Here is a 57,671-nt window from a genome sequence, read left to right as displayed (position 1 = left end):
CGGTGCCGCTGCTGGCCTTCGGCTCCCAGGCGGTGCCCGCGCTCGCGGGCCTGGTCGCCGGCACGACGCTGGGCCGGCGCCTGACCGACGACGGCGGCGGGTCCGTGGTCGCCGGCCTGTGGGGCGTCCTCACCGGGGGACTGCTCGGCCTGGCGGCCGGTGTGGTCGTCGCCGTGGCCGGCGGCTCGCTCGGCGACGGCGCCCTCGCCGACGTCGGGGCGCCGCCGGTGGCCACCGCGCTGTTCGTCGCCGCCCAGGCCGGTGTCGCCGCCGCGGTCGCGGCCGCGGTCAGCCGCTGGCGGTCCCTCGGCTGAGAGAGTCCCGGCCCTCCCGGTCCTCTGCAGGATCCCGCGCCGGCCCCGTCCAGAGGCTCGCCGTGAGCCTGCGAACGGTGAGGGGGACGGGGTCCTTCAACGGTGGGGGCCGAAGGGGTCCTTATAGGGTCGGCGGCGTGCCCGACCCCGGACGATCCCCGCGGGCGCGGGTCGTCGTCCTGCTGTCGGGCACCGGGTCGCTGTGCGCCGCGCTGCTGGAGGCCACCGACGACCCCGGCTACCCGGCCGACGTCGTGGCCGTCCTCAGCGACCGGGACGCCCCCGGCCTCGAGCACGCCCGCCGCCGTGGCCTGCCCACCGCCACCTGCCGCCTGCGCGACTTCCCCGACCGGGCCGCCTGGGACCGCGCGCTGGCCGACGCGATCGCCGAGCACCGCCCCGACCTCGTCGTCTCGGCGGGGTTCATGAGGATCGTCGGGCCGGCCGTGCTCGACCGCTACGAGGGCCGGCTGGTCAACACCCACCCCGCGCTGCTGCCGGCCTTCCCGGGCGCGCACGCCGTCCGCGACGCGCTCGCCGCGGGCACCGAGGTCACCGGCAGCACGGTGCACCTGGTCGATGCCGGCGTCGACACCGGCCCGGTGCTGGCCCAGCGCGAGGTCCCCGTCCTCCCCGGCGACGACGAGGGCCGCCTGCACGAACGGATCAAGGCCGTGGAGCGCACGCTCCTGGTGGAGACGGTGGCGCGACTCGTCACCGGGACGACGGAGGAGAGCCCCCGATGACCGAGACCACGCCCGCCGGGGCCGAGGTCCGCACGCCCGTGCGCCGCGCGCTGCTCGGCGTCTACGACAAGACCGGTGTCGAGGAACTCGCCCGTGGCCTGGCCGACGCCGGCGTCGAGCTGGTCAGCACCGGGGCCACGGCCCGCCGGATCGCCGACGCCGGCGTCCCGGTCACGCCCGTCGAGCAGGTCACCGGCTTCCCCGAGTGCCTCGACGGCCGGGTGAAGACGCTGCACCCGGCGGTGCACGCCGGCATCCTCGCCGACCGCCGCCGGCCCGAGCACGTGCAGCAGCTCGACGAGCTGGGCGTGGCCGCCTTCGACCTGGTGGTGGTCAACCTCTACCCGTTCACCGAGACGGTGGCCTCGGGCGCGACGCCGGACGAGTGCGTCGAACAGATCGACATCGGCGGACCGGCGATGGTGCGCGCAGCGGCGAAGAACCACCCGTCGGTGGCCGTCGTCGTCGACCCCGCCCGCTACGGCGACGTGCTCGCCGCGGTCGCCGGCGGGGGCTTCACCCTGGCCCAGCGGCAGCGGCTGGCCGTGGCCGCGTTCCGGCACACCGCCACTTACGACATCGCCGTCGCCTCCTGGATGGGCAGCGTCCTCGCGCCCGACGACGAGACCGGCTTCCCGGCCTGGGTGGGCGCGTCCTGGGAACGCGCCGACGTGCTGCGCTACGGCGAGAACCCGCACCAGCAGGCGGCGCTCTACCGCAGCGGGCAGCCCGGGCTGGCGCACGCCGAGCAGCTGCACGGCAAGCAGATGTCCTACAACAACTACGTCGACACCGACGCCGCCTGGCGGGCCGCGCACGACCACACCGACCCGTGCGTGGCGATCATCAAGCACGCCAACCCGTGCGGGATCGCCGTCGGCACCGACATCGCCGCCGCGCACCGCAAGGCCCACGCCTGCGACCCCGTCTCGGCCTTCGGGGGCGTGATCGCGGCCAACCGCGAGGTCGACCTCGCCATGGCCGAGCAGGTGGCCGGCGTGTTCACCGAGGTCGTCGTCGCGCCGTCGTTCACCGAGGACGCCGTCGAGGTGCTGACGGCGAAGAAGAACATCCGGCTGCTGCGGCTGCCCGAGGCCGACCGGCCCGCGGTCGAGCAGCGCCCGGTCGGCGGCGGGCTGCTGCTGCAGCGCGCCGACCGCATCGACGCCCCCGGCGACGACCCCACCACCTGGACCCTGGCGTGCGGGGAGCCGCTGGACGCCGCCGGCCTCGACGACCTGGTGTTCGCCTGGCGCAGCGTCCGCGCGGTGCGCAGCAACGCGATCCTGCTGGCGCACGACAAGGCGACCGTCGGCGTCGGCATGGGCCAGGTCAACCGCGTGGACGCCGCCCGGCTGGCGGTCACGCGGGCGGGGGAGCGGGCCGCGGGGTCCGTGGCCGCCTCGGACGCGTTCTTCCCCTTCGCCGACGGTCTGCAGGTGCTGCTCGACGCCGGGGTCCGCGCGGTGGTGCAGCCCGGTGGGTCGGTGCGCGACGAGGAGGTCGTCGAGGCGGCGCGGGCGGCCGGCGTCCCGCTCTACCTCACCGGGACCCGCCACTTCGCCCACTGATGCCGGGGTCGAAGCCGCACGTCCGGCCGCCGCAGGCCGGCGCGGAGGTCACTGGCGCCGACCTCGCCCGCGTCGACTGGTGGGGCGCGGAGCTCGAGGGGGTCACGTTCACCCGTTGCCGCTTCGACGACGCCGACCTCACCGAGCTGGTCACCCGGCGCTGCGTGTTCGACTCCTGCGTCCTCACCGGCGTGCGGATGAGCGGCTCGCGGCACCGGGGGACGGCGTTCCTGTCCTGCCGCTTCGACCGCGCGCGGCTGTTCGACGCCGTCTGGGAGGGCTGCAAGCTGACCGGCTCGCAGTTCCCCGGCGCGGTGCTGCGGCCGCTGACGACGACGGACTCGGACTGGAGCTGGACCTCCCTGCGCGGCGTGGACCTCTCGGGCAGCGACCTGTCCGGTCAGCGCTTCCGCGAGGCAGACCTCACCGACGCCGACCTGCGCGAGTGCGACCTCACCGGCGCCGACCTCGACCGTGCGCGCATGCAGGTCGGCACGAAGCTGCGCGGCAGCGACCTGCGCGGCGCCGCCACGGAGGCGCTGCCGTGGCGCGCCCTCGAGCTCACCGGCGTCCGCCTCGACCTCGCGCAGGCCGTCCAGGTCGCGACGTCGTACGGAGCCCTGGTCGAGGGATAGGTGAGCCGCCCCGCGGGGACGTCGTGGCAGGGCTCGACGCCGTCGGGGACGGCACGTGGCCGCGGTGCGATCCGGAGGATCGCGACGTCGTCGCGTCAGCGGTACCGGGGGCCGGCGAGCATGGCCGTGAGGGCGCCGAGCAGGCCGAGGGCGCCGACGGCGCAGGCGAACCAGAAGCCGAGGGAGAACGCGCCCGGGTCCCAGTCCGCCGAGGCGAAGGGCACGAGCACGGCGGCCAGTGCCAGCAGGCTGACGAAGAGCGCGAGCACGCCGAGGAACCGGTGGGTGCGCGCCGGCAGCCACAGCAGCAGGCCCAGCACGAGGAGCACACCGCCGCCGAGGACGACGGCGAGCGGCTGCCAGAACCCGGAGTCGACCAGGTCGCTGAACCCGCCGCCGAGCTCGTCGAAGCCGCGGGTGACCAGGTCCCAGCCGATGTTGCCGGGCTCCCGCAGCCAGCGGAGCGCCAGGCTGACCGCGGCGGCGATCCCGGCCAGGATGAGCAGCAGCCCGGCCAGCGAGGCGGGACGGCGCACGGGCACCGGCCTGGCGGAGTAGCCCGGTGCCGTGGGGGCGCCGCTCCACGGTGGGGTGGCTCCGTGCGCGCCGGGGGCCACCGCCGGAGCGCCACCGACGGCGGGGATGCCCGGCGTGGTCTGCTCCCGCCAGTCCTCGGCCGGCTGCCCGGGACCGACCTGGCGGGTGGATGGGTCGCGCTCGGTCATCTGCTCTCCTGGGTCGGCAGTGCAGGTCGGCAGTGCAGGTCGGCGGTGCGGGATCTGCGGGTCCTGCCTGCGAGGGTAGGACCGTCGGACCTGCCCCGGGGACGCCTCCGGCACACTGTCCGGGTGCCCGCGACGATCCTCGACGGCAAGGCGACCGCAGCGACCATCCGCCAGGAGCTGACCGCACGGGTCTCGGCCCTGACCGCGGCCGGGCACCGGCCCGGCCTGGGCACGCTGCTGGTCGGCGACGACCCGGGCAGCCGCTGGTACGTCAACGCCAAGCACTCCGACTGCGCGCAGGTCGGCATCGCCAGCATCCAGCGTGAGCTGCCGGACACGGCCACGCTCGCCGACGTCCTCGCCGTCGTCGAGGAGCTCAACGCCGACCCGGCCTGCACCGGCTACATCGTCCAGCTGCCGCTGCCGCGGCAGGTCGACGAGTACGCCGTCCTCGAGGCGATGGACCCGGCCAAGGACGCCGACGGCCTGCACCCGGTCAACCTCGGCCGGCTGGTCCTCGGCGTCGACGGGCCGCTGCCGTGCACGCCGGTGGGCATCGTCGAGCTGCTGCGCCGCTACGGCGTCCCGGTGGCCGGCGCCGAGGTGGTCGTCGTCGGCCGGGGGATCACCGTCGGCCGGCCGCTCGGGCTGCTGCTCACCCGGCGCTCCGAGAACGCCACCGTGACGCTGTGCCACACCGGCACCCGCGACCTGACCGCGCACGTCCGCGCCGCCGACGTCGTGGTCGCCGCAGCCGGGGTGCCCGGCCTGATCGGCGCCGACGTCGTCAAGCCGGGCGCGGCGGTGCTCGACGTCGGCGTCAGCCGGGTGGACGGGAAGATCGCCGGGGACGTCGCCAAGGACGTGGTCGGGGTGGCCGGGCACGTGGCGCCCAACCCGGGCGGGGTCGGGCCGATGACCCGGGCGATGCTGCTGCAGAACGTCGTCCTGGCCGCCGAGCGGGCCGCCGGGGTCGAGGCGCTCACGGCCTGATGAGCCGCCCGCCGCTCTACACCCGCCGGCCGTTCCTGGCCGGGCTGCTGCGTCAGCTGCCGCTGCTGGCGGTGCTCGTGGCCGTTGCGGTGGGCCTGGCGATGGTCGCGCTGGAGCACTGGCGGCGCGGGCTGCTCGTGATGGGCCTCGCGCTCGTCGGGGCCGGGGTGCTGCGGCTGGTGCTGCCGGTGCGGCGGGTGGGTTTCCTCGCCGTCCGCAGCCGCCCGGTCGACGTGGTCCTGCTGGCCGGGACGGGGGTCCTGCTGTCGGCCCTGACGCTCGCCGTGCCGGGGGACTGAGTGCCACGGACCGCGGAGCGCGGCGTCCGGCCCACGGCGCTAGGTTGACGGCCATGGCAGAGCAGTCCCGGAACGGCAAGGTCACCGTCGTCGGTGCCGGTTTCTACGGCTCGACCACCGCACTCCGCCTCGCGGAGTACGACGTCTTCGAGACCGTCGTGCTCACCGACATCGTCGAGGGCAAACCCGAGGGCCTGGCCCTCGACATGAACCAGTCCCGGCCGATCGAGGGCTTCGAGACGCGCGTCGTCGGGGTCGGCGGCGGCTCCTACGAGGGCACCGAGGGGTCCGACGTCGTGGTGATCACGGCCGGCCTGCCCCGCAAGCCCGGCATGAGCCGCATGGACCTCATCGAGACCAACGCCAAGATCGTCCGCCAGGTCGCCGAGAACGTCGCGCAGAGCTCGCCGGACGCCGTCGTCATCGTCGTGTCCAACCCGCTCGACGAGATGACCGCGCTGGCGCAGCTGGCCACCGGCTTCCCGAAGAACCGGGTGATGGGCCAGGCCGGCATGCTCGACACCGCGCGCTTCACCAACAACGTCGCCGAGGAGCTCGGCGTCCCGGTGTCCTCGGTGCAGACCCTCACGCTGGGTTCGCACGGCGACACGATGGTGCCGGTGCCCTCGCGCTGCACCGTCGACGGCAAGCCGCTGGCCGACGTGCTCGCCGCCGACCGCATCGAGCACCTCGTGGACCGCACGCGCAACGGCGGGGCGGAGGTGGTCGCGCTGCTCAAGACCGGGTCGGCGTACTACGCGCCGTCGGCGGCCGCGGCCCGCATGGCCCGGGCCGTCATCGAGGACTCCGGGGCCGTGATGCCCGTGTGCGCGTGGGTCGACGGCGAGTACGGCATCTCCGGCGTCTACCTCGGCGTGGAGGCCGAGATCGGGCGCGAGGGGGTGCGCCGGGTGGTCGAGGGAGACCTGTCCGAGAGCGAGCTGTCCGGCCTGCGCGAGGCGGCCGAGGCCGTGCGGGCCAAGCAGTCCGACGTGGCCGACCTGTGACGGCCGACCTGTGACCGACTTCCGGCCCGAGGGGCCGGAGCTGTGGAGAGGGAATGTCTGACGTGAGCAAGATCAAGGTCGAGGGCACCGTCGTCGAACTGGACGGCGACGAGATGACCCGGATCATCTGGCAGTTCATCAAGGACCAGCTGATCCTGCCGTACCTCGACGTCAACCTGGAGTACTACGACCTGGGCATCGAGCACCGCGACGCCACCGACGACCAGGTCACGATCGACTCCGCCAACGCCATCAAGCAGCACGGCGTCGGCGTCAAGTGCGCGACGATCACGCCCGACGAGGCGCGGGTCGAGGAGTTCGGCCTGAAGAAGATGTGGCGCTCCCCGAACGGGACGATCCGCAACATCCTCGGCGGCGTCATCTTCCGCGAGCCGATCATCATGCAGAACGTGCCGCGGCTGGTGCCGGGCTGGACCAAGCCGATCGTCGTCGGCCGTCACGCCTTCGGTGACCAGTACCGCGCCACCGACTTCAAGTTCCCCGGCGAGGGGACGCTGACGATCAGCTTCCAGCCGGCCGACGGCTCCGCGCCGATCGAGCACGAGGTGTTCCAGTCGCCCGGCGGTGGCGTCGCGATGGCGATGTACAACCTCGACGACTCGATCCGCGACTTCGCCCGCGCCTCGATGAACTACGGCCTGCAGCGCGGGTACCCGGTCTACCTCTCGACGAAGAACACGATCCTCAAGGCCTACGACGGCCGGTTCAAGGACCTGTTCGCCGAGGTCTTCGAGGCCGAGTTCGAGGACCAGTTCGACAAGGCCGGGATCACCTACGAGCACCGCCTCATCGACGACATGGTCGCCGCGTCCCTCAAGTGGGAGGGCGGCTACGTCTGGGCCTGCAAGAACTACGACGGCGACGTGCAGTCCGACACCGTGGCGCAGGGCTTCGGCTCGCTGGGCCTGATGACCTCGGTGCTCATGAGCCCCGACGGCCGCACGGTCGAGGCCGAGGCCGCCCACGGCACGGTGACCCGGCACTACCGGCAGCACCAGCAGGGCAAGGAGACCTCGACCAACCCGATCGCGTCGATCTTCGCCTGGACCCGGGGCCTGGCCCACCGCGGCAAGCTGGACGGCACCCCCGAGGTCACCCAGTTCGCCGAGACCCTGGAGAAGGTCTGCATCGACACCGTCGAGGGCGGCCAGATGACCAAGGACCTCGCGCTGCTGATCAGCAAGGACCAGCCGTGGCTGACCACCCAGGACTTCCTGGCGGCCATCGACAGCAACCTGCAGAAGGCCATGGCCTGAGACCTGAGGCCGTCACCGTGGCCCCCTCACCTCCGGGTGAGGGGGCCGCGCTGCGTCTCGGGTGGATTCCCCGCGCAACTGCGGGGAAGTCGTCGTCTGCGGCGGCGTGCCAGCGACAGGTTCCCCGCACCTGCGCGTCCTGTGGACGGCGGGAGCGCGGCACTGCCGGATCACGGCAGGCTCGTCCGGTGCCCCGGCCCCGGCGTCCCGACGTCCTGCGCGGGCGCGTCTTCCGTGCACGGGACGTCGTCGCTGCCGGTCTCCTGTCCCCGTCAGCCCTGCGCAGCAGTGCCTGGCGCCGGCTCTACCGCGGTGTGTACGCCGACGCGGAGCTGCCCGACGGTCCCGACCTCCGCATCAGCGGCGCGTGCCTGGTCATCCCGTCCGCTGCGGCCTTCAGCGGCCGGACGGCGGCCCACCTGCACGGCGCCACCGAGCTCATGGATGCGAGGAGCCCGGTGGAGGTCGCGGTGCCCACCGGCGTGCGTTTCGGCCCGGTCACCGGACTGCGGGTCCGCCGGACGCTGCTCCCGGCCTCGGACGTCGTCCAGGTGCGGCGCCGTCCGTGCACCACGGGGACGCGGACGGCGCTCGACATCGCCCGGACGGAGTCGCTCACGGAGGCGGTGGCGGCCCTCGACGTCCTCCTCGCGCGCGGCGTCGTCGACCGTTCCGGGCTCCGGGAGGCGTTGATCTGCCTCCCCTCACGGCGCGGGGCCCAGCGAGCGAGACGTGCCGTGGAGCTGGCCGACCCGCGCGCCGAGTCCCTGCCCGAGTCGCGGGTGCGCGTGCTGCTCGCGCTGGCCGGTTTGACTGCCGTGCCGCAGTTCACGGTTCGCGACCGAGCCGGTGGCTTCGTCGCGCGGGTCGACCTCGCCTTCCCTCAGGTCAGGGTGGCCGTCGAGTACGACGGCGCCTGGCACGGGCAGCCCGGTCAGTTGACGCGGGACAGGCGCAGGCTCAACCGACTGACCGCCGCGGGCTGGCGCGTGGTGTTCGTGACCGCGGCCGACCTGCGCGACCCGGACGCGGTGGTCGCTCGGGTCGCCGAGGCGCTCGCAGGCTGAGGTCAGGCGCCGAAGAGCTGGGTCCACCAGGGGCCGCCGGACCCCTCCGCGACGCCGACGCCGAGCTTCGTGAGCGAGCAGTCGAGGATGTTGGCCCGGTGGCCGGGGCTGTCCATCCAGGCCCGCATGACGGCGGCGGCGTCGGGCTGCCCCTGGGCGATGTTCTCGGCCCGTGCGTAGCCGATCCCGGCGGCCCGGGCCCGGTCGAACGGCGACAGGCCCTCCGGGGTGGTGTGCGAGAAGTACCCGCGGTCGCGCATGTCGGCGCTGTGGGCGCGCGCCACCGCGGCGAGGGCCGGATCGGCGGTCAGCGCCCCGCACCCGGCGTCGGCGCGGGCCTGGTTGACCAGCGTCAGCACCGTGGCCTCCGCACCGGCCGGAGCGGCGGCCGCCGGGAGGGACCTGCTCGTCGCGGACGGTGGGGTGGCGGACGCCGACGATGAGGTGGCGGACGGTGAGGTGGCGGCCCCGGACGGGGTCTGGGGGGACGACGTCCCCGATCCCGCAGCCGCAGGGCCCGCCGACGAGGCCCGGCGGAGGGGGCGCCGGCCGTCGCGTCCTCGGCCGACGAGCTCCCGGACGACGAGCCCCCGGACGACGAGCCCCCGGACGACGAGCTCCCGGACGACGAGCTCCCGGACGACGGGGCGCCGCTCGCCGAGGTCCCCGCCGCGGACGACGCCTCGGGCGATCCGTCGGCGACGGAGGTCCCGGTCGCCGGCGGACCGGCCGCGGCCGGATCCCCCGAGGACGACCCCGCGGCCGACGGACCCGCCCCTGTGGAGGACCCGCCGGCGCGGGACGTCCCGGCCGAGGACGCCCGGGCGGACGCCGGCCCCGACGACGTCCCCCGAGCACCGGACCTGGCCGTCGTCCGCGGCGCGGACGGCTCGCCGTCCACCCCCATCTCCACGACGCCGGTACGCCGGGCGAACCCGCCGTCCGTGGTGTGCGTGGAGCCCGTCGCGGCGGACTCGGCCGTCGTCAGGCCGCCACGGCCCGCGGCGAGCAGCGGGGCGAGCAGGGCGATCCCGGCCACGACGAGCGCCACGAGCAGCGCCGGCAGGGCGCCACGCCGCGCGAGGAGGAACCGCGGCAGGCCGATCAGCCGGGCGAGGAAGCCGCGGGTACGGGCGGACGGCGGCGGGGAAGGCCGGCGGTGGTGCACGGGGGACCTCACGGGAGTCGACATGTCACTACGTGTGACTTAGTGAAGACTAGCCGTAGCCAACCGCTCTTCGGCAGGGTGGTGTGACCGACGTCACGAACGGACGTGGCGCGGACGCCGGTGTGGGCTCCGCCCGGCCGCCCCGGCAGCATGGACCTCGGCCACGACCCCCGAGACGCCATCCCCCCGAGCACCGAGGAGCGCCCCGCCGGTGAGCGACGTCTGGCTGGACATCGTCATGGTCGTCGTCTTCGTGCTGGTCGGCGGCGTCTTCGCCGGAGCGGAGATCGCGCTGGTCTCGCTGCGGGAGGCGCAGGTCCGGGCGCTGTCGGAGCGCGGCCGCCGCGGCCGGGCGCTGGGCCGCCTGCTCGGCGACCCCAACCGCTTCCTCGCCGCCGTCCAGGTGGGCGTGACCCTCGCCGGCTTCCTGTCGGCCGCGTTCGGTGCCAGCACGCTGGCCGAGCCGCTGAGCGACTGGCTGGTGCGGCGGGGTGTGGGGGAGGGCGTGGCCGACCCGCTGGCGCTCGTCCTGGTCACGATCGCGATCAGCTACGTGTCGCTGGTGGTGGGGGAGCTGACGCCCAAGCGGCTGGCCCTGCAGCGCGCCGAGGGCTTCTCGCTGCTCGTGGCCCGCCCGCTCGACGCGATCGCCGCGCTGTCCCGGCCGGTGATCTGGCTGCTGTCGGCGTCGACCAACGTCCTGGTCCGGCTCCTCGGCGGCGATCCCCGGGCCAGCGGCGAGGCGATCAGCCAGGAGGAGCTGCGCGACCTCGTCGCCGCGCACGAGTCGCTGAGCAGCGACGAGCGCCGGCTCATCGACGAGGTCTTCCGGGCCGGCGACCGCGAGGTGCGCGAGGTCATGACGCCGCGCACCGAGGTGGAGTTCCTCGACGCCTCGACGACGGTCAGCCGCGCGGCGCGGCAGGTCGCGGAGTCGGGCCGGTCGCGCTACCCGGTCACCGGCCGCGACCAGGACGACGTCGTCGGCTTCGTGCACGTGCGCGACCTGCTGCTGCCCGGCCACCCGGCCGGCCGCGCGGCGACGGTCGGCGACCTGGCCCGCGAGGTCAAGCGGCTGCCCGGCACCGCCGGCGTGCTCACCGCGCTGTCGGAGATGCGCCGCGAGAACCAGCACCTCGCGGTCGTCGTCGACGAGTACGGCGGCACCGACGGCATCGTCACCCTCGAGGACCTCATCGAGGAGGTCATCGGGGAGATCTACGACGAGTACGACGCCGAGGTCGTCCCCGAGGGCGCGGAGGAGCCCGGCGGGCCGCAGGAGGTCGACGGGCTGCTCAACCTCGACGACTTCGCCGAGGTCACCGGCCTGCGGCTGCCCGAGGGGCCCTACGAGACCGTCGCCGGGTACGTGCTCGCCGAGCTCGGCCGGCTGCCCGACGTCGGCGACGCGGTGCAGGCCGAGGGGCGCACGCTCACCGTGCTCGAGCTCGACGGACGGCGGATCGCCCGCCTCTCGGTCACCCGCGCCCCCGACCCCGCGCCGGCCAGCGAGACCACCGAGGCCTAGCGGAAGGGCCTCCCTGCCCCCCGCCACTCGCACGCTCGCGGCGGGACCCTGCAGGGAGGCCGGTCACACGCGCTGCTGGGCGACGTCCCAGGCGTCGCGGACGATCCCGGCGAGGTCGGTGTGCCGCGGCGTCCAGCCCAGGTCGGCCCGGATCCGGTCGCTGGCGGCCACCAGCTGCGCCGGGTCGCCGGCCCGCCGGGCGCCGACCTCCACCGGCACCGGGTGCCCGGTCACCTCGCGGACGGCGTCGACGACCTCCTGCACCGAGAAGCCGGTGCCGTTGCCCAGGTTGTAGATGCGGTGCTCGCCGGGCTCCGGGGCGGTCAGCGCCAGCAGGTGCGCGTCGGCGAGATCGGAGACGTGGATGTAGTCGCGGATGCAGGTGCCGTCGGGGGTCGGGTAGTCCTCGCCGTAGACGGTCATCGCCTCGCGCGTGCCGGCGGCGACCTGCAGCGCGATCGGGATGAGGTGGGTCTCGGTGGTGTGCCGCTCGCCCAGGCCGTGCGCGGCGCCCGCGACGTTGAAGTACCGCAGGCTGACGGCGGCGAAGTCGTAGGCGGTGGCGTAGGAGGTCAGCATCGCGTCGACGGCGAGCTTGGTGGCGCCGTAGGTGTTGGTCGGCCGCGTCGGCGCGTCCTCGCGGATCGGCACCTGCTCCGGCTCGCCGTAGGTGGCCGCGGTGGAGGAGAAGACGATCCGCCGGCAGTCGACCGCCCGCATCGCCTCGAGCAGCGCCAGCGACCCGCCGACGTTGTGCTCCCAGTAGATCTCCGGCTTCACCTGCGACTCGCCGACCAGGCTCTTGGCCGCGAAGTGCAGCACCGCCTCGGGCCGGACGTCGGCCAGCACCGGCGCCGACTCCTGCAGCGCGGCCTGCACGAACCGGGCTCCCTCCGGCACCGCGTCGGCGTGCCCGGTCGACAGGTCGTCGAGCACGGTGACCTCGTGGCCGCCCTCGAGGAGGGCGGCGGTGACTACGCTGCCGATGTAGCCGGCCCCACCGGCGACGAGAACTCGCATGGGGGCCACCCTAGGAGCCGTCGTCCGGGAGGACCTGTCCGTGGTGAGCGCACGTCCGGCCGTGCAGGCGCTGCCGGCCTACAAACCGGGGCGCAACCCCGCCGACCTGGCGCGCGAGCTCGGCGTCGAGCGCGCGGTCAAGCTCGCCAGCAACGAGGTGGCCTTCCCGCCGCTGCCGGCGGTCGTGCAGGCGCTGTCGGCCACGGCGGGGGAGACCCACCGCTACCCCGACAACGGCGCGGCCGTGCTGACCGCCGCGCTGGCCGCCCACTACGGCGTGGCGCCGGAACAGGTGGTGCCCGGCTGCGGCGCGGTGATGCTGTGCCAGCAGCTCGCCCAGGCGTTCAACGACCCGGGGACGACGATCGCCTTCGCCTGGCGCTCCTTCGAGATGTACCCCCTGCTGGCCCAGGTCGCCGGGGCCCGCAGCACCCAGGTCCCGCTGGTGCCCGGCACCCCCGGCGGCTCGCCCGACACGCACGACCTCGATGCGCTGGCCGACGCGGTCGACGAGAGCACGCGGCTGGTCTTCGTCTGCAACCCCAACAACCCCACCGGGACGGCGGTGCGCCGGGCCGCGCTCGAGCGCTTCCTCGACCGGGTGCCCGAGACCGCGCTGGTCGTCCTCGACGAGGCCTACCGCGAGTTCGTCGCCGACCCCGACGTCCCCGACGGGCTCGAGCTCGTGCGGGGGCGGTCCAACGTCGCGGTGCTGCGCACGTTCTCCAAGGCGTGGGGGCTGGCCGGGCTGCGGGTCGGCTACCTGGTCGCGGAGGACCCCGCGATCGCCGACGCCGTCCGCCGCACGCACGTGCCGTTCAGCGTCTCGAGCCTCGCCCAGGCCGCCGCGGTCGCCGCGCTCGGCAGCGCCGACGAGGTCGCCCGCCGGGTGGCCGCCGTCGTCGCCGAGCGCGACCGGCTGACCGCCGCCCTGCGCGAGCGCGGCCTGGAGGTCCCCGACAGCCAGGCGAACTTCGTGTGGCTGCCGCTGGGGGAGCCGACCGCCGGGGTGGCCGCGGCGCTGGAGTCGCGCGGCGTCATCACCCGGCCCTTCGCCGGTGACGGGATCCGGGTGACGGTCGGGACCCCCGAGGAGGACGACCTGTTCCTGGCCGCGCTGGACGCCGTCCTCGACACCGTCGGCACCGGTGCGCCGGTCGCCTGAGCCGCGGCTGGTTTGATGGCCGTCGTGGCTCCTCCCCGTGTCCTCTCCGGCATCCAGCCGACGGCGGGTTCCTTCCACCTCGGCAACTACCTCGGTGCGCTGCGGCAGTGGGTCGCGCTGCAGGAGACGGCCGAGGCGTTCTACTGCGTCGTCGACCTGCACGCGATCACGATGGACTGGGAGCCCGAGGAGCTGCGGCGCAACACCCTCACCGCCGCCGCCCAGCTGCTCGCCCTCGGCGTCGACCCCGGGCGCAGCACGCTGTTCGTGCAGAGCCACGTCCCCGAGCACGTCCAGCTGTCCTGGGTGCTGGAGTGCCTGGCCCGCTTCGGCGAGGCCAGCCGGATGACGCAGTTCAAGGACAAGAGCCAGCGCGAGGGCACCGCCGGCTCCTCGGTCGGGCTGTTCACCTACCCGGTGCTGATGGCCGCCGACATCCTCGTCTACCGGGCCACCCAGGTGCCGGTCGGTGACGACCAGCGCCAGCACCTGGAGCTCACCCGCGACCTGGCGATCCGCTTCAACGGCCGCTTCGGCGACACCTTCCCGGTCCCCGAGGGTCTCATCCCGCAGGGCGGGTCGCGGGTCATGGACCTGCAGTCGCCCGAGAAGAAGATGAGCAAGAGCCTGCCGCCGGCCGGGTGCGTGTTCCTGCTCGACGACCCGAAGGTCACGGCGAAGAAGATCCGCTCGGCGGTCACCGACACCGGCCGGGAGGTCGTCGCCGACCCGGAGGGCAAGCCGGGGGTCACCAACCTGCTGGCCATCCACAGCGCGCTGTCGGGACGGTCGGTGCCGGAGCTCGAGGAGCACTTCGCCGGGCGCGGCTACGGCGACCTGAAGAAGGAGCTCGCCGAGGTCGTGACCGACTTCGTGACGCCGGTGCGCGCCCGCACGCAGGAGCTGCTCGACGACCGCGCCGAGCTCGAGCGGCTGCTGGCCGCCGGCGCGGCCCGCGCCCGCGAGGTCGCCGCCCCGACCGTCCGCGCGGCCTACGAGCGGGCCGGGTTCCTGCCCCCGGCGGGAGCGGGCGCGTGAACGACGACACCTTCGTCGGGCGCAGCCGCACGGCGCTGCCGGAGACCTGCGTCGTCGGTGTGCTGGTGCCGGTCCCGGAGCCGTGGGCGCAGCTGCTGGTCGACTGGCGGGTCAAGGTCGGCGACGCCCAGGCGACGCTCGTCCCCCCGCACGTCACCCTGCTGCCGCCCACCGAGGTGCCCCGCAGCGAGCGCGCGGCCATCAGCGAGCACCTCGCGAGCGTCGCCGACGGGCACCCGCCCTTCGAGATGCACCTGTCGGGCACCGGCACGTTCGCCCCGGTCTCCGACGTCGTCTTCGTCGCCGTCGCCAAGGGCATCGGCAACTGCGAGCTGCTGGCCTCCGACGTCCGGTCCGGACCGCTGGCCCGCACCCTGTCCTTCCCCTACCACCCGCACGTGACCGTCGCCCACGACGTCCCGCGCGACATGCTCGAGCTGGCCTACACCGGCCTGGGCGACCTCGCCGCCGAGTTCCGCGTCTCGTCCTTCACCGAGTACGAGCAGACGCCGGCCGGCGTCTGGACCGTCGCGCGCGAGTACCCGCTCACCGGCCCCCCGCACCGCTGAGGGACCCCCGGGCGGACGCCTCGCGGGCTCCCGGCGGCGCCCGGGACGGAGCCGCGGAGCGGCCGGGTGGCCCAGGGCCCAGACTGGCCGGGATGGGTGCACCTCGGGACGGCGGGCCGCGGACGGACGGCACCCCCCGCGGGGGCAGCGTGCGCACCGCGGCGGTCCGCACCGCGACCGTGGGCGGCGCCGCCGTCCGCACCGCCGCCGTCCGCACCGCCGCCCGTGGCAGCACCGCCCTGCGCCGGCCGTGGGAACGGGTCGCCGTGGTCGGCGGCCGGATCACGGCCGTCGTCGAGTCGCAGCGCCGGCGTCGCCGGTGGTTCGACCACCTGGCCCGCGCCGGCGGCCGCTACACCCGGACGCAGGGCGACCTCCTGGCCGCCGGCGTCACCTACTTCGTCTTCCTGGGCCTGTTCCCCGTCCTGCTGCTGGTCGCCTCGGTCCTGGCGCTGGTGCTGTCGAGCGACGCGCTGCTGCAGCAGGAGCTGTTCTCCGCCGTCCGGGAGGCGTTCCCCGGCTCCACCGGCCGCACCATCGTCGGGGAGCTGCGCTCGGCGGTGGGCGCGGCCGGGATCACCACCCTGCTCGGCGCGGCGGGGTTCCTCTACGCCGGGCTGCGGGCCATGGACAAGCTGCGCATCGGCATGGAGCAGACCTGGAAGGGGCAGGTCGACGAGCCGGAGTTCTGGCGGGACAACCTGGCCGACCTCGTCGCGCTGGTGGCCTTCGGTGCGGTGGGCCTGGCGAGCATCGGACTGACCGGCTTCGCGACCCGGGCCACGTCGTGGGTGCTCTCGCTGCTCGGCATCCAGGACGCCCCCGGCCTCGCGCTGCTGACCGGCGCGCTGGGCCTCGGGCTGGCCTTCGCCGGCGACGTCGTGGTCTTCCTGTGGCTGCTGCGCGTGGTGCCCTCGACGTCGCACCCGCTGCGGCTGCTGCTCCCCGGAGCGCTGCTCGGGGCCGCCGGGTTCGAGGTCATGAAGCTGCTGGGCAGCCTCTACCTGTCGCTGATCTCGGGCAACGTCACCTCCTCCGCGTTCGGCGGGGCGGTCGGCACGCTGGTGTGGATCAACCTGGTGGTCCGCTTCGCCTTCTTCACGGCCGCGTGGACGGCGACCCTCCCGTCCCTGGCGCCGGCGGTCCCCGCCGTCGAGCTGGAGGAGGACGAGGAGGAGCCGGTGCCGTCCGGCGCACCGCCCGCCGGCGGCCGATGAGCGTCGCGACGACGACCGCGACGGCGGCCGCCCCGAGCCCGACCGCCGGGAGCCGGTGGGGGCGGTCGTCGGCGGCCGGGGAGGGCGCGCCGGCGGCCACCGGCGCGGGGCCGGCGGGCGCCGGCGTCGCGGAGACGGCCGGCTCCGGCGCGGGGACGTCGGACGCCGAGTGCACCAGCGTGCCCACCCCACCCAGCCCGGCGGGGACGGCGAAGCCCCAGTCGAGCAGCCGCGCGGCCTGGTCCGCAGCGCGCAGCGGGCGCTTCTCGGTGCCCATGACGCTGACCACCAGCCGCCGCCCGCCGCGCTCGGCGGCGGTGACGTAGGTGTGCCGCGCGGCGTCGGTGAAACCGGTCTTGCCGCCGAGCCCGCCGGGGTAACCGGCCAGCGGGTTCTCGTTCTGGATCTCGAAGCCGGCCGAGCGCCCCTCGACGGCGGGCATCCGCGCGGTGGGCGTGGTGAGGACGGCGGCCGTGACGGGGTCGGCGACCAGCTCGCGGAACACCAGGGCCAGGTCGTAGGGCGAGGAGGACTGCCCGGCGACGTCGAGCCCCGACGGCGTCCCCGCCACCGTGTCGAAGGCGCCGAGCTCCAGCGCCGTCGCGTTCATCGCCTGGACCGTCGCCGCCGCCCCGCCCGCCGCCCGGGCCAGCGCGTTGGCCGCGTCGTTGCCCGACTGGAGCACCAGCGCCTCGAACAGCAGCGCCACGGGGTAGCGGCCGCCGGCGACGATGCCGACCCGGGTGCCCTCCAGCGCCTCGTCCTCGACGGTGCCCTCCACGACCAGCGCGGGGTCGAGCCGGTGCACCAGCGTGAGCAGCGTCAGCGTCTTGAGCGTGCTGGCCGGGTGGTAGCGGCCGTGCGGGTCGCGGGCGGCGAGGACCTCCCCGCTGGTGACGTCGGCGACCAGCCAGCCGGGGGCGACGACGCCGTCGGGCAGCGGCGGTGCGCCGTCGACGACGACCGTGCCGCGGGTGTCGAGCCCCTCCCCGCCGACGGTGACCCCGCCCGGGCCGTGGCCCTGCGGCGGTCCGCCCGGCAGGGGCGCGGTGGGCGTCGGCGCGGCGGGGTCGACGGTGGGGCGGGCGTCCGGCAGCGACGGGGCCACCGCCGGCCGGGGCGCGGCCGACGGGGCCACCGCCGGCCGGGGTGCGGCCGTCGGCGGGGGTGCGAACGCAGACCGGGGCGTGGCCGCGGCGGGCCAGGGCGCCAGGGTGAGCAGGACGGCCAGGAGGACCGCGGGCAGCAGCGACCACCGCGTCCCCGGTCCCCACCGCGCGGGCCGGACGCCGGCCGGGCAGGGCACCGGCCCGGCCGCCCGGAGGCGTCGACGGTGGCCCGGGGCTCGGCGGGCAGCCACTTCGCAACGATCCCATCTCGGTCCACCGCACGGGTGGCGGCGCGGCTGCCGTCCGCGGATAGCGTGCCCGAGTCGGCGTGTCCGGCGCCCCCGGCCGCGTCCGGGTGCAGCCCAGACGCGACGGACCAGGACCCCACGGGAGGCACCCCCACCGTTGGCGCGGGTGGCTCCCCCCAGAGAGGAGAGCGTCTTGCGCCGAGCGCGGAAGAGAAAGGTCGCGGCGCTGCTGCTGGCCGGCAGCATGGCCCTGGCCGCCTGTGCCAGCGACGAGTCCGGCAGCGGCAGCGGGAGCGGCGGCAGCGGGGACGAGAGCGGCGGGCCGCGCATCGGCCTGGCCTTCGACACCGGCGGCCGCGGTGACCGCTCCTTCAACGACGCCGCGATCGTCGGCCTCGAGGCCGCCGTCGACGAGCACGGCGGCGAGTACCAGGACCTCACCCCGAACGCCGACGCCTCCAACCGCGCCGACCTGCTGACCCAGCTGGCCGACGACGGCTACGACCCGATCATCGCGGTCGGCTTCGCCTACGGCGAGGTCATCGGCGACGTCGTCGAGCAGTACCCCGACACCACCTTCGCGATCATCGACTCCTCCGCGGAGGACGTCGGCGCCGACAACCTGACCGGCCTGGTCTTCGCCGAGGAGCAGGGGTCCTTCCTCGCCGGCGTCGCGGCGGCACTGAAGTCCGAGACCGGCCACATCGGCTTCGTCGGCGGCGTGGAGAGCCCGCTGATCCAGAAGTTCGAGGCCGGCTACGTGGCCGGTGCTCAGGCGGTAAACCCGCAGATCGTCATCGACCGGCAGTACATCTCGCCGGCCGGGGACTTCTCCGGCTTCAGCGACCCGGCCCGCGGCAAGCTGGTCGCCCAGGGCATGTACGAGGCCGGCGCCGACATCGTCTACCACGCGGCGGGCGGCTCGGGTCAGGGCGTGTTCGAGGCGGCCGCCGACGCCGGCGGGCGCGCCATCGGCGTCGACTCCGACCAGTACCAGACCGTCGACGACCCGCGGCTGCAGGCCGTGATCATGACCTCGATGCTCAAGCGGGTCGACACCGCCGTGTCCTCGTTCATCGACTCCTACGTCGACGGCAGCGTCGAGGGCGGCACCGACATCCGCTACGACCTGGCGGCCGACGGCGTCGGCCTGGCCACCTCCGGCGGGCAGATCGACGACATCCAGGACCAGCTCGACGACTACCGCCAGCAGATCATCGACGGCGAGATCGAGGTCCCGACCACCCCGTGACACCCGCCGGCCACCCGGCTGGCCGATCGGGCACCACCGCGGGCCCGGGGGAGCAGCAGCACCCCCGGGCCCGCTGCCGTCACCGGGCGGGTCCGCGCGCGTCCTCGCTGTCGGGGAGGATGCCGACGCGCCGTCCGGCACCGGCGCACGGCACCGGGTGCGGTCGATCCCGCGACCCCGGTGCACCACAGTGGACGCGAGCCCGCGCACCCGCGGGACGCGAGGACAGGGAAGGGCCCACCATGGCCACACCAGGGACGCCCACGGCGGGGACGCCCGCACCCGGCAGCCCGGCCGGCGGTGCGCCGCCCGGCCCGGCCGAGGACGGCGGCGCGGACGGTGCCGGGGGCAGGACCGCGCCCCTGGCCGTCGAGCTGCGCGGCATCACCAAGCGCTTCCCCGGCGTCGTCGCCAACCGCGACATCGAGCTGCGCGTCCGCCGCGGCGAGGTGCACGCCATCGTGGGCGAGAACGGCGCCGGCAAGTCGACGCTGATGAAGACCCTCTACGGCGAGCACCGCCCCGACGAGGGCCAGATCCTGCTCGACGGCCGCGAGGTGTCCTTCCGCAGCCCGGCCGACGCGATCGCCGCCGGCATCGGCATGGTGCATCAGCACTTCATGCTGGCCGACAACTTCACCGTCCTGGAGAACGTCGTCCTGGGCAGCGAGCCGACCCGGGGCGGCCGGCTCGACCGCGCGACCGCCCGCCGCCGGATCACCGAGATCTCCGAGCGCTACGGCCTGGGCCTGCGCCCCGACGACCTGGTGGAGGACCTCGGCGTCGGCGACCGGCAGCGGGTCGAGATCGCCAAGGTGCTCTACCGCGACGCCCGCATCCTCATCCTCGACGAGCCGACCGCCGTCCTCGTCCCGCAGGAGGTCGACGAGCTGTTCGGCAACCTCGCCGAGCTCAAGCGCGAGGGCCTGACGGTCGTGTTCATCTCCCACAAGCTCGACGAGGTGCGGAAGGTCGCCGACGCGATCACCGTCATCCGCCGCGGCACCACCGTCGGCACCGCCGACCCGAGGACGACGACGGCCCGCCAGCTCGCCGAGATGATGGTCGGCAGCGCGCTGCCCTCGCCGGAGATCCGCACCTCGACGGTCCGCGAGACGCCGGTGCTGCAGCTGCGCGAGGTCACCGTGGCCGCACCCACCGGCCGCCCGCCGGTCGACGACGTCAGCCTCACCGTCCGCGAGGGCGAGGTCGTCGGCATCGCCGGCGTCGAGGGCAACGGCCAGGCCGAGCTCGTCGACGCCGTCATGGGGCTGCGCCCGCTGGCCGCCGGCACCGTGCTGCTCGGCGACGACGACATCACCGCGTGGAGCACCCGGGCCCGCCGCGAGGCCGGCCTGGGCTTCATCCCCGAGGACCGGCACCGCCAGGGCATGCTGCTCGACGCGCCGCTGTGGGAGAACCGCATCCTCGGCCACCAGACCCGCCCCCCGGCGGTCAAGGGGCCCTTCATCGACCGCCGCGGCGCCCGCGCCGACACCGAGCGGATCATGCGCGAGTACGACGTCCGCGCCCCCGGGCCGGACACGCTCGCCGTCGCGCTGTCCGGCGGCAACCAGCAGAAGCTGATCGTCGGCCGGGAGATGAGCGCGCGGCCGCGGCTGCTGCTGGCCGCGCACCCCACCCGCGGCGTCGACGTCGGCGCGCAGGGAGCCATCTGGCGGCTGCTCGAGGACGCCCGCGCGGAGGGGATGGGCATCCTGCTGGTCTCGGCCGACCTCGACGAGCTCATCGGCCTGTCGGACACCCTGCACGTCATGCTGCGCGGCCGGCTGGTGGCCACCCTCGACCCGTCGGCGGTGACCCCCGAGGAGCTCGGCGGCCACATGACCGGCGCCCGGACGACGGCGGGTGCGCAGTGACCGAGCTCGCGAGGGCACCGATGGGCGGGGCACCGATGGTCAGGGCCCCGATGGTCGGGGCCGCGACGAGCGCCAGCGAGGAGCAGCCGTGACCGTCCTCCGCCGGATCGGCCTCGCGCTGTTCGCGCCGGTCCTCGCCGTCGTCGTCGCGGTCGTCCTCTCCTCGGCGGTCATGGCCGCGCTGCAGGTCGACCCGGTCCGGGTGTTCGCGGTGATGGTCGACTTCGGCGACACCCCGAGCCAGCAGATGACCGCGGTGGTCGTCGTCCTCAACCGGGCGGTGCCGCTGTTCCTCGCCGGCCTGGCCGTGGCCATCGCGTTCCGCATGGGCCTGTTCAACATCGGCGTCGAGGGCCAGTACCGGCTGGCCACCGTCCTCGCCGCCGGCGTCGGTGCCGCCGTCGCGCTGCCCGGGCCGCTGCACGTGCTGCTGATCGTCGTCGTGGCGATGGCCGTGGCCGCGATCTGGGCGGCCGTCGTCGCCGTCCTCAAGGTGACCCGCGGGGTCAGCGAGGTGATCAGCTCGATCATGCTCAACGTCATCGCGCTGGGCATCGCGTCGTTCCTGCTCACCGGCCCGCTGCGGGGCAGTGCCGAGGGCGCCTCGATCATCAGCACCGCCGAGATCCCCGAGTCGGGGTGGATGCCCAGCCTCAACGGCGTCTTCGGCGCCCTGGGCCTGGCCAACCCGCCGCGGCAGCTCTACGGCTTCCTGCTGGTGGCCGTCGTCGTCGGCGTCGCCGTCGCCGTGCTGCTCAACCGGACGCGCTTCGGCTTCGACCTGCGGGCGGCGGGCCTGTCGCCGTCGGCGGCCAGCGCCAGCGGCGTCGACTCCCGCGGCATGGTGGTCAAGACGATGCTGCTGTCGGGCGCGGTCGCCGGGCTGATCGGCATGCCCGACCTGCTCGGCTCGACGCACGCCTACACCACCGACTTCACCGCCGGGCTGGGCTTCCTCGGCATCGCCGTCGCCCTGCTCGGCCGCAACAAGCCGATCGGCATCGCGTTCGGCGCGCTGCTGTTCGCCTTCCTCGACCGGGCGCTGGTCCCGCTGCAGATCCAGGACTTCCCGGCCTCGGTCGTGACGATCATCCAGGGCACGATCGTGCTCGCCGTCGTCGTCGCCAACGAGGTCGCCCGCCGGGTGGCCCGCCGCTCGGCCGAGCGCGGCTCGGCCCCGGCCGCCGCGGTCGCCGGCGACGGCAGCACCGGGCCGGGGCAGAGCACCGGCGGCGTCGGGGCGGCGACCGGCGAGGGCACCGGCGCGGGCGTCAGCACGTCCACCGGTGCCGGACAGCGCACCGACGAGCGGCAGGAGACCGGAGCATGAGCGCCGTCGCGGCCCCTCCCGGCAGCGGGACCCGCCCCGGCCGCGGCCCGCTGACCGACCTGCTCACCGGCGGCGGCCGGGCCCGGCGGCTGACCTGGCTGCTGCTCGGCATCCTGCTGCTGGTCTCGGTGGTGCGCGTGGTCAGCGGCCAGGACGCGCTGACCAGCTCCTCGACCATCGCCGCGGCGCTGCTGCTCGCGGTGCCCATCGGGCTGGCCGCGCTCGGCGGGCTGTTCGCCGAGCGCGCGGGCGTGGTCAACATCGGCCTCGACGGGATGATGGTGCTGGGCACCTGGGGGGCCGGGTTCGCCGGCTACCAGTGGGGCTGGGGCGCCGCCGTCCTCGGCGGGCTGGCGTTCGGCGCGGTCGGCGGGCTGCTGCACGCGGTGGCCACGGTGACCTTCGGCGTCGACCACGTCGTCTCCGGTGTGGCGATCAACATCCTCGCCGGCGGCATCGTGCGGTTCCTCTCCGAGCTGCTCTACACCGACAACGCGGCCGGTGGCGGCGTCACCCAGTCCCCGCCGGTGAAGGGCGATCCGCCCACGTTCTCCGTCCCGGTGCTCTCGTCCGGGCCGGACCTGCTCGGGTCGCTGGAGAGCCGGCACTGGTTCCTGGTCAGCGACCTCGCCGGCATCCTGCGCGGACTGACCAGCGGCGTCGGCCTGCTCACCCTCGTCGCCGTGCTGCTGGTGCCGGCGTCCTACCTGCTGCTGTGGCGGACGGCGTTCGGCCTGCGGCTGCGCTCGTGCGGCGAGAACCCGGCCGCCGCCGACTCGCTGGGTGTGCCGGTCTACCGGCTGAAGTACGTCGCGGTCCTCGTCTCCGGCGCGCTGGCCGGCCTCGGCGGCGTGTTCCTGGTGTTCATCGCCGGCATCTACCGCGAGGGGCAGGTCAACGGGCGCGGGTTCATCGGCCTCGCCGCGCTGATCTTCGGCAACTGGCGGCCCGGCGGCCTGGCCGCCGGTGCCGCCCTGTTCGGGTTCACCGACGCCCTGCAGCTGCGCAGCCGCTCCGCCGTCGTCGCGCTGTTCCTGCTGGTGGCGATCCTGCTCGCGGTCATCGCGGTGGTCCAGGCGCTGCGCGGCCGGCTGCTGCCCGCGGGCATCGCCGCGGTCGTCGCGGCGGCGTCCCTGGTCGGCTTCCTCACCGTCGACGAGCTGCCGCCGGGCCTGGTGTCGTTCACCCCGCACCTGACCACGCTGCTGGTGCTGTCGCTGGCCTCCCAGCGGCTGCGGATGCCCAAGGCCGACGGGCTGGTCTACCGACGAGGGGAGCACTAGTGCAGGACGTGGACTGGGCGGCGCTGCGCGGCGCCGCCCGGGAGGCCATGACGCACGCCTACGCGCCGTACTCGCACTTCCCCGTGGGCGTGGCCGGGCTGGTCGACGACGGCCGGGTGGTCACCGGCTGCAACGTCGAGAACGCCAGCTACGGGCTGGGCCTGTGCGCCGAGTGCGGGATGGTCAGCGACCTGGCCCGCACCGGCGGCGGCCGGCTGGTGGCCGTGGCCTGCGTCGGCGGGGACGGGCAGCCGCTCATGCCCTGCGGGCGCTGCCGGCAGCTGCTGTGGGAGCACGGCGGCGCCGACATGCTCCTCGAGACCGTGTCGCTGGGCATCGTGCCGATGCGCGAGGTGCTGCCCGACGCGTTCGGCCCCGACGACCTGGTGCGGGCCGCCCGGTGACCCCTGACGCCATCGACGTCATCCGCGCCAAGCGCGACGGCGGGACGCTCACCGAGGAGCAGATCCGCTGGGTGGTCGACGCCTACACCCGGGGCGCGGTGGCCGACGAGCAGGTCAGCGCGCTGCTCATGGCGGTGTTCTTCCGCGGCATGTCCCCGGGCGAGCTCGCCGCCTGGACCCAGGCGATGATCGACTCCGGCGAGCGCAAGGACCTCTCCGTGCTGGGCCGGCCGACCGCCGACAAGCACTCCACCGGTGGCGTCGGCGACAAGACCACGCTGCCGCTGGCACCGCTGGTCGCCGCGTGCGGGGTGGCGGTGCCGCAGCTGTCCGGCCGCGGCCTCGGGCACACCGGCGGCACGCTGGACAAGCTCGAGTCGATCCCCGGCTGGCGCGCGGACGTGCACGAGGAGGCCTACCTGGCGCAGCTGCGCGACGTGGGCGCGGTCATCTGCGCGGCCGGTGCGGACCTGGCGCCGGCGGACAAGAAGCTCTACGCGCTGCGCGACGTCACCGGCACCGTGGAGTCGATCCCGCTGATCGCCAGCTCGATCATGAGCAAGAAGATCGCCGAGGGCGCCGACGCGCTGGTGCTCGACGTCAAGACCGGGTCGGGCGCGTTCATGAAGGACCCCGAGGCCTCCCGCGAGCTGGCCCGCACGATGGTCGGCCTGGGCGAGGCGGCCGGCGTCCACACGGTGGCGCTGGTGACGGCGATGGACCGGCCGCTGGGCCGCGCCGCGGGCAACGCCGTCGAGGTCGCCGAGTCGGTGGAGGTGCTCGCCGGGGGCGGCCCGGACGACGTCGTCGAGCTGACGCTGGCGCTGGCGCGGGAGATGCTCGCCGGTGTCGGGCGCTCCGACGTCGACCCCGCCGAGGCGCTGCGCGACGGGCGGGCCATGGACGTGTGGCGGCGGATGATCGCCGCGCAGGGCGGCGACCCGGCCGCCGCGCTCCCGCAGCCGGCCGAGCGGCAGGTGGTGACCGCCCCGGCCACCGGCACGCTCACCCGGCTCGACGCCTACGCCCTCGGGGTCGCCGCCTGGCGGCTGGGCGCCGGCCGCGCCCGCAAGGAGGACCCGGTCTCGGCCGCGGCCGGGGTGACCTGGACGGCGACCGTGGGTGAGCGGGTGATCGCGGGCCGGCCGCTGCTGGAGCTGCACACCGACGACGCCGCCCGGATCCCGCGGGCGCTGGAGGCGCTGGAGGGCGCGATCGGCGTCGACACCGGCGACGAGCCGCTGCCCCTGGTCCTGGACCGCATCACCGCCTGAACCCGGACCCGTCCCGCGAGATCTGCACAGTGGTGGGCTCCCGGGTCCTGATGGCCGCCACTGTGCAGATCTCGCCGCGACGGGGGGGCGCCGGGGGTGCGGACCCCTCCCGGCGCGCGCAGGGGGACACTGTGTCCCCGTGAGCAGCGCGCCCGTGCCCGTGGTGGCCGACGGCCGGCCGCGACCGGGCGACCCGCTGGACCCCGACGCCGCCGTCTCCGTGCGCGGGCTGGTCAAGCGCTACGGCGACCGCGCCGCCGTCGACGGGCTGGACCTCGACATCCGCCGCGGGGAGATCTTCGCGCTGCTCGGCCCCAACGGCGCCGGCAAGACGACGACGGTCGAGGTGCTCGAGGGGTACCGCCGGCGCGACGGCGGCGCGGTGCGGGTGCTCGGCGTCGACCCGGCCCGGGGCGGGCGCCGGTGGAAGGCCGAGCTGGGCATCGTGCTGCAGAACGGCGCGGGGGACAGCCAGCTGTCGGTGCGCGAGCTGCTGCAGGCGCGGGCGTCGTACTACGCCGACCCGCGCGACCCGGCCGAGGTGCTCGAGCTGGTCGGCCTGACGGACAAGGCCGGTGCGCGCGGGCGGACCCTGTCCGGCGGCCAGCGGCGGCGGCTCGACGTGGCGCTGGGCATCGTCGGCCGGCCGCGGCTGCTGTTCCTCGACGAGCCCACCACCGGCTTCGACCCCGAGGCCCGCCGGCAGTTCTGGGCGCTGATCCGCTCGCTGCGCGACCTGGGCACGACGATGCTGCTCACCACCCACTACCTCGACGAGGCCGAGACGCTGGCCGACCGGGTGGGCGTCCTCGCGCACGGCCGGCTGGCGGAGGTCGCCGTCCCGACGGCGCTCGGCGGGCGCGGCTCCGCGCCGGCCGTCGTCAGCTGGACCGAGGACGGCGTCCGGCGCACCGCCGAGACGGCGACGCCGACGGCGTTCGTCCGCGACCTCGCCGCCCGCTTCCCCGGCGAGGTGCCCGACCTGGCCGTCGCCCGGCCCACCCTCGAGGACGTGTACCTGAAGATGATCGGCGACCACTCGTGAGCGCCCCGCCGCTGCCGTCGCTGCCGCGGGTCTACGGCACCCGGGCGCGGGTGGAGCTCAAGGAGTTCTTCCGCCAGCGCGAGTCGGTGGTGTTCACCCTCGCCTTCCCGGTGATCCTGCTGCTGGCGCTGGGCGCGGCGCTCGACTACGACCTCGGCTCGGGCGTCGACTTCCCGCAGTACTTCATGGCCGGCGTGATCACCGCGGGGATCGTGGGCGCGAGCCTGCAGAACATGGCGATCCACATCGCCGGCGAGCGCTCCGACGGGACGCTGAAGAGCCTGCGCGGCACGCCCCTGCCGGCCAGCGCGTACTTCGCCGGCAAGGTCGTGCAGGTGCTCGCCGTGGCGGTGGCGACGATCGCGCTGCTGCTGCTGGTCGGCGTGCTCGTGTACCGGGTCGACCTGCCCTCCGGGGCGGACTGGCTGACCTTCGCCTGGGTGTCGGTGCTCGGCGCCGCGGCGTGCACGCTGCTCGGCATCGCCGTCTCGACGCTGGCCCGCAACGGCCGGTCGGCGTCGGCGACGGTCACCCCGATCGCACTGGTGCTGGAGTTCGTCTCCGGCGTCTTCGTGCCCTTCGACCAGGTGCCCGGCTGGCTGCGCGACGTCGCCTCGGTCTTCCCGGTCAAGTGGCTGGCCCAGGGCCTGCGGTCGGTGTTCCTCCCCGACGCGCTGGCCGCGCAGGAGGCGGCCGGCTCGTGGGAGCTCGGGCGGGTGGCGCTGGTGCTCGGCGCCTGGTGCGTCGCCGGCCTGGTGCTGTGCGTCCTGACCTTCCGCTGGCAGGACCGCGAGGGGTGAGGTCGCGCCGCGGCCGCCCGCGGAGGAGCCCGACCCGGGCGGACACGCCGTGACGGTCGGCCACGACCGACCACTCGGCGTGGCTGCCGGCGCCGGCGGCGACAATGGCCGGGTGCCCGTACCGCTCGACGCCGACTCGATCCGCCGCGCCCCCAAGGTCCTGCTGCACGACCACCTCGACGGCGGGCTGCGGCCGCAGACGGTGCTCGAGCTCGCCGACGAGACCGGCTACCGCGACCTGCCCGCCGGCGACGCGGCGGAGCTGGGCCGCTGGTTCCGGCAGGCCGCCGACTCGGGCTCGCTGGTGCGCTACCTGGAGACGTTCGCGCACACCGTCGGGGTGATGCAGCGGCCGGAGGCGGTCCGGCGGGTGGCCCGCGAGTGCGCGCTCGACCTGGCCGCCGACGGCGTCGTGTACGCCGAGGTCCGCATGGCCCCCGAGCTGCTGACCGCGGGCGGGACGCCGATCGAGGAGGCAGTGGAGGCGATCCTCGACGGGTTCGCCGCCGGCAGCGCCGAGGCCGCGGCCGCGGGCACCCCGATCCGCGTGGGCGCGCTGCTGTGCGCCATGCGGCAGGCCGACCGCTGGGAGGAGGTCGCCGGCCTCGTCGTCCGGTACCGCGACGCCCGCGTCGTCGGCTTCGACCTCGCCGGCCCCGAGATCGGCTTCCCGCCCGACCGGCACCCGGAGGCCCTCGCGCTGCTCGACCGGGCCGGGGCGCACCGCACGATCCACGCCGGGGAGGCCGCCGGCGTCGACAGCATCCGGGCCGCCCTCGACGCCGCCTCCGCCGAGCGGCTCGGCCACGGCGTGCGGATCGCCGACGAGGTGCCCGGCGAGGGCCCGCTCGGGCCGCTCGCGCAGCGGGTCCTCGACGCGCAGGTGCCGTTGGAGGTCGCGCCGTCGTCGAACGTGCAGACCGGCGCCTACCCCTCCCTGGCCGCCCACCCGGTCGGCCGGCTGCACCGCGCGGGGTTCGCGGTCACCGTGAACACCGACAACCGGCTGATGAGCGGGGTCTCGGTGACCAGCGAGCTGGCCGCCGTCACCGCCACCTGCGGCTGGGGGTGGGGCGACGTGCAGACGGTGACCGAACGGGCGCTCGCGGCGGCGTTCGTCGACGACGCCGAGCGCGCGCGGCTGCTCGACGACGTCGTGCGTCCCGGCTTCGCGGCGCTGCGCTCCTGAGCCGTTCGTGAGCCGTTCGTGAGCCGTTCCCGAGCCGTTCCCGAGCCGCGGTGACCACGGACACCGCGCTCGCCGGAATCACGCGCTGATCACCGCTGCTACCATTGACGTACCGGCACTCGCCGGTCGTCCTCCCGGACGGTCCGTCCGGGCACGAGCGCATCCGTGCAGATCCGTCGCGTCCCCGACGCCCGGGATCGCCAGTGAGGACGCCGACCCTCTCGATGGGGTGGCGCCCGCGCACCGCCACGGGACGCGCCCGAGCTGTATCGGAGTCCCACACCCGCATGTCCTCGTTCGACCCCGTCGACGTCGTCGACACCCGGATCGACCCCTCGATCGACACCCCGACCACCTCCGAGCCGGCCGCCGAGCCGACCGGGCCCTCCTTCGCCGCGCTGGGTCTGCCCCAGCAGCTGGTCACCGCGCTCGAGCGGCGCGGCATCCGCTCCCCGTTCGCCATCCAGGCCACCGTCCTGCCCGACGCGCTCGCCGGGCGCGACGTGCTGGGCAAGGCGGCCACCGGCTCGGGCAAGACCCTGGCCTTCGGCCTGCCGGTGCTCGCCCGCATGGGCCTCACCGCCCACCGCGGACCGCGTGCCCCGCGAGCCCTGGTCCTCGTGCCCACCCGCGAGCTGGCGCAGCAGGTCTCGGACAACCTGGCCCCCCTCGGCCAGGCCACCGGCGTGCAGTTCGCCACCGTCTACGGCGGCGCCTCGATGTACCGCCAGATCACCCAGCTGCGCCGCGGCGTCGACGTCGTCGTCGCCACCCCCGGCCGGCTGCAGGACCTCATCGCCCAGGGCGAGGCCACCCTCGCCGAGGTGGAGGTCAGCGTCGTCGACGAGGCGGACTTCATGTCCGATCTCGGGTTCCTGCCCGTCGTGCAGGAGCTGCTCGACCAGACACGCCCCGACGCCCAGCGGCTGCTGTTCTCGGCCACCCTAGACGGCGAGGTCGACACCCTGGTCCGCCGCTATCTCACGGACCCGGCGCGGCACGAGGTCAAGCGCCCGGGTGGCGAGGCGCCGCCGGCCGAGCACCTCGCCTACAGCATCGCCTTCCGCGACAAGGTGCCGCTGACCCAGGAGCTGGCCGCCCGTCCGGGCCGCACCCTCGTCTTCGCGCGCACCCAGCTCGGCGTCGACCGGCTGACCGAGAACCTGCAGGCGGTCGGCATCAAGGCCGAGGCCATCCACGGCGGCCTGCCGCAGTCGGCGCGCCGCCGGGCGCTGGAGGCGTTCACCGACGCCCGCAGCCCCGTGCTGGTCGCCACCGACGTCGCCGCCCGCGGCATCCACGTCGACGACGTCTCGCTGGTGCTGCACTACGACCCGCCGGCCGACCACAAGACCTACCTGCACCGCTCGGGCCGCACCGCCCGCGCCGGGGCGGCCGGGGTCGTCGTCTCGCTGCTGCTGCCCGACCAGGTGGGGCAGGCCAAGCGCCGGTTCCGGCAGGCCAAGGTGGACCCGCGGGTCGACCGCGTCCGGCCCGGCGACGCCTCGATCGCCGAGCTCGTGGCCAGCGGCGTGCCGGTGGAGCCGGTGGAGCGGCCGGCGCGCGAGTCGCGCCGCCCGCACGGCGGTCCCGGCGGCCGGCGTCCGCGCCGGGACGGCGAGCGGCCGCGTCGCTCCTACGGTGAGGGCGACCGGCCCCGCCGGGACGGCGACCGCCCGCGGCGTCCCCTCGGCGAGGGTGACCGGCCGCGCCGTCCCCACGGCGACCGGTCCCGGGGCCCGGGCGAGGGCTCCCGCGGCGGGCGGCCCGACCGCCCCGCGCCGGCGCGCGACTGACGCAGGACCCCGCGTCCCCACCGCTCGCACGCCCGCGGCGGGCCCCTGACGCAGGGCCGTTCCAGCACGGCACCAGCGGCCGGCCCCGGGGTCCCCGGGGCCGGCCGCTGTGCGTCCGCAGCCGGCAGGACCATCCCGGCATCGTCGTGCTCTGCCCACCGTGGTGGGCAGAGCACGACGACGCCGGGGACGGGGGTCCGGGCGTCCCGCTCCACCCCGCGCGCCGACCCCGGCGTGTGGGGTGGGGAGGCGGACCTCAGTGGCGGAAGACCAGCGCGCTCTCGACCTGGGTCACGACCTCGTCCCACGCGGTGCGCAGCGCGGCGGCGTCCTCGGCGGGCAGCGGCGCGCCGGGGTCGGCCTCGGCGCGGGCGGCCGCGCGGCCGAGCGGCGCGCCGGGCGCGAGCAGCTCGTCGACCCGCCGCAGCCCGGCGTACTCCGCGACGTCCCGGACCCCCTCGACGGGCTGGGCGAACACCCGGTGGTCGACCAGGCCGCCGGCGCCGCCGGCCACCTCGGCCAGCACCTCCGACAGCTCGGTGAGGTCGTAGCGGTCCTGCTCGGCCGGCAGCGGGAGGGTGTCGGTGTCGGCCACCTCCGGCCAGGAGGCGATCTCGGTGAGGTCGTGCCGCTCGTCGCCGGCGCAGAAGCGCGCCAGGGCGGTGGGGGTGTCGAACAGGAAGACCTCGCCGTCGCGGCCGAGGAAGCGGGCGACGTCCTCGACGTAGCAGCGCAGGGTGACCCCGGCCCCCTCGGGGACGACGATCTCCACCGGCAGGATGCCGACGGCCTCCCAGAACTCCGCCGCCGCGGCCACCGCGGCCGGCGTCGCGGTGATCCGGCTGCCGCCGCGGATGGTGCTCACGCCCGCGGTCGCGGCCTCCGCCGGGGCGGCCGCGGTCGAGCCCGCGGCCGGCCGGTTGCCCGAGCCGTCCGAGCCCGGCGCGACCGTCCGCTGCGGGCCGGCGGTCGGGCCGGTGTCCTCCTCGAGGTCGTCGGTGTCGTCCTCGTCGGCGTCCTCCTCGGAGTCCGCGGTGTCGTCGTCGGTGTCGTCCTCGTCGTCGAGGTCGTCCTCGTCCCCGGCCGCCGAGGGGTAGGCCGCGAGGGTCGTGGTGCCGGCGCCGGTCCAGTCCAGGTGCGCCGAGAGCTCCTCGAGGACGTCCTCCCACAGGTCGTCGAGCGCGCCGCCCACACCGACCCAGGCGTCCTCGCCGGAGCGGCCGACGAACGCGTCCACGCCCAGGCCCAGTGAGCCGATCTCGGGGCGGGCCACCAGCTCGGCCAGCGCCGGGAACTCGGTCTCCTCGTCGTCGTCCGCGGTGTCGTCGTCCGCGGTGTCGTCGTCCGCGGTGTCGGTGTCACGGGTGACCGGCGCGGCGTCGTCCTCGTCGGGGCCGGCGGTGTCCAGGCACTCGGCCAGCCGGCTGACGATGTCGATGGTGGCCGCGAGTTCCTCCACCGCCCAGCGGTCGGGGTTCTCGGCGGCGATGTCGTAGACGCCGTCGAGGTCGTAGCGGTGGTCGTCGTCCGGGGTCAGGTCCGCGGCGCCCAGCCCGGTGACGACCGGCCACACCGGGTGGTCGGCGAGGTCGTGGTCGGTGCTGGTGCGGCAGAACGCGGCCAGCGCGGCCGGGGTGGGGAAGAGGTGGACCGTCGCCGTCTCGCCCTCGGAGGTGCCGAGGAAGGCCTGCCACTCCTCGCCGTCCTCCTCCCACGGCGGAGCCCACAGCGTGTAGCCGGTGCGGTCGTCGACGGTGAGGGCGATCGGGACGATGCTGGGCCTGGCCACGCGCCCATCCTGCCGGGTGCAGCCGGGAGCGCGCCCAGGGACGCCCCGCCGTCACACGCCCTTGGGGTGCCAGACGGTCTTGGTCTCCAGGAAGGCCGTCATCCGGGTGAGGCCCGGGTCGGCGGTCCAGTCCGGCTCCTCGGCGGGCGGCCGCAGCACCCGCTTGATGCTCCCGGCGGCCAGCCGCTCGAGCTCCAGCGCGTGGGTCGGCGGTGCACCGGTCAGGTCGACGGCGTCGACGTCGTCGTGCTCGGCCAGCCACGGGCCCAGCTCGGCGGCGTCGCCGGTGAGCAGGTCGACCACGCCGCCGGGCACGTCGCTGGTGGCCAGCACCTCGCCGAGGGTGACGGCCGGCAGCGGCCGGTCTCGCGACGTCACGACGACAGCCGTGTTGCCGGCGGCGAGCACCGGCGCGAGCACGCTGACCAGTCCGAGCAGCGACGAGCGCTGCGGCGCGAGGACCGCGACCACGCCGGTCGGCTCCGGCGTGGAGAAGCCGAAGAACGGCCCGGCGACGGGGTTGGCGCTGCCCAGGACCGCGGCCAGCTTGTCGGTCCACCCGGCGTACCAGACCCACCGGTCGACGGCGGCGTCCACGACGGCGCGGGCGCGACCGGCCGACAGCCCCTCGCCGGCGGCCACCTCCTCGCAGAACTGCGCGTGCCGGCCCTCCATCACCTCGGCCACCCGGTAGAGCACCTGGCCGCGGTTGTACGCGGTGGCGCCCGACCACGTCGCGAACGCCGCCCGGGCGGCGACGACGGCGTCGCGGGCGTCCTTGCGGGAGGCCTGCGCGGCGTTGGCGAGGAAGGCCCCGCGGGCGTCGGTGACCGGGTAGGTGCGGCCGGACTCCGAGCGCGGGAAGGCCCCGCCCAGGTAGAGCTTGGACGTCTTGCGGACGGCCAGGCGGTCGGTCATCAGGAGGACGCCCCCTTCAGGTAGGCGGCCAGGCCCTGGCGGCCGCCCTCGCGGCCGTAGCCGGACTGCTTGTAGCCGCCGAAGGGCGACGTCGGGTCGAACTGGTTGAACGTGTTGGCCCACACCACGCCGGCGCGCAGCCGGTCGGCGATGGCGAGGATCCGCGAGCCCTTCTCGGTCCAGATGCCGGCCGACAGCCCGTAGGTGGTGTTATTGGCCTTGGCCACGGCCTCGTCGGGCGTGCGGAAGGTGAGCACCGAGAGGACCGGGCCGAACACCTCGTCGCGGGCGATCCGGTGGGCGGGGGAGACGTCGGTGAACACCGTCGGCGGGAACCAGAACCCGCGGTCGGGCAGCTCGCAGGCGGGCTGCCAGCGGTGCGCGCCCTCGGCCTCACCGATGTCGGAGAGCTCCCGGATGCGCGCCAGCTGCTCGGCGGAGTTGATCGCGCCGACGTCGGTGTTCTTGTCCAGCGGGTCGCCCACCCGCAGCGTGCCGATCCGCCGCTGCAGCGAGGCGATCACCTCGTCGTGCACGTTCTCCTGCACCAGCAGCCGCGAGCCCGCGCAGCACACGTGGCCCTGGTTGAAGAAGATGCCGCGCACGATGCCCTCGACGGCCTGGTCGACCGGGGCGTCGTCGAAGACGATGTTCGCCGCCTTGCCGCCCAGCTCCAGGGTGAGCACCTTGCGGGTGCCGGCGACGGCGCGGGCGATCGAGCGGCCCACCTCGGTCGAGCCGGTGAAGGCCACCTTGTCGACGTCCTCGTGCTCGACGACGGCCCGTCCGGTGTCGCCGGCGCCGGTCACGATGTTGACCACGCCCGGGGGCAGGTCGGCCTGCCGGCACACCTCGGCGAACAGCAGCGCGGTGAGCGGGGTCGTCTCGGCCGGCTTGAGGACGACGGTGTTGCCGGTGGCCAGCGCGGGGGCGACCTTCCAGGCCAGCATCAGCAGCGGGAAGTTCCACGGGATGACCTGGCCGGCCACGCCGTGCGGCCGCGGGTCGGGGCCCAGGCCCGCGTACGCCAGCTTGTCGGCCCACCCGGCGTGGGAGAAGAAGTGCGCCGCGGCCAGCGGCACGTCGACGTCGCGGGACTCCCGGATCGGCTTGCCGTTGTCCAGCGACTCGAGGACGGCGAACTCGCGGGCCCGCTCCTGCAGGAGCCGGGCGATGCGGAACAGGTACTTGCCGCGATCGGCGGGGCGCATCGGCCCCCAGACGCGGGTGAACGCGCGGCGGGCGGCCTTGACGGCGCGGTCGACGTCGGCCTCGGTGCCCACGGCGACCTCGCTGAGCACCTCCTCGGTGGCCGGGTTGACCGTCTTCATGGTCTCGCCGGAGCCGTCGACGAACTCGCCGTCGACGAACAGACCGTAGGACGGCGCGACGTCGACGATCGACCGCGACTCGGGGGCGGGGGCGTACTCGAAGGGCTGGCTCATGTCAGTCGACGCTCACGTGGTCGGGGCCGGAGTAGTGGCCGGTGCGCAGCTTCTGCCGCTGCAGGAGCAGGTCGTTGAGGAGGCCGGAGGCGCCGAGGCGGAACCGGTCGGGGGAGAGCCAGTCGGCGCCGACGGTCTCGTTGACCAGCACCAGGTGCTTGACGGCGTCCTTGGTGGTGCGGATGCCGCCGGCGGGCTTGACGCCGACCTGGGTGCCGGTGGCGGCGCGGAAGTCGCGGACCGCCTCGAGCATCACCAGGCACACCGGCAGGGTGGCGGCGGGGGAGATCTTGCCGGTCGACGTCTTGATGAAGTCGGCGCCGGCGAGCATCGCCAGCCAGGAGGCGCGGCGGGCGTTGTCGTAGGTGACCAGCTCGCCGGTCTCGAGGATGACCTTGAGGTGCGCGGGGGTGCGGCCGGGGGCGGAGCACTCCTCCTTCACGGCCACGATCTCCTCGAACACGTCGAGGTAGCGGCCGGCCAGGAAGGCGCCCCGGTCGATGACCATGTCGATCTCGTCGGCGCCGCCCGCCACGGCGTCGCGGACGTCGGCGAGCTTGACCGCGCGGCTCGCCCGGCCGCTCGGGAACGCCGTGGCGACGGCGGCGACCTTGATGCCGGTGCCGGCCAGGGCCTCCTTCGCGACGCCGGCCAGGTCGCCGTAGACGCAGACGGCGGCCACGGGCGGGCAGGAGGCGTCGGTGGGGTCCGGGCGGCGCGCCTTGGCGGCCAGCGAGCGGACCCGCCCGGGGGTGTCGGCGCCCTCGAGGGTGGTCAGGTCGACCATCGAGATGGCGGTGTCGATCGCCCAGGCCTTGGCCGTGGTCTTGATCGAGCGGGTGCCGAGGGTGGCGGCGCGCTGCTCGGCGCCGACCTGGTCGACGCCGGGCAGGCCGTGCAGGAAGGCGCGGAGGGTGGCGTCCGAGCGGGTCACGTCGTCGAACGCCGTCCCGGACCCGGGGCCGGGCCGGGCCCCGGCCGCCAGCGTCCCGGGGTCGAGCACGTGGGTCATGCGGACATTCTCCCTTCCTCTTCCTGGGCGTGGCCCCGTGAGCCGACCGATACGGTGGCGCGCGTGCAGCTCACCGTCGTCGACCACCCGCTGGCCCGCGCCCGGCTGTCGCGGATGCGCGACGAGCGGACCGACAACGCCGCCTTCCGGGCCGCGCTGCGCGAGCTGACCCAGATGCTGGTGTACGAGGCCACCCGCGACCTGGAGGTGGCCGAGGAGCCGATCAGCACGCCGGTCACCACGACGACGGGCTACCGGCTGGCCGCGCCGCCGCTGATCGTCCCGGTGCTGCGCGCGGGCCTGGGCATGGCCGACACCGCGCACGGGATGCTGCCGGAGTCGCAGATGGGCTTCGTCGGGCTGGCCCGCAACGAGGTGACCTTCCAGCCCGAGGCCTACATGGCCTCGCTGCCGCAGTCGCTGGTGGGCCGCCACGTCTTCGTGCTCGACCCCATGCTGGCCACCGGCGGCTCGCTGGTGCACTGCTGCACGCTGCTCACCGACCGCGGCGCCACCGAGATCACCGTGCTGTGCGCGCTGGCCGCCCCGGCCGGGCTCGAGCGGCTGGAGCGCAGCGGCCTGCCGCTGCGGGTGTTCACCGCCAGCGTCGACGAGGGGCTGAACGACAAGGCCTACATCGTCCCCGGTCTCGGCGACGCCGGCGACCGCCAGTTCGGCGCGGTCTGACCGTGCGCTTCGCCGTCCTCGGCACCGGGTTCTGGGCCACCGGCGTGCACGCGACCTCCCTCGCCGGAGCCGACGACGCCGAGCTCGTGGCGTTCTGGGGCCGCGACGCCGCCAAGGCCGCCGCCGCCGGGGCGGAGTTCGACGTCCCGGGCACCGACGACCTCGACGCGCTGCTCGCCGACGTCGACGCGGTGTCGGTGGCCGTCCCGCCCGACGTCCAGGTCGGGCTGGCCGTGCGCGCCGCTGCGGCGGGCCGGCACCTGCTGCTGGAGAAGCCGATCGGGCTCACCGTCGCCGACGCCGACCGGGTGGTCGACGCCGTCCGCGCGGCCGGGGTCGCCTCGGTCGTGTTCTTCACCGACCGGTTCCGCCCGGCCACGGCCACCTGGCTGGAGCAGGCCGCCCGCGCCCCGCTGGCCGGCGGCGCCATCAGCTGGCTGGGGTCCCTGGCCGGGAGCCCGTTCGACACGCCCTGGCGGCGCGAGCACGGCGCGCTGTGGGACGTCGGCCCGCACGCGCTCGGGCTGCTCGTGCCGGCGCTAGGCCCTGTCGTCTCGGTGCAGGCCGGCGCCGGCCGCGGCGACACCGTGCACCTGGTGCTGCGGCACGCCTCCGGGGCGTCGAGCACGGTGACGCTGTCGTCGACGGTGGCGCCCATGGCCGGCGGCGTCGAGGTGACCGTGCACGGCGACGCGGGCCGGCTGGTGCTGCTGCCCGAGCGGGACGACGCGGCCGTCGTCGAGGCGCACCGGGCGGCGGTCACCGAGCTGACCCAGGCGGCGCTCACCGGCGGCACCTCCGCGCTCGACGTCGCCTTCGCCCGCGACGTCGTCGTCGTGCTCGCCGCCGCCTCGCGCGCGCTGGCCTCCGGCTGCCGGGAGCCCGTGCCCGCCTGACCCCGCGGGCCGCGACCGGCAGGGACGCGCTCAGCAGCCGAGGGCGGTGGCGAGCTCCTCGAACGAGGCGACCGACAGGTCGGCGTCGGGGTCACTCGCCGGCGGCACCTGACGCCCGCCGAACTCGTCGGGGCGGTGCACGTACGCCGTCCGCAGGCCCCGCCCGCGGGCGGCGGCGAGGTCGCCGGTGTGCGCGGCGACCATGCACACCGCCGACGGCGGCAGGTCCAGCAGCCGCGGCGCGGAGTCGTAGACCTCCGGGTCGGGCTTGTAGTGGCCGGCGACCTCCGCGCCGAGCACCAGGTCCCACGGCAGGCCGGCGCGGCGGGCCAGGTCGACCGACAGCCGCACGCCGCCGTTGGACAGCGGCGCGAGGACGTACGAGCGCCGCAGCCGGGTCAGCCCCGCGACGGCGTCGGGCCACGGGTCGAGGCGGTGCCAGGCCAGGACCAGCTCGCCGGCGACGTCGCCGGTCACCCCGTCGACCCCGACGGAGGCCAGCGCCTCGGGCAGCGACTCGCGGTGCAGCGCGTCGAGCACCGTCCACGGCCGCTCGCCGGAGCGCACCCGGTCCAGCGCCGGCTGGTAGCGCGCCCGCCACGCGTCGGCGAACGCGGCGGCGTCGACGTCCGGGCCGAGCAGCCGGGCCGCCTCGCGGGCGACCCCGCCGCGCCAGTCGACGACGGTGCCGAAGACGTCGAAGACGAGTGCCTGCACGTCCACGGTCACACCCCCAGGGCGGCGGCCATCTCGGCGCGCAACTGGTCGAGCTCGTCCTCGCCGCGGCCGCGCGCGGCGATGACGCCGGCGTCGTCGTGCACCGGGACGACGGTCTCCAGGTAGGCCTTGAGCTTGGGCTCGGTGCCGCTGGGGCGCACGACCACGCGGACGCCGTCGCCGAGCAGCCGGACGGCGTCGACCGGCGGGTCCTCGGTCAGCAGGTCGGTCGCGGTGACCTCCCGGCCGAGCAGCCGCGTCGGCGGGCCGGCGCGCAGCCGGGCCATCGCGCCGGAGATGACCGAGAGGTCCTCGACCCGCACCGACAGCTGGCCGGTGGCGAACAGCCCGTGCTCGACGGCGAGCTCGTCGAGCCGGTCGAGCAGCGACCGCCCGCTCGCCTTGAGCTCCGCGGCCAGCAGCGCGACGGCCAGGGCGGCGGAGATGCCGTCCTTGTCCCGCGCGACACCGGGCGTCACCGCGTAGCCCAGCGCCTCCTCGTAGCCGAAGACCAGCGGCTCGTCGTCGGTGCCGGCGCGGATGATCCACTTGAAGCCGGTCGGGGTCTCGGCGAACCGGACGCCGTGCGCCTGGGTCAGCGCGTGCAGCAGCGAGCCGCTGACCAGCGACGAGGCGTACGTGCCCCGCACCCCGCGGCGCAGCAGCCAGTCGGCGAGCAGGCCGCCCACCTCGTCGCCGGTGAGCTGCCGGCCGTCGACCACCACCGAGCAGCGGTCGGCGTCGGGGTCCTCGGCGATCGCGACGGTGGCGCCGACCCGGGAGGAGAGGTCCTGCAGCAGGTCGACCGCGCCGGGCTCCTCCGGGTTGGGGAAGGCGACGGTCGGGAACGCCGGGTCGGGGGCCTCCTGCTCAGCCACGCCGACCGGCGGCGCGAACCCGGCGGCGGCGAACACCGCACGCGTGGTGGCCGCGCCGACGCCGTGCATCGCGGTGTAGGCCACGGTCACCCCCTGCCGCACGATCGCCGGCACCTGCGCGGGGTCCAGCGCCCGGACCACCGCCGCCACGTAGTCGGCCTCGACGTCGTCGCCGAGGGGAAGCCAGTCGTCGGACGTCGGCACCTCCCGCGCCGGGCCGACGGCGGCGATCGCGGCCTCGATCTCGCGGTCGGCCGGCGGGACGAGCTGCGCGCCGTCGGCGAGGTAGACCTTGTAGCCGTTGTCCTGCGGCGGGTTGTGGCTCGCGGTCACCATCACCCCGGCGGCGCAGCCGAGGTGCCGGACGGCGAAGGACAGCACCGGCGTCGGCAGCGGCCGGGGCAGCACCTGGACGGCGAACCCGGCGCCGGCCAGCACCGCCGCGGAGACGTGCGCGAACTCGTCGGAGCGGTGCCGGGCGTCGAAGCCGACCACCACGCCGCCGCCGGCGTGCCCGGCACGGGTGAGCCAGGCCGCGAGCCCGGCGGCGGCCCGGGTGACGACGGCGGCGTTCATGCCGGCCGGCCCGGCGCGCAGCGGGCCGCGCAGGCCGGCGGTGCCGAAGGTCAGCGGCCCGGAGAAGCGGCGCTCGAGCTCGGCGGTGTCGCCGGCCGCGACCAGCGCCTCGACCTCGGCGCGGTCACCGGGGTGGGGGTCGGCGGCGGCCCAGGCGCGGGCGGCGTCGAGCACGCTCACGCCTGCTCCTCGGCGTCGTACCCGGGCAGCGTGAACTCCCCGCCCACCCGCGCGTGCACCGGGTCGGCCGGGTCGGGCTCGCCGTGCGCGGCGACGAGCGCGTCGGCGTACACCTCGGCGTCGTCCTGCGGCTCGTAGCCGAGCGACCGGGCCGCGGTGAGGTCCCACCAGCCACGGGTGTTGGCCGACACGCCCCAGACCACGCGGAAGCCGGGGGAGGGGGCACGCAGTGCGGCGTCGACCAGCGCGACGGCGTCGCGCGGGGAGAGCCAGGTGGCCAGCGCCCGCGTCGTCGGCGGTTCGGGGGCCTGGGTGCCGATGCGCAGGCAGACCACGTCGAGGCCGTAGCGGTCGGCGTACAGCGAGCCGAGCGCCTCCATGGTCACCTTGGACACGCCGTAATAGGTGTCGGGCCGCGACGGGCCGTCGTGCTCCCCGAGCGGGCCGGACGCCGGGCGCCCGGTGAAGCCGGTGGCGTGGTTGCTGCTGGCCAGCACGACCCGGCGCACGCCGGTGCGGCGGGCGGCCTCGAGCACGCAGTACGTGCCCTCGATGTTGGCGTGCGCGATCGCCGACCAGGTGGACTCGCCGGAGAGGCCGCCCAGGTGCACGACGGCGGCCGCGCCCTGCGTGGCGGCGGTCAGCGCACCGAGGTCGGTGACGTCGGCGACGACGGTCTCCTCACCCGGCCGCGGCTCGGCGATCGCGACGACGTCGAGGCTGCGGACCGGCCAGCCCCGCTCGGGCAGCCCCTCGCGCAGCACCGTGCCGATGCGCCCGGCCGCGCCCGTGACCAGCACCGGGCCGCTCACGGCAGCCGGCCCACGAACTCGACGAGGAAGCGGCCCAGCCCGCCGGCCGCCGCCCTGCCCGCGGCGAGCACCTCCGCGTGGTCGAGCTCCTCCCCGGTGATGCCGGCCGCGGCGTTGGTGACCATCGACAGGCCCAGCACGTCCATCCCGGCGGCGCGGGCGGCGATCGCCTCGAGCGCGGTGGACATGCCCACCAGGTCGGCGCCGAGGGTGCGCAGCATGCGGATCTCGGCCGGCGTCTCGTAGTGCGGCCCGGGCAGCGCCGCGTAGACGCCCTCCGTCAGGTCCGGCTCGATCGACCGGGCCAGTGCGCGCAGCCGCGCGGTGTAGAGGTCGGTGAGGTCGACGAAGGTCGCCCCCACCAGCGGGGAGCGGGCGGTCAGGTTGAGGTGGTCGCCGATCAGCACCGCCTGGCCCACCCGGTGCCCCGGGTCCAGGCCACCGGCGGCGTTGGTCAGGACGACGGTGCGCACGCCGGCCGCGGCGGCGGTGCGGACGCCGTGCACGACCGGCTCCACGCCGCGGCCCTCGTAGAGGTGGGTGCGGCCGAGGAAGAGCAGCACCCGCCGGTCGCCGACGCGCACCGACCGCACCTGCCCGCCGTGGCCGACGGCGGTGGGGGTGGCGAAGCCGGGCAGGTCGCCGATGCCGACCGAGGCCGCGGGCTCGCCGAAGGCGTCGGCGGCGGGGGCCCAGCCCGAGCCCATCACGACGGCCACGTCGTGGCCCCCGCCCAGGGCCGAGGTCAGCTCCGCGGCGGCGGTGCGGGCGAGGGCGTCCGGGTGGGTCCCGGCAGGGGGTGCGCTCACCGGGCGACGCTAACGCAGGACCGCGGGGCCGGGACGGCGACCGGGCTCACCCGCCCCAGTCGCCCCGGGTGGCGTGTCGGCCCGGGGGAGCGGGCCGGCCGGCCGCGACCATGACCGCCGTGCAGCGAACGCAGATCGACGGCGTCCCCGTCTTCACCGCCGCGGGACCGCAGCGCACGACCGCCGCCCTCGTCTTCGGCGTCGGCCTGCGCGACGAGACGTTCGCGACGATCGAGGTCACCCACCTGGTCGAGCACCTCGCCATGGCGGCGCTGCCCCGCACGCACCTGCGCTGCAACGCCGTCACCGACGTCGACAGCACCGCCTTCTTCGCCACGGGCCGGCCGGAGGCGGTCCGCGCGTTCCTGGAGGGGATCTGCCGCGCGCTGGCCGACCTGCCCACGCAGCGGCTGGCCGCCGAGGCCGGCGTGCTGCAGGCCGAGGGGTGCGGCACCGGCTCCTCGACGGTCAGCGCGCTGTGGGCGGCCCGCTACGGCCTCACCGGGCCGGGGCTGACCGTGTCGGCCGGGCCGGGGCCCGAGCACCTCCCCGAGGAGGTGGTGCGGGCGCACGCCGCCCGCTGGTTCGTCCGGGGCAACGCGGCGCTGTGGTGCCACGGCCCGCTGCCCGAGGGGCTGCGGCTGCCGCTGGCCGCCGGTCCCCGGCCGGCGCGGCGGGTGCCGGTCCCGCGGCCGCAGGACGGCCCGGTGTGGACCCGCACGGACGCGCCCGGCGTCGGGCTGCTGCTGGCCACCGACCGGCCGGACGACGTCGCACTCGCCGTCGGGGTCGACGTGGCGAAGGACCGGCTGCGCGAGCGCGCCCGGCACACCCGCGGGCTCTCCTACGCCGTCGACTCGCTGGCCCTCGACCTGGCCGCCGACCGGCGCGAGGTGGCCGTCGTCGTCGACGCCCGCACCGGCCGCGACGCGGAGGTGGCGGCCCTGCTGTGGCAGACGTTCGCCGAGCTGTGCGCCGACGGCCCGACGGCCGCGGAGGTCGCCCACGCCGTCGCGGGGCTGGAGGCCGAGCTCGACGAGGAGGACGCCGCCGGCGCCGAGCTGGCCGACGCCGCCTACTGCGCCGCCGTCGGGCTGCCCTCCCGCCCGGCCGCCGCCACGCTGGCCGCCTGGCGGGCGACCACGCCCGCGCAGGTCACCGCGGCCCTGCGCCGCGCCGAGCCGACCGCCGTCCTGGCCGTGCCCGACACCGCCGTCTGGGACGGGCCGGACCCGCGGGTGGTCCGCCGTCCGCTGTGCGGCACGCTGCCGGCCCTGCCCGAGGGCGTGCTGTTCCGCCCGCCGCTGCACCGGCGGCTGCTCGACCCCGCCGCCCGCGTGGCGCTGGTCGTCTCCGACGAGGGCCTGGCCCACCGCGACGCCGACGGCGACGTGCACGGCATCCCGTGGTCGCGGGTGGAGGCGGTGGTGCCCACCGACGACGGCGCCGGCGTCTCGGTGGTCGGCCGCGACCTGTGCTGCGTGCTCGTGCACCCCGACCGCTACGGCCGCCGGGCGGTCGCCGCGGTGCTCGACCGGGCACCGGCCGCCGCCGTGCTCGGCGTCCCCGCGAGCGGGACGCCCGAGCTCGCCGCCGTCTGACGCCCCGTCCGCGCCGTTCCGGGCGGTGGCGGGGCGCGGTCGTCCCTATCCTCGTGGCGTGCAGATCCCCTTCGCCTCCTCCGAGCGGGCCAGCCTGGGTGTGGAGTGGGAGCTGCAGCTCGTCGACCGGGAGAGCCGGGAGCTGACCGCGGGAGCCGTGGAGATCCTCGAGGAGATCCGCCCCGAGGGCGCCGAGGAGCACCCCAAGGCCAAGCACGAGCTGCTGCAGTCGACCGTCGAGGTCATCACCGGCGTGTGCACCACCGTCGAGGAGGCCACCGCCGACCTCGCCGGCACCGTGGCCGAGGTCGCCGCCGCCGCCGACCGCCGTGGGCTCGGCCTGCTGTGCGCCGGCACGCACCCGTTCACCGACTGGCAGACCCAGCTGATCTCGCCCAAGGAGCGCTACCTGCAGCTGGTCGAGCGCATGCAGTGGCTGGCCCGGCGGCTGCAGATCTTCGGCGTCCACGTGCACGTCGGCGTCCGCGCGCCGGAGAAGGCGATGCCGATCGTCAACGCCCTCACCCAGTACGTGCCGCACCTCCTGGCGCTCTCGGCGTCCTCGCCGTTCTGGGTCGGCTGCGACACCGGCCTGGCCTCCTCGCGCAGCAAGGTCTTCGAGGCCATGCCGACGGCGGGTCTGCCGCACCAGCTGCGCGACTGGGGCGCGTTCGAGACCTACATGGAGACGCTGATCGCCACCGGCTCCATCCAGAGCGTGCGCGAGGTGTGGTGGGACATCCGCCCGCACCCCGGCTTCGGCACCGTGGAGCTGCGCATCTGCGACGGCCTGCCCACGCTCGAGGAGATCGGCGTGGTGGCGGCGCTGTCGCAGTGCCTGGTCGAGCAGTTCGACACCCAGCTCGACCGCGGCTACACCCTGCCCACCCCGCCGAGCTGGATCCTGCGGGAGAACAAGTGGCGGGCGGCCCGCTACGGCCTCGACGCCGACGTCATCGTCGACGAGAGGGCCACCGTGCGCCCGGTGCGCCAGGCGCTGCTCGACCTCGCCGAGGACCTCGCGCCCACCGCGCGGCGGCTGGGCTGCGAGGCCGAGCTGGCCGGCGTCGAGCGGGTCCTCGCCGTCGGCGCGTCCTACCAGCGCCAGCGCGCCGCCGCGCGCGCGGCCGGCGGCGACCTGCGCACCGTCGTCGACGGCCTGCTGGGCGAGCTGCGCGACGGTCTGCCCGACGACGGCCCGGCCACCTCCCCGGACGGCTCCGTCCCCGGCCCGGCGGCCTGCGCCGGCGGGCACGCCGCATGACCCGCACCCCCGAGGAGCTGGCCGCCGGCCTCGACGCGTGGGTGGCCGACCGGTCCGACGAGCTCGTCGGCGTCCGCCGGCACCTGCACGCCCACCCCGAGATCGCCTACGCCGAGGTGGAGACCACCGCCCACCTCGAGGAGCGGCTCAGCGAGGCCGGGCTCGCCCCGCGGCGGCTGCCCGGGGGCACCGGGCTGGTCGTCGACGTCGGCGGGGGGCCGGGGCCCACCGTCGTGCTGCGGGCCGACATCGACGCGCTGCCGCTGGCCGACCTCAAGGACGTCCCCTACGCCTCCACGCGCGAGGGCATGTGCCACGCCTGCGGCCACGACGTCCACACCACCGTCGTCCTCGGCGCGGCGCTCGCGCTGGCGGAGCTGGACGGCCTGCCCGGCACCGTGCGCTGCGTCTTCCAGCCCGCCGAGGAGACCGTGCCCGGCGGGGCCGCGCACGTGGTGGAGGCCGGCGTCCTCGAGGGTGCGTCGCGGGCGTTCGCGCTGCACTGCGACCCGGCCACGCCCGTGGGCGCGGTGGGGCTGCGCACCGGCTCGATCACCGCGGCCTGCGACCGGGTCGACGTCGTCCTCACCGGGCCCGGCGGGCACACCGCCCGCCCGCAGCTGACCGTCGACCTGGTCGACGCCCTCGGCCGGCTGATCACCGACCTGCCCGCGCTGCTGTCGCGGCAGGTGGACCCGCGGGCGGGGATGTCGCTGGTGTGGGGCGCGGTCAACGCCGGGGTCGCGGCCAACGCCATCCCGCAGCGCGGCACCCTGCGCGGCACCGTGCGCGTCCTCGACCGCGAGGAGTGGGCCGGCGCGGAGACCCGGGTGCGGCGGCTGGTCGAGCGGGTCGCCGCCCCGACCGGCGCGCAGGTGGCGGTCGACTACGTGCGCGGCGTCCCGCCGGTGGTCAACGACCCGCGCACCGTGGCCCTGCTGCGCGCCGCGGCGCTGGGCACCGTGGGCCCCGAGGGCGTGCGGCCGGCGCCGCAGAGCATGGGCGGGGAGGACTTCGGCTGGTTCGCCGACGTCGTCCCGATCGCCCTGGCCCGGCTCGGCACGCACGGCGGCGGGGAGCCGCTGGACCTGCACCGCGGCACCTTCGACGTCGACGAGCGCGCCATCGGCGTGGGCGTGCGGCTGATGGTGCGCGCCGCGCTGCAGGCGCTGGTCGCCGACGCCGGGAGCACCGGCCCGGCCGCCGGACCGCCGTCCCCGGGACACCCCGCCCGACCACGGCCGGGCGAACGGCGGTAGAACGTCCCTGGACCCAGAGCCGACGCCGGGAGTTCGACGATGAACGCCACTCCGCAGCCAGCGACACCGGGTGACGACGAGGTGCCCGCCGAGCACGAGGTGCCCGACGAGCTGTCCCTGGCCGCCGGGTTCCCCCCGGCCAGCCGCGAGCGGTGGCGCGAACTGGTCACCGGGGTGCTGCGGAAGGCCGGCCGCGAGGAGCTGCCCGACCCCGTCGAGGACGCGCTGCGCCGCACGGTGGCCACCGGGGTGAGCGTCGCCCCGCTCTACACCGCCGAGGACGCCGGCGACCTGCCGACGGCGGTCGGCGTCCCGGGGCTGCCGCCGTTCGTCCGCGGGTCGCGGGCGGGTTCGGGCGGTGGCACGACGGCCGGAGACGTCCCGGCCGGCTGGGACGTGCGGCAGCGGCACGCCCACCCCGACGTCGCCGTGACCAGGGAGGCGATCGCCGCCGACCTGGAGAACGGCGTCACCTCGCTGTGGCTGGTGCTGGGGGAGGGCGCCGTCCCCGTCGACGCGCTCGGCGACGTGCTCTCCGACGTCTACCTCGACCTCGCGCCGGTGTCGGTCTCCGGGGGGCTGCCCGCCGCGGAGGCGCTGCTGTCGCTGGTCGGGGACCGCACCGACCTCGCCCCCGGCGGCTCGCTGGGCCTCGACCCGCTCGGCGTGCACGCCGCGTCGGGGGAGGAGCAGGACCTCGCCGGGCTGGCCGACCTCGTCCGGCGCACCCCCGCGGGCTGGCGCACCGTCGTCGTCGACGCCACCGTCTACGCCGACGCGGGGGCCACCGCGGTCGAGGAGCTGGGCTGCGCGCTGGCGGCCGGGGTCGCCTACCTGCGCGCGCTGACCGACGGCGGGCTGTCGGTCGACGAGGCGTGCGCCGCGCTCGAGTTCCGCTGGTCGGCGTCGGCCGACCAGTTCACGACCATCGCCGGGCTGCGCGCCGCCCGCCGGCTGTGGGACCGCGTCGGCGAGGTCAGCGGCGCCTCCGCCGACGCCCGGGCCGTGCGCCAGCACGCGGTGACGTCGTCGGTGATGACGACCCGGCGCGACCCCTGGGTCAACATGCTGCGGACGACGGTGGCCTGCTTCGCCGCCGGCGTGGGCGGGGCCGACGTCGTCACCGTGCAGCCCTTCGACGCCGCCCTCGGCCTGCCCGACGCGTTCTCCCGCCGGATCGCCCGCAACACCCAGAGCCTGCTGGTCGAGGAGGCGTCGCTGGCGCGCGTGCTCGACCCGGCCGGCGGCTCCTGGTACGTCGAGTCGCTCACCGAGTCGCTGGCCCAGGCGGCGTGGGCGTGGTTCACCGAGATCGAGCGGGCCGGCGGGCTGGCGGCGGCGCTGTCGTCCGGGCTCGTCCGCGACCGCCTGGCGTCCGCGTGGGACGAGCGGTCGCGCCGGCTGGCGAAGCGCTCCGAGGCGATCACCGGCGTCAGCGAGTTCCCCCACCTGGCCGAGAAGCTCCCCGAGCGGCAGCCGGCCGCCGACCTGCACCCGACCGGTGGCCTGCCCCGCGTGCGGGCGGCGCAGGAGTACGAGCAGCTGCGCGACCGCGCCGACGCCGCCCCCACCCGGCCGCGCGTGTACCTCGCCACGATCGGCCCGGTGGCCCGGCACACCGCGCGGGCCACCTTCGCCGGCAACCTGTTCCAGGCCGGCGGCCTGGAGACCCCGGCCGGCGACGGCGCCTCCGGCCTCGCCGGGGCGGGGACCACCGTGGCCTGCATCTGCGGCACCGACGGCGACTACGCGGAGTCCGCGGCGGCCCTGGCCGCGGAGCTGCGCGCCGCCGGTGCCACCCACGTCTGGCTCGCCGGCCGGCCGTCGCTGGGTGTGGACGGCGTCGACGGGTACGTGTACGCCGGGTGCGACGCACTCGACGTCCTCCGGACGGTGCACGACCAGGTGGGCCTCGATCGCGCAGAGGGCGACGACCAGCAGGTGGAGGTGCGGGCATGAGCGGGATCCCCGACTTCGGCAGCGTCGAGCTGGGCCGCCCCGCGGCCGGCGGCGGCGTGGCCGACTGGGCCAAGCGGTTCCAGGAGGTCACCGGCCGCGGCGTCGAGGAGGCGACCTGGGAGACGCCGGAGGGCATCGCCGTCCCGCCGCTGGCCACCCCGGCCGACCTCGCCGGCCTGGACTTCCTGCAGACCTACCCGGGCCTGCCGCCGTTCCTGCGCGGCCCCTACCCGACGATGTACACGACCCAGCCGTGGACGGTCCGCCAGTACGCGGGCTTCTCCACCGCCGCGGAGTCCAACGCGTTCTACCGGCGCAACCTCGCTGCCGGGCAGAAGGGCCTGTCGGTCGCGTTCGACCTGGCCACCCACCGCGGCTACGACTCCGACCACCCGCGCGTCGTCGGCGACGTCGGCATGGCCGGGGTGGCGATCGACTCGATCCTGGACATGCGGCAGCTCTTCGACGGCATCCCGCTGGACCGGATGACGGTGTCGATGACCATGAACGGCGCGGTGCTGCCGGTGCTGGCGCTCTACGTCCTCGCCGCCGAGGAGCAGGGGGTCGCCCCGAAGCAGCTGGCCGGGACCATCCAGAACGACATCCTCAAGGAGTTCATGGTCCGCAACACCTACATCTACCCGCCGAAGCCGTCGATGCAGATCGTCAGCGACATCTTCGCGTTTACCTCGCAGGAGATGCCGCGGTTCAACTCGATCTCCATCTCCGGCTACCACATGCAGGAGGCCGGGGCGACGGCCGACCTGGAGCTGGCGTACACGCTGGCCGACGGGGTGGAGTACGTGACGGCGGGCAAGGACGCCGGACTCGACGTCGACGTGTTCGCGCCGCGGCTGTCGTTCTTCTGGGCGATCGGCATGAACTTCTTCATGGAGGTCGCGAAGCTGCGGGCGGCGCGGCTGCTGTGGGCCCGGCTGATGCGGGAGGCCGGCGCCCAGCAGGACAAGTCGCTGTCGCTGCGCACCCACTCGCAGACCTCGGGCTGGTCGCTGACCGCGCAGGACGTCTACAACAACGTCGTCCGCACCTGCCTGGAGGCCATGGCCGCCACCCAGGGGCACACCCAGTCGCTGCACACCAACGCCCTCGACGAGGCGCTCGCGCTGCCCAGCGACTTCTCCGCGCGCATCGCCCGCAACACCCAGCTGCTGCTGCAGCAGGAGTCGGGGACGACGCGGGTCATCGACCCGTGGGGCGGGTCGGCGTACGTGGAGAAGCTGACCTACGACCTGGCCCGCCGCGCCTGGGCGCACATCGAGGAGGTCGCCGAGCACGGCGGCATGGCGCAGGCCATCGACGACGGCATCCCGAAGCTGCGCATCGAGGAGGCCGCCGCCCGCACCCAGGCGCGCATCGACTCCGGCCGCCAGCCGGTGATCGGCATCAACAAGTACCGGGTCGACGCCGACGAGGCGATCGAGGTGCTTCGCGTCGACAACGCCGACGTGCTCGCGCAGCAGAAGGCCAAGCTGGAGGAGCTGCGCGCGTCGCGGGACCCCTCGGCCGTGCAGGAGGCGCTGCGCCGACTCACCGACGCCGCCCGCGCGGCGGCCGAGGGACGCCGCGACTCCTCGCTGGACGCGAACCTGCTCAAGCTCGCCGTCGACGCGGCGCGGGCCAAGGCCACCGTCGGGGAGATCTCCGACGCGCTCGAGCAGGTCTACGGGCGGCACTCCGGGCAGGTGCGCACCATCTCCGGGGTGTACCGCGAGGAGGCCGGCCGCTCGGGCCCGCTGGAGGAGACCCGCCGCATGACCGAGGCGTTCGAGGAGGCCGAGGGACGGCGGCCGCGCATCCTGGTCGCCAAGATGGGCCAGGACGGCCACGACCGCGGGCAGAAGGTCATCGCCACCGCGTTCGCCGACCTCGGCTTCGACGTCGACGTCGGCCCGCTGTTCCAGACGCCGGAGGAGGTCGCCCGGCAGGCGGTGGAGGCCGACGTGCACGTCGTCGGGGTCTCCTCCCTGGCCGCGGGCCACCTGACGCTGGTGCCGGCGCTGCGGGACGCGCTCGCCGAGCTCGGCGCCGACGACGTGCTCGTCGTGGTGGGCGGCGTGATCCCGCCCGACGACGTGCCGACGCTGAAGGAGATGGGCGCCGCCGCGGTGTTCCCGCCCGGCACGGTCATCGCCGAGGCGGCGCAGGAGCTGCTGACGACGCTGTCCTCGCGCCTGGGTCACTGACGGCATGGGCCACTGATGCCGGGTCCGGACGTCCCGGCGCTCGTCGAGGGGGTCCTGGGCGGCGACCGCCGGGCGCTGGCCCGCGCGATCACGCTGGTCGAGTCGCGCCGCGCCGACCACCGCGAGCGCGCCCAGGAGCTGCTGGTCGAGCTGCTGCCGCACGCCGGGAACGCCCGCCGGGTCGGCATCTCCGGGGTGCCCGGCGTGGGCAAGTCGACGTTCATCGACTCACTCGGCGTCGACCTCACCGCGGCCGGGCACCGCGTCGCCGTCCTCGCCGTCGACCCGTCGTCGGCGCGCTCGGGCGGGTCGATCCTCGGCGACAAGACCCGCATGGCGCGGCTGGCGGTCGACCGCAACGCCTTCATCCGGCCGGCGCCGACCGCCGGCACGCTGGGCGGGGTGGCGCAGGCGACGCGCGAGTCGATGGTCGTCGTGGAGGCCGCCGGGCACGACGTCGTGCTGGTCGAGACCGTCGGCGTCGGGCAGTCGGAGGTGACCGTCGCGGAGATGGTCGACTCCTTCCTGTTCCTCACGCTGGCGCGCACCGGCGACCAGCTGCAGGGGATCAAGCGCGGGATCCTCGAGATCGCCGACGTCATCGCCGTCAACAAGGCCGACGGGCCGGCCGCCGGCGACGCGCGCAAGGCCGCCCGCGAGCTGGCCGGGGCGATCCGGATGCTGCGCGGCCACACCCCCGGCGGCTGGGACGTGCCGGTGCTGACCTGCGCCGGGCTGACCGGCGACGGGCTGGCCGAGGTGTGGGCGAAGCTGGTCGAGCACCAGGACCGGGCGCGGGCGTCGGGCGCCCTCGACGAGCGGCGCCGCGGGCAGCAGGTGCGCTGGACCTGGCAGCTGGTGCGCGACGGGCTCGAGCACCGGCTGCGCGCCCACCCCGGCGTCCGGTCGTCGGCGCCGGAGCTGGAGAAGGCCGTCCTGGCCGGGGAGCTGACCCCCGCGCTGGCCGCCCGCCGGCTGCTCGAGACCTTCCTCGCCGACCCCCGGGACGGCACGGGTCGCCGTCCCGGCGGCTAGCGGATCCGCACCGCCACCTGCTGGCCCCGGCTGTTGTAGGCGATGTACTCGAACCGGACACCGGTGCGCTCGACGTACTCCACGAACGCCCGGTGCTCGTGCTGCTCCCACCCGGGATAGTTCAGGTACTCGTCGAACAGCAGCACCGTGCCCGGCCGGATGCGGCTCTCCAAGGCGGTCAGGACCGTCGCGGTGGAGGAGTACAGGTCGGCGTCGAGGTGCAGGAGCGCCGCCGGCTGGTCGTTGTGCTCGAGGAAGGGGGGCAGCGTCTCCTCGAACCAGCCGACGTGCAGCTCGGCGTCGCCGACGGAGGGCAGCGTGCTCAGCGCGAAGGACCCCCTGGGGTGACTGGGACGCCAGTCCTCGGGCAGCCCCTGGAACGAGTCGAAGCCGTGAGCGCCGGAGCGGGCGCGAGCGATCCGCCGCAACGTCGATCCCGTGTGCACGCCGAACTCGGCCACCAGGCCGGTCGGCGGAGCGGCCGCCAGCGCGTGGTCGAGGACCGCGAACGGGGTCCGGAACACGCGCGCCAGCGGCATCGACGTGGCCACGAGTTCGGCGCTGGTGCGGAACGCGTGCCGACCGGCTGCCCGCTCCAGGTCCCAGGGCTGGTTGAGCACCCTCAGGACCGCCTGTCGCACGGACGGCGGGACACGCGCGCGCAGTCGTGTCGCCAGGGACGCGGACGGCACCTGCCGAGGTGGTGCGACCCCGGCGTTCCCGGCCTCGGTGTTCATGGCCAGGAACGTATCCGGCCGACACCGTCTGGCCTCCCGGGTGGCCTCCCCGGGTCCTGCCGCGGGCAGCGGTGAGCCAGACGCTAGGCCCCCGTGGAGCGGCACTCGCGGGCGCGCAGCTCCGCGAGGTAGTCGGCCGGGGCGCCGGCGGCCTCCGCGGCGTCGGCGATCGCGCCCAGGTAGCGGGCCGAGGGCAACCCGCCCTCGAAGGCGTCCAGCGCGTAGACGTAGGCGACGACGTCGCCGCCCAGGGTGTGCACCCCCAGGTTGAGCTTGCGGTACAGGCCGGAGTCGGCGCCCTCCCAGGCGTCGAGGGCCTGCTCGTCGGCGGGCGTGAGGTCGTAGAGCGCGACGAACACGCCGGGGGAGTCGTCGTCGGTGGGGACCAGGGTGGCCAGCGCGCCCTCCCAGCCGTACTCCTCCGCGCCGAAGGTCAGCCGCCAGCCGCGGACCCAGCCGGTGCCCACGTGCGGGGAGGACGGGCAGCGGCGCTGCATCTGGTCGGGGTCCATGTTGGACCCGTAGGCGGCGTAGAGACCCATCGCCGACCGAGCCTACGGGCCGGTGTGGGCCGCGCGACCCGTGAGTTGCCCGACTCCGGCGGCGACGGCTGGGAGGATGAGGGGCACAGCACGACCCCCTGACGCAGGAGAGCGCCATGACCCGCATCGTCATCATCGGTGGCGGCCCGGCCGGCTACGAGGCCGCGCTGGTGGCCGCCTCGCTCGGTGCGGAGGTCACCGTCGTCGAACGCGACGGACTCGGCGGGGCCAGCGTCCTCACCGACTGCGTCCCGTCCAAGACCTTCATCGCCGCCGCCGGGACGATGACCTCGGTCCGCGACTCCAGCGTCCTGGGGCTGCGCGGCACCGACCTGCGCACGGTCGGGCTGGACCTGGCCACCGTCAACCACCGGGTCAAGGGCCTCGCGGTCGCCCAGTCCGCCGACATCCACGCCCGGCTGACCGCCGAGGGCGTGCGCCTCGTCGCCGGTCAGGGCCGGCTCGCCGACGACGTCCGCGGCCTGGTCCAGCACCGCGTCGAGGTGCTCGACGCCGACGGCGCGGTGGCCGAGAGCCTCGAGTGCGACGTCGTCCTCATCGCCACCGGCGCCGACCCGCGCGTGCTGCCCGGGGCCGAGCCCGACGGCGAGCGGATCCTCGACTGGCGCGACGTGTACGACCTCGAGGAGATGCCCGAGCACCTCGTCGTCGTCGGCTCGGGCGTCACCGGCGCGGAGTTCGCCTCCGGCTACCTCGAGGCCGGCGTGCCGGTCACCCTGGTCTCCTCCCGCGACCAGGTGCTGCCCGGGGAGGACGCCGACGCCGCGGAGGTGCTCGAGGAGGTCTTCCAGGCCCGCGGCGGGCGGATCGCCGAGCGGGGCCGTGCGGCGGCCGTCACCCGCACCGAGAAGGGCGTGCTCGTCGAGCTCACCGACGGGCGCACCGTCGAGGGCTCGCACGCGCTGATGACCGTGGGCACCGTGCCCAACACCGCCGGGCTCAACCTCGAGGCCTGCGGGGTCGAGCTGCGCGAGTCCGGCCACGTCGTCGTCGACCGGGTCTCGCGCACCAACGTGCCCGGCGTCTACGCCGCCGGCGACGTCACCGGCGTCTTCCAGCTGGCCAGCGTCGCGGCCATGCAGGGCCGCATCGCCATGTGGCACGCCCTCGGCGAGGCCGTGCAGCCGATCCGCCTGAAGACCGTGGCGGCCAACGTCTTCACCCACCCGGAGATCGCGACCGTCGGCGTGCAGGAGAGGACGCTGCCCGAGGGCCACGACCTCGACGTCGTCCGGCTGCCGCTGGCCACCAACGCGCGGGCCAAGATGAGCGACCTGCACGCCGGGTTCGTCAAGCTCTTCGCCCGCAAGGCCACCGGCGTCGTCGTCGGCGGGGTGGTCGTCTCGCCGGGCGCCAGTGAGCTGATCCTGCCCATCGCGCTGGCGGTGACCAAGGGCCTGACCGTCAGCGACCTGGCGCAGACCTTCGCGATCTACCCGTCGCTGTCGGGCTCGATCACCGAGGCCGGCCGGAGACTGATGGGGGCCGACGCGCTCGCGTGACGGGTGGGACGCCCGGGACGGGACGGGCGGGACCGGTGTGACGGACGGGTCCCAGATGGTGCGCACGGGACACCGGCCCGCCGATGTCGGGGGAGATGTCAGCGCTCCGAGTCCCCGCCCGCCTGTCGCGGTCCCTGGCCGTCGCCGGTGCTGTGCTCGCGCTCTGCGCGGGCCCGTTCGCGTCGTCGGCGCTGGCCGAGGAGACCACCGGCGAGACGTACACCGGCCAGCTCGTCCAGGTGTGGCCGGAGACCTCGATCGAGGGCCAGCACGCCGGTGAGTCGCACGAGGAGCCGCTGACCCTCGTCGAGGGGGAGGACGGCACCTCGGTGCGCGTCCCCGCCGACGACGTCGAGGGCATCGAGCCCGGCGCGACCGTCGCGGTGACCGTCGGCGGCACGCAGACCGACCAGGCCGCCGTCGAGGACGGCTACGAGCCGGCCCGCGAGGTGCTCGGCACCGAGGTCGTCCAGGCCGCCCCGACGGCCGCCCCCGTGCCGGCCGGCTCGGTCACCAACCAGGTCACCGTCGTCATGGTGGTCCCGCAGGGCGGCACGCCCGACGGCACGGCGCTGTCCTCGGTCGTCTCGGCCGTCAACGACCCGGTCGCGCGGTTCTGGTCCGAGCAGACCGGCGGCGCGGTCACCGTCGGGGTCACCGAGGCGCACGACTGGATCCGCACCACCGCCGGCTGCACCGACCCCACCGCGCTGTGGGACGAGGCCGCCGCCCGCGTCGGCTTCCGCCCCGGCCCGGGCAAGCACCTGCTGCTCTACGTCAGCAGCCAGCCGCAGGACCTGCCCGGCTGCTCCTACGCCCTCGGCCAGGTCGGCGCCGGGACGACGTCGGGCGGCCGCCTCTACGTCCGCGACGACCTGCCCGCCGTCATCGCTCACGAGCTGGGCCACAACTTCGGCCTCGGCCACTCCAGCGGCCTGCAGTGCGACGGCGCGACCGAGGACGGCACCTGCCACACCGCCGCCTACCGCGACTTCTACGACGTCATGGGCATCTCGTGGGACCGCCTCGGCAGCCTGACCGCCGCCCAGGCCGCGCGCCTCGGGGTGCTGCCGGCCGCCGCCACGCAGACCGTCGGCGCCGGGACGACGACGGTCACCCTCGCCCCGGTCGGCGGTGACAGCGGCACCCGCGCGGCGCGGCTGACCGACGCCGAGGGCACCGACTACTGGCTCGAGTACCGCGCCGCCGTCGGCCGGGACGCCTGGCTGGCCTCCGACAACCGCTACGGGCTCGACAGCGGCGTCCTGCTGCACCGCGGCGGTGCGCTGCCCGACACCTCGCTGCTGCTCGACGGCACGCCGTCGCCCGCGGCCGGCTGGGACGGCGACCTGCAGGCCGCCCTGCGGCCCGGCGTCCCGGTGTCGGTCGCCGGCGGGGAGCTGACCGTCACGGTCGACGCCGTCACCCCGGCGGGCGCGACGGTCACCGTGGTCGGCGGCCCCGCGGTCGCCGGCACCGCCGCGACGCCGGCCGGCCCGGCGCCCTCGGTGCTGCCGGGCGCGCCGGCCCCCGCCGGTGCCCCCGCGACCTCGGCCCCGGTGCCCGCGGCCGCCCCGTCGCCGGCCGCGGGCACCGCGCAGCCGCCGGCCGCCGCCCCCGCGGCGCCGTCCGTCCCGGCCGCGACCGAGGTCCCCGCTCCTGCCGCCGCGCCGGTCGCGGCGGCCGCCACGGCCCCGCGGCCCCGGGCTGGACCACCCCCGTGCTGGCTGCGGGCGGCCTGCTCGGCGTCGGCGGGACGGCGCTGGCCGCGCGCCGGCTGCCGCTGCTGCGCCGCCGCCCCTGACGCCCGGACGGGTGCAGCCGCGGCTCCGGGGTCCAGTCCGGCGCCGGGCCCGCCGATGAGGAGATCGGTACCCCCTGACCTGGAGAGACCCGTGCCCCTCGCCGTCCGTCCGCGGTCCCCGCGGCTGCTCGCCCTCGCGGCCGCCACCGCGGTCCTGACCCCGGTGCTGCTCGCCGGTCCGGCCGCGGCGGAGGACCCGGCGCCGGAGGGCGCCGCCGCCGGCGACGTCGTCGTCGGCGAGCTGGTCCAGGCCTTCGCCGACCCCGAGCACGCCGGACCGACCGCCGGCGCGGCCGGCGCGGCCGGCGCCGAGGACACCCTCCTGAGCTGGATCGACCCCGAGGACGGCGCGTCGGTGCGCGTCCCCACCGAGGACGTCGCCGATCTCGAGGTGGGCGCCACCGTCGAGGTCACCGTGGGCGCCGCGGTGCGCGACGAGGGGGTCGTCGAGCAGGGGCTGGCGCCCGCCCGCGACGTCGTCGACGCCCAGGTCGACGCCCAGGTCGTCGCCCCGGCCGAGGCGGCGGCCACCACCGCCCCGCACACCAACGGCGTGACCGTGGTGATGGTCCAGCCCGGTGGTGCGCCACGGGACGGCACCGCGCTGGCCGACGTCGTCGCCGCGGTGGACGGGCCGGTCCGCGAGTTCTGGGGCGAGCAGACCGACGGCGCGGTCACCGTCGCGGTGACCGGCCGGCGCGACTGGATCACCACGACCGCCGACTGCTCCACCCCCTTCGCCCTCTGGGACGAGGTGGCCGCGGCCGTGGGCTGGGCCGGCGGCCCGGCCGAGCACCTGCTCCTCTACATCCCTCGTGGCACCCCCGGCTGCGCGTACGGCCTCGGCACGATCGGTTCCGGCCTCGGCGACGGTGGCCGCATGTACGTGCAGGACACCCTCACGTCGGTGATCGCGCACGAACTCGGCCACAACGCCGGCCTGGGCCACTCCTCGGCGGTCCAGTGCGACGCCTCTCCGGAGACCGCTCCCTGCCGGACGGTGGCGTACGACGACTGGTACGACGTCATGGGCGTCTCGTGGGACGAGGTCGGCTCCCTCAACGCGCCGAACGCCGCCCGGCTCGGTGTGCTGCCCACATCGGCGCAGGTGACCATCCCGGCCACAGGGACCGGCGGCACCTTCACGCTCAGCGCCATGGGCAGCCGGACCGGCACCCGCGTGCTCGCGCTGACCACCGGCTCGACCCGCTACTGGGTGGAGTACCGCGTGGGTGTGGGCCGCGACGCCTGGCTGGCCGACCCCTACTGGGTGTCGGTCTTCGACTCCGGCGTGCTCGTGCACACCGACGGTCCCGGACCCACCAGCGACACCTCACTGCTCCTCGACGGCACCCCCTCGCCGCAGGCCTACTGGGACCACGACGAGCAGTCGGTGTTCGAGGTGAACGAACAACTGGCCCTGGCCGGGGGTTTCTGGCTCGAGGTGAGGAGCGCGGGCGGACCGAGCGCGACGGTCGTCGTCAGGACGGCGGCCGAGGGCCCCGTCGCCGAGACCGCCATCGCCGCGCGCTACCGCCAGCTCGGCGGCCCCAGCAGCTGGCTCGGCTCCGCGATCACCGGTGAGCAGTGCGGACTGCGGAACGGCGGGTGCCGGCAGCACTTCGAGAACGGCTCCCTCTACTGGTCATCGGCCACCGGTGCCCAACCGGTCAACGGCGCCATCCGCAGCCGGTGGGGCTCGCTCGGCTGGGAGGACGGTTACCTGGGCTACCCCGTTGCGGCGCCGGTGTGCGGCCTCCGCGACGGTGGCTGTCTGCAGGACTTCCAGGGCGCGAGCGTCTACTGGTCACCCCGGTCGGGCGCGCAGCCGGTCAACGGTGGCATCCGCGCCCGGTGGAACTCGCTGGGCGGGCAGAACAGCTGGCTCGGCTACCCCGTCGCCGGCGAGGTCTGCGGCCTGCGTGACGGTGGGTGTCTGCAGGACTTCCAGGGCGGGAGCTTCTACTGGTCCCCGGCGACGGGCGCGCAGCCGGTGAACGGCGCGATCCGGGCCCGGTGGGGGCAGCTGGGCTGGGAGAACGGCTTCCTCGGGTACCCGACCGGCGGGGCCGTGTGCGGCCTGCTCAACGGCGGCTGTTACCAGGAGTTCCGGGGTGGGGCGATCCTGTGGTCACCGGCGACGGGTGCGCAGCCGGTGAACGGCGCGATCCGGGCGCGCTGGGGGCAGCTAGGCTGGGAGAACGGCCACCTGGGCTACCCGACCGGCCCGGCGAACTGCCTACTGCGCGACGGTGGCTGCCGGCAGGACTTCCAGGGCGGGACAATCTTCTGGTCCGCGGCCTCGGGGGCTCACCCGGTGGGCGGCGCCATCCGGGCCCGGTGGGAGGGGCTGCGCAGCCTCAGCGGTCAGCTGGGCTGGCCGATCACCGGTGAGGTGTGCGGACTGCGCAACGGCGGCTGCTATCAGCACTTCCAGGGCGGGTCGGTCTACTGGTCACTGGGGACCGGCGCGCAGCCGGTGTGGGGCGCGATCCGCGACCGGTGGGCGGCCCAGGGCTGGGAGAACGGGCGCCTCGGGTACCCGGTCCACAACGAGGTGTGCGAGCTGTACACCGGCGGTCGCTGCCAGCGAGTCACGCAGCGCTTTCAGAACGGCACCATCACCTTCTGACGGGCCAGACGCGTCGGGGCCTGCCACCACCCGGTGGCAGGCCCCGACGCGTCTCGTCGTGGCCGGGCCGCGGCTATCCGGCGTCGGCGATGGTGCAGATGACCGCGCCGCTGGTCACGCTCGCGCCCACCTCGGCCGACAGGCCGGTCACGGTGCCCGACTTGTGCGCCGCGATCGGCTGTTCCATCTTCATCGCCTCCAGGACGACGACGAGGTCGCCGGCCTCGACCAGTGCGCCCTCCTCGACGGCGACCTTGACGATCGTGCCCTGCATGGGCGAGGTGAGGGAGTCGCCGGAGGCGCCCGACCCGCCGTGCCCGGAGCCCCGCTTGCGCGGCCTGGCGCCCCCGGCGGCGGCCGGCGCACCCCCGCCGGCGGCCAGGCCGGCGGGCAGGGACACCTCGAGCCGGCGGCCGCCCACCTCGACGACGACGGTCTGCCGC

At 75.7% G+C, this 57,671-nt stretch carries 49 protein-coding genes (2 of these 49 cut by a window edge); 34 read left to right on the top strand and 15 right to left on the bottom strand.

Annotated elements, in window-relative coordinates; genetic code table 11:
- The 4 genes from ACU616_RS04585 to ACU616_RS04570 form a co-directional block, all read left to right on the top strand.
- Positions 1-314: the end of a cell division protein PerM gene (locus ACU616_RS04585; RefSeq protein WP_446757313.1), read on the top strand. Its footprint begins 883 nt before the window's first position; 314 of the gene's 1,197 nt are visible here — the last part of the coding sequence; its start codon lies off the left edge, out of view; the stop codon is at positions 312-314.
- 137 nt (positions 315-451) lie between these two features.
- The gene (purN, locus tag ACU616_RS04580) at positions 452-1,060 is read left to right on the top strand and encodes a phosphoribosylglycinamide formyltransferase (RefSeq protein WP_446757312.1); all 609 of its coding nucleotides are present in this window, start codon (positions 452-454) and stop codon (positions 1,058-1,060) included.
- Positions 1,057-2,631, top strand: a complete 1,575-nt coding sequence (purH, locus tag ACU616_RS04575) for a bifunctional phosphoribosylaminoimidazolecarboxamide formyltransferase/IMP cyclohydrolase (RefSeq protein ID WP_446757311.1) — start codon at positions 1,057-1,059, stop codon at positions 2,629-2,631. The genes purN and purH overlap by 4 nt, the downstream gene beginning before the upstream one ends.
- Complete coding sequence (locus ACU616_RS04570; RefSeq protein ID WP_446757310.1) at positions 2,631-3,266, top strand: pentapeptide repeat-containing protein; 636 nt, start codon at positions 2,631-2,633, stop codon at positions 3,264-3,266. The genes purH and ACU616_RS04570 overlap by 1 nt, the downstream gene beginning before the upstream one ends.
- A 95-nt stretch (positions 3,267-3,361) precedes the next feature.
- Here ACU616_RS04570 and ACU616_RS04565 read toward each other — a convergent pair whose 3' ends face one another.
- On the bottom strand, positions 3,362-3,991 hold the full coding sequence (locus tag ACU616_RS04565) for a hypothetical protein (protein ID WP_446757309.1): 630 nt from the start codon (positions 3,989-3,991) through the stop codon (positions 3,362-3,364).
- Positions 3,992-4,114: 123 nt separating this feature from the next.
- Between ACU616_RS04565 and ACU616_RS04560 the strand changes: the two genes are divergently transcribed.
- From ACU616_RS04560 to ACU616_RS04540, 5 genes are all read left to right on the top strand, one after another.
- Positions 4,115-4,984: a bifunctional methylenetetrahydrofolate dehydrogenase/methenyltetrahydrofolate cyclohydrolase gene (locus ACU616_RS04560; RefSeq protein ID WP_446757308.1), complete on the top strand. Its 870-nt coding sequence runs from the start codon at positions 4,115-4,117 to the stop codon at positions 4,982-4,984.
- A complete protein-coding gene (locus ACU616_RS04555) occupies positions 4,984-5,283 on the top strand; it encodes a DUF3017 domain-containing protein (protein ID WP_446757307.1) in 300 nt (99 codons plus the stop codon). The genes ACU616_RS04560 and ACU616_RS04555 overlap by 1 nt, the downstream gene beginning before the upstream one ends.
- A 53-nt stretch (positions 5,284-5,336) precedes the next feature.
- Positions 5,337-6,290, top strand: coding sequence for a malate dehydrogenase (gene mdh, locus ACU616_RS04550; RefSeq protein ID WP_446757306.1), 954 nt, complete (start codon positions 5,337-5,339; stop codon positions 6,288-6,290).
- 53 nt (positions 6,291-6,343) lie between these two features.
- Complete coding sequence (locus ACU616_RS04545; RefSeq protein WP_446757305.1) at positions 6,344-7,567, top strand: NADP-dependent isocitrate dehydrogenase; 1,224 nt, start codon at positions 6,344-6,346, stop codon at positions 7,565-7,567.
- Positions 7,568-7,755: 188 nt separating this feature from the next.
- Positions 7,756-8,634 (top strand): DUF559 domain-containing protein, encoded by an 879-nt coding sequence (locus tag ACU616_RS04540; RefSeq protein WP_446757304.1) that lies wholly within the window; start codon positions 7,756-7,758, stop codon positions 8,632-8,634.
- 2 nt (positions 8,635-8,636) lie between these two features.
- On the opposite strand, the gene ACU616_RS04535 is transcribed toward ACU616_RS04540, so the two are convergent.
- The gene (locus ACU616_RS04535; RefSeq protein WP_446757303.1) at positions 8,637-8,993 is read right to left on the bottom strand and encodes a CAP domain-containing protein; all 357 of its coding nucleotides are present in this window, start codon (positions 8,991-8,993) and stop codon (positions 8,637-8,639) included.
- 1,020 nt (positions 8,994-10,013) lie between these two features.
- On the opposite strand from ACU616_RS04535, the gene ACU616_RS04530 reads away from it, so the two are divergent.
- A complete protein-coding gene (locus ACU616_RS04530; RefSeq protein WP_446757302.1) occupies positions 10,014-11,330 on the top strand; it encodes a hemolysin family protein in 1,317 nt (438 codons plus the stop codon).
- Positions 11,331-11,393: 63 nt separating this feature from the next.
- Here the strand turns inward: ACU616_RS04530 and galE are convergent, their stop codons facing one another.
- On the bottom strand, positions 11,394-12,350 hold the full coding sequence (gene galE / locus ACU616_RS04525) for a UDP-glucose 4-epimerase GalE (RefSeq protein ID WP_446757301.1): 957 nt from the start codon (positions 12,348-12,350) through the stop codon (positions 11,394-11,396).
- 43 nt (positions 12,351-12,393) lie between these two features.
- On the opposite strand from galE, the gene hisC reads away from it, so the two are divergent.
- The 4 genes from hisC to ACU616_RS04505 all read left to right on the top strand — a co-directional run bounded on the left by hisC (position 12,394) and on the right by ACU616_RS04505 (position 16,339).
- On the top strand, positions 12,394-13,515 hold the full coding sequence (hisC, locus tag ACU616_RS04520) for a histidinol-phosphate transaminase (protein ID WP_446757300.1): 1,122 nt from the start codon (positions 12,394-12,396) through the stop codon (positions 13,513-13,515).
- A gap of 15 nt (positions 13,516-13,530) precedes the next feature.
- A complete protein-coding gene (trpS, locus tag ACU616_RS04515) occupies positions 13,531-14,553 on the top strand; it encodes a tryptophan--tRNA ligase (protein ID WP_446757299.1) in 1,023 nt (340 codons plus the stop codon).
- Positions 14,550-15,122 (top strand): 2'-5' RNA ligase family protein, encoded by a 573-nt coding sequence (locus ACU616_RS04510; RefSeq protein WP_446757298.1) that lies wholly within the window; start codon positions 14,550-14,552, stop codon positions 15,120-15,122. Before trpS ends, ACU616_RS04510 begins: the two co-directional genes overlap by 4 nt.
- A 92-nt stretch (positions 15,123-15,214) precedes the next feature.
- A complete protein-coding gene (locus tag ACU616_RS04505; protein WP_446757297.1) occupies positions 15,215-16,339 on the top strand; it encodes a YihY/virulence factor BrkB family protein in 1,125 nt (374 codons plus the stop codon).
- Here ACU616_RS04505 and ACU616_RS04500 read toward each other — a convergent pair.
- Positions 16,221-17,699 (bottom strand): D-alanyl-D-alanine carboxypeptidase family protein, encoded by a 1,479-nt coding sequence (locus tag ACU616_RS04500; protein WP_446757296.1) that lies wholly within the window; start codon positions 17,697-17,699, stop codon positions 16,221-16,223. The two genes, ACU616_RS04505 and ACU616_RS04500, sit on opposite strands and share 119 nt — an antisense overlap.
- Positions 17,700-17,889: 190 nt before the next feature.
- Here ACU616_RS04500 and ACU616_RS04495 point away from each other — a divergent pair, with 190 nt between their 5' ends.
- From ACU616_RS04495 to ACU616_RS04450, 10 genes are all read left to right on the top strand, one after another.
- Positions 17,890-18,948: a BMP family lipoprotein gene (locus tag ACU616_RS04495; RefSeq protein ID WP_446757295.1), complete on the top strand. Its 1,059-nt coding sequence runs from the start codon at positions 17,890-17,892 to the stop codon at positions 18,946-18,948.
- A gap of 242 nt (positions 18,949-19,190) precedes the next feature.
- On the top strand, positions 19,191-20,828 hold the full coding sequence (locus tag ACU616_RS04490; protein WP_446757294.1) for an ABC transporter ATP-binding protein: 1,638 nt from the start codon (positions 19,191-19,193) through the stop codon (positions 20,826-20,828).
- 88 nt (positions 20,829-20,916) lie between these two features.
- Entirely contained in the window at positions 20,917-22,158 is a 1,242-nt protein-coding gene (locus ACU616_RS04485) for an ABC transporter permease (protein ID WP_446757293.1), read from the top strand.
- Entirely contained in the window at positions 22,155-23,441 is a 1,287-nt protein-coding gene (locus tag ACU616_RS04480) for an ABC transporter permease (RefSeq protein ID WP_446757292.1), read from the top strand. The genes ACU616_RS04485 and ACU616_RS04480 overlap by 4 nt, the downstream gene beginning before the upstream one ends.
- Positions 23,441-23,845, top strand: coding sequence for a cytidine deaminase (locus tag ACU616_RS04475; RefSeq protein ID WP_446757291.1), 405 nt, complete (start codon positions 23,441-23,443; stop codon positions 23,843-23,845). The genes ACU616_RS04480 and ACU616_RS04475 overlap by 1 nt, the downstream gene beginning before the upstream one ends.
- Positions 23,842-25,119 carry a thymidine phosphorylase gene (locus tag ACU616_RS04470; RefSeq protein ID WP_446757290.1) on the top strand — a complete coding sequence of 426 codons (1,278 nt, stop codon included), beginning with the start codon at positions 23,842-23,844 and terminating at the stop codon, positions 25,117-25,119. The genes ACU616_RS04475 and ACU616_RS04470 overlap by 4 nt, the downstream gene beginning before the upstream one ends.
- Before the next feature lie 139 nt (positions 25,120-25,258).
- The gene (locus ACU616_RS04465) at positions 25,259-26,164 is read left to right on the top strand and encodes an ABC transporter ATP-binding protein (protein ID WP_446757289.1); all 906 of its coding nucleotides are present in this window, start codon (positions 25,259-25,261) and stop codon (positions 26,162-26,164) included.
- On the top strand, positions 26,161-26,964 hold the full coding sequence (locus ACU616_RS04460; RefSeq protein WP_446757288.1) for an ABC transporter permease: 804 nt from the start codon (positions 26,161-26,163) through the stop codon (positions 26,962-26,964). The genes ACU616_RS04465 and ACU616_RS04460 overlap by 4 nt, the downstream gene beginning before the upstream one ends.
- A 112-nt stretch (positions 26,965-27,076) precedes the next feature.
- Positions 27,077-28,153 carry an adenosine deaminase gene (locus ACU616_RS04455; RefSeq protein WP_446757287.1) on the top strand — a complete coding sequence of 359 codons (1,077 nt, stop codon included), beginning with the start codon at positions 27,077-27,079 and terminating at the stop codon, positions 28,151-28,153.
- Between the two features lie 287 nt (positions 28,154-28,440).
- Positions 28,441-29,949: a DEAD/DEAH box helicase gene (locus tag ACU616_RS04450; RefSeq protein ID WP_446757286.1), complete on the top strand. Its 1,509-nt coding sequence runs from the start codon at positions 28,441-28,443 to the stop codon at positions 29,947-29,949.
- A 256-nt stretch (positions 29,950-30,205) separates the two neighbouring features.
- Here ACU616_RS04450 and ACU616_RS04445 read toward each other — a convergent pair whose 3' ends face one another.
- The 4 genes from ACU616_RS04445 to deoC are packed head-to-tail and all read right to left on the bottom strand — an operon-like array spanning position 30,206 to position 35,113.
- Positions 30,206-31,738: a hypothetical protein gene (locus tag ACU616_RS04445; protein WP_446757285.1), complete on the bottom strand. Its 1,533-nt coding sequence runs from the start codon at positions 31,736-31,738 to the stop codon at positions 30,206-30,208.
- 51 nt (positions 31,739-31,789) lie between these two features.
- The gene (locus ACU616_RS04440) at positions 31,790-32,656 is read right to left on the bottom strand and encodes an aldehyde dehydrogenase family protein (protein ID WP_446757284.1); all 867 of its coding nucleotides are present in this window, start codon (positions 32,654-32,656) and stop codon (positions 31,790-31,792) included.
- Positions 32,656-34,101, bottom strand: coding sequence for an aldehyde dehydrogenase family protein (locus ACU616_RS04435; RefSeq protein ID WP_446757283.1), 1,446 nt, complete (start codon positions 34,099-34,101; stop codon positions 32,656-32,658). The genes ACU616_RS04440 and ACU616_RS04435 overlap by 1 nt, the downstream gene beginning before the upstream one ends.
- A gap of 1 nt (position 34,102) precedes the next feature.
- Positions 34,103-35,113, bottom strand: coding sequence for a deoxyribose-phosphate aldolase (gene deoC, locus ACU616_RS04430; protein ID WP_446757282.1), 1,011 nt, complete (start codon positions 35,111-35,113; stop codon positions 34,103-34,105).
- 63 nt (positions 35,114-35,176) lie between these two features.
- Between deoC and upp the strand changes: the two genes are divergently transcribed.
- A complete protein-coding gene (gene upp, locus ACU616_RS04425; RefSeq protein ID WP_446757281.1) occupies positions 35,177-35,800 on the top strand; it encodes a uracil phosphoribosyltransferase in 624 nt (207 codons plus the stop codon).
- A gap of 2 nt (positions 35,801-35,802) precedes the next feature.
- Positions 35,803-36,696 (top strand): Gfo/Idh/MocA family protein, encoded by an 894-nt coding sequence (locus ACU616_RS04420; RefSeq protein ID WP_446757280.1) that lies wholly within the window; start codon positions 35,803-35,805, stop codon positions 36,694-36,696.
- A gap of 30 nt (positions 36,697-36,726) precedes the next feature.
- Here the strand turns inward: ACU616_RS04420 and ACU616_RS04415 are convergent, their stop codons facing one another.
- Genes ACU616_RS04415 through ACU616_RS04400 form a run of 4 tightly spaced genes read right to left on the bottom strand, consistent with a single transcriptional unit; the run spans position 36,727 to position 40,668 of the window.
- Entirely contained in the window at positions 36,727-37,419 is a 693-nt protein-coding gene (locus ACU616_RS04415) for a haloacid dehalogenase type II (protein WP_446757279.1), read from the bottom strand.
- A gap of 2 nt (positions 37,420-37,421) precedes the next feature.
- Entirely contained in the window at positions 37,422-39,047 is a 1,626-nt protein-coding gene (locus tag ACU616_RS04410; protein ID WP_446757278.1) for a phospho-sugar mutase, read from the bottom strand.
- Positions 39,044-39,859, bottom strand: a complete 816-nt coding sequence (locus tag ACU616_RS04405) for an NAD-dependent epimerase/dehydratase family protein (RefSeq protein WP_446757277.1) — start codon at positions 39,857-39,859, stop codon at positions 39,044-39,046. Before ACU616_RS04405 ends, ACU616_RS04410 begins: the two co-directional genes overlap by 4 nt.
- The gene (locus ACU616_RS04400; RefSeq protein ID WP_446757276.1) at positions 39,856-40,668 is read right to left on the bottom strand and encodes a purine-nucleoside phosphorylase; all 813 of its coding nucleotides are present in this window, start codon (positions 40,666-40,668) and stop codon (positions 39,856-39,858) included. Before ACU616_RS04400 ends, ACU616_RS04405 begins: the two co-directional genes overlap by 4 nt.
- Positions 40,669-40,787: 119 nt before the next feature.
- Between ACU616_RS04400 and ACU616_RS04395 the strand changes: the two genes are divergently transcribed.
- Genes ACU616_RS04395 through meaB form a run of 6 tightly spaced genes read left to right on the top strand, consistent with a single transcriptional unit; the run spans position 40,788 to position 49,990 of the window.
- Positions 40,788-42,269 (top strand): hypothetical protein, encoded by a 1,482-nt coding sequence (locus ACU616_RS04395; protein ID WP_446757275.1) that lies wholly within the window; start codon positions 40,788-40,790, stop codon positions 42,267-42,269.
- 58 nt (positions 42,270-42,327) lie between these two features.
- Entirely contained in the window at positions 42,328-43,533 is a 1,206-nt protein-coding gene (locus tag ACU616_RS04390) for a glutamate--cysteine ligase (RefSeq protein WP_446757274.1), read from the top strand.
- Positions 43,530-44,792, top strand: a complete 1,263-nt coding sequence (locus ACU616_RS04385; RefSeq protein ID WP_446757273.1) for an amidohydrolase — start codon at positions 43,530-43,532, stop codon at positions 44,790-44,792. The genes ACU616_RS04390 and ACU616_RS04385 overlap by 4 nt, the downstream gene beginning before the upstream one ends.
- Before the next feature lie 39 nt (positions 44,793-44,831).
- Positions 44,832-46,751, top strand: coding sequence for a methylmalonyl-CoA mutase subunit beta (locus ACU616_RS04380; RefSeq protein ID WP_446757272.1), 1,920 nt, complete (start codon positions 44,832-44,834; stop codon positions 46,749-46,751).
- Positions 46,748-48,955, top strand: coding sequence for a methylmalonyl-CoA mutase (gene scpA, locus ACU616_RS04375; protein WP_446757271.1), 2,208 nt, complete (start codon positions 46,748-46,750; stop codon positions 48,953-48,955). The genes ACU616_RS04380 and scpA overlap by 4 nt, the downstream gene beginning before the upstream one ends.
- Before the next feature lie 15 nt (positions 48,956-48,970).
- On the top strand, positions 48,971-49,990 hold the full coding sequence (meaB, locus tag ACU616_RS04370; RefSeq protein WP_446757270.1) for a methylmalonyl Co-A mutase-associated GTPase MeaB: 1,020 nt from the start codon (positions 48,971-48,973) through the stop codon (positions 49,988-49,990).
- Here the strand turns inward: meaB and ACU616_RS04365 are convergent.
- Both ACU616_RS04365 and ACU616_RS04360 read right to left on the bottom strand, forming a co-directional pair.
- Positions 49,987-50,631, bottom strand: coding sequence for a class I SAM-dependent methyltransferase (locus tag ACU616_RS04365; protein WP_446757269.1), 645 nt, complete (start codon positions 50,629-50,631; stop codon positions 49,987-49,989). The genes meaB and ACU616_RS04365 overlap by 4 nt on opposite strands.
- Positions 50,632-50,810: 179 nt before the next feature.
- Entirely contained in the window at positions 50,811-51,269 is a 459-nt protein-coding gene (locus ACU616_RS04360; protein WP_446757268.1) for a gamma-glutamylcyclotransferase family protein, read from the bottom strand.
- A gap of 116 nt (positions 51,270-51,385) precedes the next feature.
- Between ACU616_RS04360 and ACU616_RS04355 the strand changes: the two genes are divergently transcribed.
- Both ACU616_RS04355 and ACU616_RS04350 read left to right on the top strand, forming a co-directional pair.
- Positions 51,386-52,792 carry an NAD(P)H-quinone dehydrogenase gene (locus tag ACU616_RS04355; RefSeq protein ID WP_446757267.1) on the top strand — a complete coding sequence of 469 codons (1,407 nt, stop codon included), beginning with the start codon at positions 51,386-51,388 and terminating at the stop codon, positions 52,790-52,792.
- Positions 52,793-52,887: 95 nt separating this feature from the next.
- Positions 52,888-57,228 carry a reprolysin-like metallopeptidase gene (locus tag ACU616_RS04350; protein WP_446757266.1) on the top strand — a complete coding sequence of 1,447 codons (4,341 nt, stop codon included), beginning with the start codon at positions 52,888-52,890 and terminating at the stop codon, positions 57,226-57,228.
- Between the two features lie 73 nt (positions 57,229-57,301).
- Here ACU616_RS04350 and ACU616_RS04345 read toward each other — a convergent pair whose 3' ends face one another.
- A protein-coding gene (locus tag ACU616_RS04345; RefSeq protein ID WP_446757265.1) for an acetyl/propionyl/methylcrotonyl-CoA carboxylase subunit alpha crosses the window boundary here: on the bottom strand, positions 57,302-57,671 show its end. Its footprint extends 1,391 nt past the window's final position; the window shows 370 of its 1,761 coding nt (coding positions 1,392-1,761); its start codon lies off the right edge, out of view — the gene reads right to left on this strand; it ends in the stop codon at positions 57,302-57,304.

This window comes from Geodermatophilus sp. URMC 62 (genome assembly GCF_052931475.1).
This window is presented reverse-complemented; position numbering and strand designations above follow the sequence as displayed.

Excerpts from the sequence above, each read along its gene's own strand:
- purH (WP_446757311.1), top strand. The coding sequence starts at position 1,057 with ATGACCGAGACCACGCCCGCCGGGGCCGAGGTCCGCACGCCCGTGCGC.
- ACU616_RS04570 (WP_446757310.1), top strand. The coding sequence starts at position 2,631 with ATGCCGGGGTCGAAGCCGCACGTCCGGCCGCCGCAGGCCGGCGCGGAG.
- ACU616_RS04565 (WP_446757309.1), bottom strand. The coding sequence starts at position 3,991 with ATGACCGAGCGCGACCCATCCACCCGCCAGGTCGGTCCCGGGCAGCCG.
- ACU616_RS04555 (WP_446757307.1), top strand. The coding sequence starts at position 4,984 with ATGAGCCGCCCGCCGCTCTACACCCGCCGGCCGTTCCTGGCCGGGCTG.
- mdh (WP_446757306.1), top strand. The coding sequence starts at position 5,337 with ATGGCAGAGCAGTCCCGGAACGGCAAGGTCACCGTCGTCGGTGCCGGT.
- ACU616_RS04545 (WP_446757305.1), top strand. The coding sequence starts at position 6,344 with ATGTCTGACGTGAGCAAGATCAAGGTCGAGGGCACCGTCGTCGAACTG.
- galE (WP_446757301.1), bottom strand. The coding sequence starts at position 12,350 with ATGCGAGTTCTCGTCGCCGGTGGGGCCGGCTACATCGGCAGCGTAGTC.
- trpS (WP_446757299.1), top strand. The coding sequence starts at position 13,531 with ATGGCCGTCGTGGCTCCTCCCCGTGTCCTCTCCGGCATCCAGCCGACG.
- ACU616_RS04505 (WP_446757297.1), top strand. The coding sequence starts at position 15,215 with ATGGGTGCACCTCGGGACGGCGGGCCGCGGACGGACGGCACCCCCCGC.
- ACU616_RS04490 (WP_446757294.1), top strand. The coding sequence starts at position 19,191 with ATGGCCACACCAGGGACGCCCACGGCGGGGACGCCCGCACCCGGCAGC.
- ACU616_RS04480 (WP_446757292.1), top strand. The coding sequence starts at position 22,155 with ATGAGCGCCGTCGCGGCCCCTCCCGGCAGCGGGACCCGCCCCGGCCGC.
- ACU616_RS04450 (WP_446757286.1), top strand. The coding sequence starts at position 28,441 with ATGTCCTCGTTCGACCCCGTCGACGTCGTCGACACCCGGATCGACCCC.
- ACU616_RS04440 (WP_446757284.1), bottom strand. The coding sequence starts at position 32,656 with ATGACCGACCGCCTGGCCGTCCGCAAGACGTCCAAGCTCTACCTGGGC.
- ACU616_RS04435 (WP_446757283.1), bottom strand. The coding sequence starts at position 34,101 with ATGAGCCAGCCCTTCGAGTACGCCCCCGCCCCCGAGTCGCGGTCGATC.
- deoC (WP_446757282.1), bottom strand. The coding sequence starts at position 35,113 with ATGACCCACGTGCTCGACCCCGGGACGCTGGCGGCCGGGGCCCGGCCC.
- ACU616_RS04385 (WP_446757273.1), top strand. The coding sequence starts at position 43,530 with ATGACCCGCACCCCCGAGGAGCTGGCCGCCGGCCTCGACGCGTGGGTG.
- ACU616_RS04380 (WP_446757272.1), top strand. The coding sequence starts at position 44,832 with ATGAACGCCACTCCGCAGCCAGCGACACCGGGTGACGACGAGGTGCCC.
- scpA (WP_446757271.1), top strand. The coding sequence starts at position 46,748 with ATGAGCGGGATCCCCGACTTCGGCAGCGTCGAGCTGGGCCGCCCCGCG.
- meaB (WP_446757270.1), top strand. The coding sequence starts at position 48,971 with ATGCCGGGTCCGGACGTCCCGGCGCTCGTCGAGGGGGTCCTGGGCGGC.
- ACU616_RS04360 (WP_446757268.1), bottom strand. The coding sequence starts at position 51,269 with ATGGGTCTCTACGCCGCCTACGGGTCCAACATGGACCCCGACCAGATG.
- ACU616_RS04355 (WP_446757267.1), top strand. The coding sequence starts at position 51,386 with ATGACCCGCATCGTCATCATCGGTGGCGGCCCGGCCGGCTACGAGGCC.
- ACU616_RS04350 (WP_446757266.1), top strand. The coding sequence starts at position 52,888 with ATGTCAGCGCTCCGAGTCCCCGCCCGCCTGTCGCGGTCCCTGGCCGTC.